This is a genomic window from Bacillus sp. NPDC057893, from assembly GCF_042796455.1.
Taxonomy (GTDB): domain Bacteria; phylum Bacillota; class Bacilli; order Bacillales; family Bacillaceae_G; genus Bacillus_A.
Window position 1 is genome coordinate 115,344 of record NZ_JBHVNG010000006.1, and the last position, 57,671, is coordinate 173,014.

At 35.4% G+C, this 57,671-nt stretch carries 56 protein-coding genes, 1 pseudogene, 3 riboswitches and 1 other annotated feature (2 of these 61 cut by a window edge); of the genes and pseudogenes, 42 read left to right on the forward strand and 15 right to left on the reverse strand.

All coding sequences use genetic code 11. The annotated features are described in order from the left end of the window. A protein-coding gene (topB, locus tag ACFVQC_RS23045) for a DNA topoisomerase III (RefSeq protein ID WP_377891110.1) crosses the window boundary here: on the reverse strand, nt 1-87 show its 5' end (the start). 2,103 nt of this gene lie to the left of the window's left edge; the window shows 87 of its 2,190 coding nt (coding positions 1-87); its start codon is at nt 85-87; the stop codon falls past the left edge of the window. 228 nt (nt 88-315) lie between these two features. Further along, nucleotides 316-428, forward strand: a riboswitch (TPP riboswitch). Nucleotides 429-500: 72 nt separating this feature from the next. On the opposite strand from topB, the gene thiM reads away from it, so the two are divergent. Together thiM and thiE are read left to right on the forward strand one after the other, a co-directional pair. Beyond that, entirely contained in the window at nt 501-1,310 is an 810-nt protein-coding gene (gene thiM, locus ACFVQC_RS23050; protein WP_377891112.1) for a hydroxyethylthiazole kinase, read from the forward strand. 13 nt (nt 1,311-1,323) lie between these two features. Further along, the gene (thiE, locus tag ACFVQC_RS23055) at nt 1,324-1,983 is read left to right on the forward strand and encodes a thiamine phosphate synthase (RefSeq protein WP_078185157.1); all 660 of its coding nucleotides are present in this window, start codon (nt 1,324-1,326) and stop codon (nt 1,981-1,983) included. Between the two features lie 190 nt (nt 1,984-2,173). Here the strand turns inward: thiE and ACFVQC_RS23060 are convergent, their stop codons facing one another. Continuing rightward, a complete protein-coding gene (locus ACFVQC_RS23060; protein ID WP_377899365.1) occupies nt 2,174-3,487 on the reverse strand; it encodes an anaerobic C4-dicarboxylate transporter family protein in 1,314 nt (437 codons plus the stop codon). Nucleotides 3,488-3,769: 282 nt separating this feature from the next. After that, a riboswitch (cyclic di-GMP riboswitch) is annotated at nt 3,770-3,854 on the forward strand. Nucleotides 3,855-3,989: 135 nt separating this feature from the next. On the opposite strand from ACFVQC_RS23060, the gene ACFVQC_RS23065 reads away from it, so the two are divergent. The 14 genes and pseudogenes from ACFVQC_RS23065 to ACFVQC_RS23130 all read left to right on the forward strand — a co-directional run bounded on the left by ACFVQC_RS23065 (nt 3,990) and on the right by ACFVQC_RS23130 (nt 16,822). After that, the gene (locus ACFVQC_RS23065) at nt 3,990-5,732 is read left to right on the forward strand and encodes a methyl-accepting chemotaxis protein (RefSeq protein ID WP_377891117.1); all 1,743 of its coding nucleotides are present in this window, start codon (nt 3,990-3,992) and stop codon (nt 5,730-5,732) included. 141 nt (nt 5,733-5,873) lie between these two features. After that, complete coding sequence (locus tag ACFVQC_RS23070; RefSeq protein WP_377899367.1) at nt 5,874-9,455, forward strand: non-ribosomal peptide synthetase family protein; 3,582 nt, start codon at nt 5,874-5,876, stop codon at nt 9,453-9,455. A gap of 52 nt (nt 9,456-9,507) precedes the next feature. Continuing rightward, a riboswitch (TPP riboswitch) is annotated at nt 9,508-9,609 on the forward strand. A gap of 102 nt (nt 9,610-9,711) precedes the next feature. After that, nucleotides 9,712-10,032 carry an MTH1187 family thiamine-binding protein gene (locus ACFVQC_RS23075; RefSeq protein ID WP_000082898.1) on the forward strand — a complete coding sequence of 107 codons (321 nt, stop codon included), beginning with the start codon at nt 9,712-9,714 and terminating at the stop codon, nt 10,030-10,032. Next, on the forward strand, nt 10,004-10,777 hold the full coding sequence (locus ACFVQC_RS23080) for an ABC transporter permease (protein WP_377891121.1): 774 nt from the start codon (nt 10,004-10,006) through the stop codon (nt 10,775-10,777). Before ACFVQC_RS23075 ends, ACFVQC_RS23080 begins: the two co-directional genes overlap by 29 nt. Continuing rightward, nucleotides 10,774-11,772 (forward strand): ABC transporter substrate-binding protein, encoded by a 999-nt coding sequence (locus ACFVQC_RS23085; protein WP_377891123.1) that lies wholly within the window; start codon nt 10,774-10,776, stop codon nt 11,770-11,772. The genes ACFVQC_RS23080 and ACFVQC_RS23085 overlap by 4 nt, the downstream gene beginning before the upstream one ends. Then, entirely contained in the window at nt 11,769-12,518 is a 750-nt protein-coding gene (locus tag ACFVQC_RS23090) for an ABC transporter ATP-binding protein (protein ID WP_377891125.1), read from the forward strand. The genes ACFVQC_RS23085 and ACFVQC_RS23090 overlap by 4 nt, the downstream gene beginning before the upstream one ends. After that, nucleotides 12,515-12,697, forward strand: a pseudogene (locus tag ACFVQC_RS23095) (P-loop NTPase family protein); the annotation flags it as partial. The gene ACFVQC_RS23090 and the pseudogene ACFVQC_RS23095, both read left to right, overlap by 4 nt. A gap of 624 nt (nt 12,698-13,321) precedes the next feature. Continuing rightward, the gene (locus ACFVQC_RS23100) at nt 13,322-13,693 is read left to right on the forward strand and encodes a DnaJ family domain-containing protein (RefSeq protein ID WP_377899368.1); all 372 of its coding nucleotides are present in this window, start codon (nt 13,322-13,324) and stop codon (nt 13,691-13,693) included. Nucleotides 13,694-13,703: 10 nt separating this feature from the next. After that, nucleotides 13,704-14,018 carry a thioredoxin family protein gene (locus tag ACFVQC_RS23105; RefSeq protein WP_002113668.1) on the forward strand — a complete coding sequence of 105 codons (315 nt, stop codon included), beginning with the start codon at nt 13,704-13,706 and terminating at the stop codon, nt 14,016-14,018. Nucleotides 14,019-14,031: 13 nt separating this feature from the next. Beyond that, nucleotides 14,032-14,280, forward strand: coding sequence for a hypothetical protein (locus ACFVQC_RS23110; protein ID WP_377891130.1), 249 nt, complete (start codon nt 14,032-14,034; stop codon nt 14,278-14,280). 111 nt (nt 14,281-14,391) lie between these two features. Next, on the forward strand, nt 14,392-14,511 hold the full coding sequence (locus ACFVQC_RS23115) for a histidine kinase (RefSeq protein ID WP_377891132.1): 120 nt from the start codon (nt 14,392-14,394) through the stop codon (nt 14,509-14,511). A gap of 107 nt (nt 14,512-14,618) precedes the next feature. After that, nucleotides 14,619-15,200, forward strand: coding sequence for a TetR/AcrR family transcriptional regulator (locus ACFVQC_RS23120; RefSeq protein ID WP_377899369.1), 582 nt, complete (start codon nt 14,619-14,621; stop codon nt 15,198-15,200). Nucleotides 15,201-15,266: 66 nt separating this feature from the next. Then, on the forward strand, nt 15,267-16,514 hold the full coding sequence (locus ACFVQC_RS23125; RefSeq protein ID WP_377899370.1) for an MFS transporter: 1,248 nt from the start codon (nt 15,267-15,269) through the stop codon (nt 16,512-16,514). A 56-nt stretch (nt 16,515-16,570) separates the two neighbouring features. Beyond that, entirely contained in the window at nt 16,571-16,822 is a 252-nt protein-coding gene (locus tag ACFVQC_RS23130) for a helix-turn-helix transcriptional regulator (RefSeq protein WP_377891139.1), read from the forward strand. 71 nt (nt 16,823-16,893) lie between these two features. Here the strand turns inward: ACFVQC_RS23130 and ACFVQC_RS23135 are convergent, their stop codons facing one another. Both ACFVQC_RS23135 and ACFVQC_RS23140 read right to left on the reverse strand, forming a co-directional pair. Further along, nucleotides 16,894-18,177: an MFS transporter gene (locus ACFVQC_RS23135; protein ID WP_377899371.1), complete on the reverse strand. Its 1,284-nt coding sequence runs from the start codon at nt 18,175-18,177 to the stop codon at nt 16,894-16,896. 108 nt (nt 18,178-18,285) lie between these two features. After that, nucleotides 18,286-19,599: an alkaline phosphatase family protein gene (locus ACFVQC_RS23140; RefSeq protein ID WP_377899372.1), complete on the reverse strand. Its 1,314-nt coding sequence runs from the start codon at nt 19,597-19,599 to the stop codon at nt 18,286-18,288. 154 nt (nt 19,600-19,753) lie between these two features. Here ACFVQC_RS23140 and ACFVQC_RS23145 point away from each other — a divergent pair, with 154 nt between their 5' ends. Both ACFVQC_RS23145 and proS read left to right on the forward strand, forming a co-directional pair. Next, nucleotides 19,754-20,047 (forward strand): YesK-like family protein, encoded by a 294-nt coding sequence (locus ACFVQC_RS23145; RefSeq protein WP_377899374.1) that lies wholly within the window; start codon nt 19,754-19,756, stop codon nt 20,045-20,047. Between the two features lie 93 nt (nt 20,048-20,140). Continuing rightward, nucleotides 20,141-20,345: a binding site (T-box leader), on the forward strand. A gap of 47 nt (nt 20,346-20,392) precedes the next feature. Beyond that, entirely contained in the window at nt 20,393-21,823 is a 1,431-nt protein-coding gene (proS, locus tag ACFVQC_RS23150; RefSeq protein WP_377899375.1) for a proline--tRNA ligase, read from the forward strand. 115 nt (nt 21,824-21,938) lie between these two features. Here proS and ACFVQC_RS23155 read toward each other — a convergent pair whose 3' ends face one another. Further along, nucleotides 21,939-23,000 (reverse strand): LPXTG cell wall anchor domain-containing protein, encoded by a 1,062-nt coding sequence (locus tag ACFVQC_RS23155; RefSeq protein WP_377899376.1) that lies wholly within the window; start codon nt 22,998-23,000, stop codon nt 21,939-21,941. Between the two features lie 207 nt (nt 23,001-23,207). On the opposite strand from ACFVQC_RS23155, the gene ACFVQC_RS23160 reads away from it, so the two are divergent. The 7 genes from ACFVQC_RS23160 to ACFVQC_RS23190 all read left to right on the forward strand — a co-directional run bounded on the left by ACFVQC_RS23160 (nt 23,208) and on the right by ACFVQC_RS23190 (nt 29,789). Beyond that, nucleotides 23,208-24,086, forward strand: a complete 879-nt coding sequence (locus ACFVQC_RS23160; RefSeq protein ID WP_002010221.1) for an ROK family protein — start codon at nt 23,208-23,210, stop codon at nt 24,084-24,086. Nucleotides 24,087-24,214: 128 nt separating this feature from the next. After that, nucleotides 24,215-24,811, forward strand: coding sequence for a TerD family protein (locus ACFVQC_RS23165; RefSeq protein WP_002063647.1), 597 nt, complete (start codon nt 24,215-24,217; stop codon nt 24,809-24,811). Nucleotides 24,812-24,837: 26 nt separating this feature from the next. After that, on the forward strand, nt 24,838-25,422 hold the full coding sequence (locus tag ACFVQC_RS23170; protein ID WP_002063648.1) for a TerD family protein: 585 nt from the start codon (nt 24,838-24,840) through the stop codon (nt 25,420-25,422). A gap of 80 nt (nt 25,423-25,502) precedes the next feature. Further along, a complete protein-coding gene (locus ACFVQC_RS23175; RefSeq protein WP_002063649.1) occupies nt 25,503-26,081 on the forward strand; it encodes a TerD family protein in 579 nt (192 codons plus the stop codon). A gap of 73 nt (nt 26,082-26,154) precedes the next feature. Then, a complete protein-coding gene (locus tag ACFVQC_RS23180) occupies nt 26,155-26,946 on the forward strand; it encodes a TerC family protein (RefSeq protein WP_002139507.1) in 792 nt (263 codons plus the stop codon). A 110-nt stretch (nt 26,947-27,056) separates the two neighbouring features. Further along, nucleotides 27,057-28,688: a YceG family protein gene (locus tag ACFVQC_RS23185; protein WP_377891151.1), complete on the forward strand. Its 1,632-nt coding sequence runs from the start codon at nt 27,057-27,059 to the stop codon at nt 28,686-28,688. An 18-nt stretch (nt 28,689-28,706) separates the two neighbouring features. Further along, nucleotides 28,707-29,789, forward strand: a complete 1,083-nt coding sequence (locus ACFVQC_RS23190; RefSeq protein WP_002113709.1) for a toxic anion resistance protein — start codon at nt 28,707-28,709, stop codon at nt 29,787-29,789. Between the two features lie 102 nt (nt 29,790-29,891). Here ACFVQC_RS23190 and ACFVQC_RS23195 read toward each other — a convergent pair whose 3' ends face one another. Together ACFVQC_RS23195 and ACFVQC_RS23200 are read right to left on the reverse strand one after the other, a co-directional pair. Next, a complete protein-coding gene (locus ACFVQC_RS23195) occupies nt 29,892-32,558 on the reverse strand; it encodes a cation-translocating P-type ATPase (protein WP_377899377.1) in 2,667 nt (888 codons plus the stop codon). Between the two features lie 192 nt (nt 32,559-32,750). Then, nucleotides 32,751-32,975, reverse strand: a complete 225-nt coding sequence (locus ACFVQC_RS23200; RefSeq protein WP_377899378.1) for a DUF1128 domain-containing protein — start codon at nt 32,973-32,975, stop codon at nt 32,751-32,753. A gap of 177 nt (nt 32,976-33,152) precedes the next feature. Between ACFVQC_RS23200 and ACFVQC_RS23205 the strand changes: the two genes are divergently transcribed. Genes ACFVQC_RS23205 through ACFVQC_RS23215 form a run of 3 tightly spaced genes read left to right on the forward strand, consistent with a single transcriptional unit; the run spans nt 33,153 to nt 35,062 of the window. After that, nucleotides 33,153-33,617 (forward strand): low molecular weight protein-tyrosine-phosphatase, encoded by a 465-nt coding sequence (locus ACFVQC_RS23205; protein ID WP_377891157.1) that lies wholly within the window; start codon nt 33,153-33,155, stop codon nt 33,615-33,617. Nucleotides 33,618-33,670: 53 nt separating this feature from the next. After that, complete coding sequence (locus ACFVQC_RS23210; RefSeq protein WP_002010240.1) at nt 33,671-34,186, forward strand: DUF4075 domain-containing protein; 516 nt, start codon at nt 33,671-33,673, stop codon at nt 34,184-34,186. Nucleotides 34,187-34,192: 6 nt separating this feature from the next. Continuing rightward, the gene (locus ACFVQC_RS23215) at nt 34,193-35,062 is read left to right on the forward strand and encodes a YihY/virulence factor BrkB family protein (protein ID WP_377899380.1); all 870 of its coding nucleotides are present in this window, start codon (nt 34,193-34,195) and stop codon (nt 35,060-35,062) included. 181 nt (nt 35,063-35,243) lie between these two features. Here the strand turns inward: ACFVQC_RS23215 and ACFVQC_RS23220 are convergent, their stop codons facing one another. Then, on the reverse strand, nt 35,244-37,169 hold the full coding sequence (locus ACFVQC_RS23220) for a heavy metal translocating P-type ATPase (RefSeq protein WP_377899381.1): 1,926 nt from the start codon (nt 37,167-37,169) through the stop codon (nt 35,244-35,246). 426 nt (nt 37,170-37,595) lie between these two features. On the opposite strand from ACFVQC_RS23220, the gene ACFVQC_RS23225 reads away from it, so the two are divergent. From ACFVQC_RS23225 to lepB, 3 genes are all read left to right on the forward strand, one after another. After that, complete coding sequence (locus ACFVQC_RS23225) at nt 37,596-38,546, forward strand: DMT family transporter (protein WP_377899383.1); 951 nt, start codon at nt 37,596-37,598, stop codon at nt 38,544-38,546. 123 nt (nt 38,547-38,669) lie between these two features. Further along, entirely contained in the window at nt 38,670-39,350 is a 681-nt protein-coding gene (locus tag ACFVQC_RS23230) for a lysoplasmalogenase (protein WP_002151659.1), read from the forward strand. Between the two features lie 280 nt (nt 39,351-39,630). Next, on the forward strand, nt 39,631-40,167 hold the full coding sequence (gene lepB, locus ACFVQC_RS23235; protein WP_215555128.1) for a signal peptidase I: 537 nt from the start codon (nt 39,631-39,633) through the stop codon (nt 40,165-40,167). Between the two features lie 43 nt (nt 40,168-40,210). Here the strand turns inward: lepB and ACFVQC_RS23240 are convergent, their stop codons facing one another. Beyond that, a complete protein-coding gene (locus tag ACFVQC_RS23240) occupies nt 40,211-42,994 on the reverse strand; it encodes a tetratricopeptide repeat protein (RefSeq protein ID WP_377891169.1) in 2,784 nt (927 codons plus the stop codon). 392 nt (nt 42,995-43,386) lie between these two features. Here ACFVQC_RS23240 and ACFVQC_RS23245 point away from each other — a divergent pair, with 392 nt between their 5' ends. Next, nucleotides 43,387-43,980 (forward strand): DedA family protein, encoded by a 594-nt coding sequence (locus tag ACFVQC_RS23245; protein WP_377891171.1) that lies wholly within the window; start codon nt 43,387-43,389, stop codon nt 43,978-43,980. Between the two features lie 13 nt (nt 43,981-43,993). On the opposite strand, the gene ACFVQC_RS23250 is transcribed toward ACFVQC_RS23245, so the two are convergent. The 3 genes from ACFVQC_RS23250 to ACFVQC_RS23260 all read right to left on the reverse strand — a co-directional run bounded on the left by ACFVQC_RS23250 (nt 43,994) and on the right by ACFVQC_RS23260 (nt 45,248). Then, the gene (locus ACFVQC_RS23250) at nt 43,994-44,422 is read right to left on the reverse strand and encodes an EamA family transporter (RefSeq protein WP_002115869.1); all 429 of its coding nucleotides are present in this window, start codon (nt 44,420-44,422) and stop codon (nt 43,994-43,996) included. A gap of 108 nt (nt 44,423-44,530) precedes the next feature. Further along, nucleotides 44,531-44,677, reverse strand: a complete 147-nt coding sequence (locus ACFVQC_RS23255) for a BH0509 family protein (RefSeq protein ID WP_000817786.1) — start codon at nt 44,675-44,677, stop codon at nt 44,531-44,533. A gap of 154 nt (nt 44,678-44,831) precedes the next feature. After that, a complete protein-coding gene (locus ACFVQC_RS23260) occupies nt 44,832-45,248 on the reverse strand; it encodes a pyridoxamine 5'-phosphate oxidase family protein (RefSeq protein ID WP_377891173.1) in 417 nt (138 codons plus the stop codon). 179 nt (nt 45,249-45,427) lie between these two features. Here ACFVQC_RS23260 and cax point away from each other — a divergent pair, with 179 nt between their 5' ends. Then, nucleotides 45,428-46,483, forward strand: coding sequence for a calcium/proton exchanger (gene cax / locus ACFVQC_RS23265; protein WP_377891175.1), 1,056 nt, complete (start codon nt 45,428-45,430; stop codon nt 46,481-46,483). A 79-nt stretch (nt 46,484-46,562) separates the two neighbouring features. After that, the gene (locus ACFVQC_RS23270; RefSeq protein WP_078180149.1) at nt 46,563-47,360 is read left to right on the forward strand and encodes a YfkD famly protein; all 798 of its coding nucleotides are present in this window, start codon (nt 46,563-46,565) and stop codon (nt 47,358-47,360) included. Nucleotides 47,361-47,397: 37 nt separating this feature from the next. Here ACFVQC_RS23270 and yfkAB read toward each other — a convergent pair whose 3' ends face one another. Continuing rightward, nucleotides 47,398-48,525, reverse strand: coding sequence for a radical SAM/CxCxxxxC motif protein YfkAB (yfkAB, locus tag ACFVQC_RS23275; protein ID WP_002113768.1), 1,128 nt, complete (start codon nt 48,523-48,525; stop codon nt 47,398-47,400). 213 nt (nt 48,526-48,738) lie between these two features. Between yfkAB and ACFVQC_RS23280 the strand changes: the two genes are divergently transcribed. The 6 genes from ACFVQC_RS23280 (at nt 48,739) to truA (ending at nt 54,691) form a co-directional block, all read left to right on the forward strand. Next, a complete protein-coding gene (locus tag ACFVQC_RS23280) occupies nt 48,739-48,921 on the forward strand; it encodes an SE1561 family protein (RefSeq protein ID WP_002091170.1) in 183 nt (60 codons plus the stop codon). Between the two features lie 204 nt (nt 48,922-49,125). Continuing rightward, nucleotides 49,126-50,649 (forward strand): class I fumarate hydratase, encoded by a 1,524-nt coding sequence (fumA, locus tag ACFVQC_RS23285; protein ID WP_377899385.1) that lies wholly within the window; start codon nt 49,126-49,128, stop codon nt 50,647-50,649. A gap of 125 nt (nt 50,650-50,774) precedes the next feature. Beyond that, entirely contained in the window at nt 50,775-51,557 is a 783-nt protein-coding gene (gene pdaA / locus ACFVQC_RS23290; protein WP_002151671.1) for a delta-lactam-biosynthetic de-N-acetylase, read from the forward strand. Between the two features lie 59 nt (nt 51,558-51,616). Continuing rightward, nucleotides 51,617-52,480, forward strand: coding sequence for a DNA-3-methyladenine glycosylase family protein (locus ACFVQC_RS23295; protein WP_377891180.1), 864 nt, complete (start codon nt 51,617-51,619; stop codon nt 52,478-52,480). 10 nt (nt 52,481-52,490) lie between these two features. Then, nucleotides 52,491-53,870 (forward strand): 23S rRNA (uracil(1939)-C(5))-methyltransferase RlmD, encoded by a 1,380-nt coding sequence (rlmD, locus tag ACFVQC_RS23300; RefSeq protein WP_002029595.1) that lies wholly within the window; start codon nt 52,491-52,493, stop codon nt 53,868-53,870. Between the two features lie 83 nt (nt 53,871-53,953). After that, nucleotides 53,954-54,691 (forward strand): tRNA pseudouridine(38-40) synthase TruA, encoded by a 738-nt coding sequence (gene truA / locus ACFVQC_RS23305; protein WP_002139527.1) that lies wholly within the window; start codon nt 53,954-53,956, stop codon nt 54,689-54,691. A gap of 146 nt (nt 54,692-54,837) precedes the next feature. On the opposite strand, the gene ACFVQC_RS23310 is transcribed toward truA, so the two are convergent. Continuing rightward, the gene (locus ACFVQC_RS23310; protein WP_219917021.1) at nt 54,838-55,035 is read right to left on the reverse strand and encodes a hypothetical protein; all 198 of its coding nucleotides are present in this window, start codon (nt 55,033-55,035) and stop codon (nt 54,838-54,840) included. A gap of 80 nt (nt 55,036-55,115) precedes the next feature. Continuing rightward, complete coding sequence (locus tag ACFVQC_RS23315) at nt 55,116-56,519, reverse strand: sigma-54 interaction domain-containing protein (RefSeq protein ID WP_377899386.1); 1,404 nt, start codon at nt 56,517-56,519, stop codon at nt 55,116-55,118. Between the two features lie 301 nt (nt 56,520-56,820). Between ACFVQC_RS23315 and ACFVQC_RS23320 the strand changes: the two genes are divergently transcribed. Both ACFVQC_RS23320 and ACFVQC_RS23325 read left to right on the forward strand, forming a co-directional pair. Then, on the forward strand, nt 56,821-57,075 hold the full coding sequence (locus ACFVQC_RS23320) for a biotin/lipoyl-containing protein (RefSeq protein WP_377891186.1): 255 nt from the start codon (nt 56,821-56,823) through the stop codon (nt 57,073-57,075). A 105-nt stretch (nt 57,076-57,180) separates the two neighbouring features. Further along, nucleotides 57,181-57,671 carry the beginning of an amino acid permease gene (locus ACFVQC_RS23325; protein ID WP_002139532.1) on the forward strand. It continues 931 nt past the right edge of the window, so only the first 491 of its 1,422 coding nucleotides appear in the window; the start codon lies at nt 57,181-57,183; its stop codon lies off the right edge, out of view.

The window sequence follows — 57,671 nt, forward strand, 5'->3', positions numbered from 1 at the left end:
GCCGTTCCCTTTTTTATCACATTTCAGTACACGTGCGATATCACGTGCAACAGAAGGTTTTTCAGCAATTACAATACTTTTTGCCATATTTAAAAACATCCTTTCAAATTTCCATACGTTAAATATAGCATACATCTTTGTTCTATTCAGTCTTGCTGACGGTTTGAGTTATTTGTGGTGAAATATACGTGTGAGAGTTTTACTTATATAAAGGCGAAGAATGGTTGAACCAGGAGAGTTCTGATCTCTATCATTCTATAAAAGTAAAGAACTTGTTATTTTATTAGAATAAGAGTAGACTTTGAAGTAGATGAATAATAAACACATGGGAGTTTGTGGATGCAAACTGAGAGTATGACTACTAGTCCGTTATTGACCATTTGAACCTGTTGGATAATGCCAGCGTAGGGAGAGTGTAAAAGCACATGTTCAGGCACTTTGCGTACGCGCAAAGTGCCTTTTTGTGTATCTCCCATCACTATAGTTAGGAGATGAAAAGGATGAATATGAAAGAAATTAGTAAAGTAGTGGATTTGGTAAGAGAGTCTAATCCGCTCGTTCATAATATTACAAATGTTGTTGTAACAAATTTTACAGCAAACGGTTTATTAGCATTAGGGGCATCGCCTGTAATGGCGTATGCAAAAGAAGAAGTAGCAGAAATGGCTAGCATTGCAGGAGCCCTTGTATTAAATATGGGTACACTTCGGCCTGAAGAGGTAGAAGCGATGTTACTTGCTGGTAAATCAGCAAATACGAATGAGGTACCAGTATTGTTTGATCCAGTTGGGGCAGGAGCAACTTCTTATCGAACAGAAGTTGCGAGATATATTCCAGCTGAAATAGATTTAGCTGTTATTCGCGGAAATGCAGCTGAAATTGCTAATGTTATTAATGAGAAATGGGAAATTAAAGGTGTAGACGCTGGTACTGGAAATGGTAATGTTGTAAATATTGCAAAACAGGCAGCGGCTGAATTAAATACAGTTGTGGTAATTACTGGAGAAGAAGATGTTGTTACAGATGGAGAACGAACTATTCTTATTCGAAATGGACATCCTATTTTAACGAAAGTTACTGGAACAGGTTGTTTACTAACTTCTGTAATAGGAGCATTTGTAGCGGTAGAAAAGGATTATGTAAAGGCAGCAGTAGCCGCATTAACATTCTATGGAGTAGCAGCAGAAATAGCGGCTTCGAAAACAGTAGAGAATGGACCAGGAAGCTTTCAAATTGAATTTTTAAATCAGTTAGCGAATACAACTTCAGATGATATTGAGAAGTATGGAAAGATTGAGGTTATACAGTAAGGAGAGGAACTAGATGTCGCGCATTACAATGGATGAAATGTCTAGGTTATTACCAGTATATTTTATTATGGGAAGTAACAATTGTACGAAGGAGCCACTACAAGTATTGAGAGATGCACTAGAAGGTGGTATAACAATTTTTCAACTTCGTGAAAAGGGAGAAGGGGCTTTAACGGGAGAGAAACGTATTGATTTTGCGAAAGAACTACAAGCGCTTTGCAAGGAGTACGGTGTACCATTCATCGTAAATGATGATGTGGAGCTAGCCCTCGAGTTAGATGCAGATGGCGTGCATGTTGGACAAGATGATGAAGGAATTACATCTGTTCGTAAAAAAATGGGAGATAAAATTATTGGAGTATCTACACATACAATTGAAGAAGCACGCTGGGCGATTGAAAATGGTGCCGATTATTTAGGAGTTGGTCCAATTTTCCCGACGAGTACGAAAAAAGATACAAAAGCGGTTCAAGGAACGAAAGGTCTAAAGTATTTTAGGGAACAAGAGATTACAATACCGATCGTTGGGATTGGTGGGATTACAATTGAAAATACAGCTTCTGTTATAGAAGCGGGTGCGGATGGTGTTTCAGTTATTTCAGCGATTAGCTTAGCGGAATCTGCGTATGAAAGTACGAAGAAATTAGTTGAGGAAGTAAATAAGAGTTTGTAGAGTCGCAAAATGAGTTGTTTCGTTTATCCTGCTATTTGTGGGAGTCTTACGCCGGTAAAAGCCCGATTGGTGCGGGCTAATAATCAGTGGGGGATGAACAAAATCCCACTGATTAAAGTTTCACTTTATTTAAACAAACGTTTGATTAAAAAAGCACAAACCCTTTAGAATTGTAGGTTTGTGCTTTTATTTAAAACATAATTGAAATTAAGAGCATTCCAATTCCGATAGAAGTAAAGGTTGCAATTAGGCCAGGAATCATAAAGCTATGATTTAAAACATATTTACCAATTCCTGTTGTACCAGTGCGATCAAAATTAATTGCAGCAACGATTGTCCCGTAGTTTGGAATGAAGAAGTATCCATTTACTGCAGGGAACATTGCAATAAGTAGTGCTGGCGGAATACCAAGTGATAGTCCAAGTGGTATTAAAGCACGAACTGTTGCTGCTTGGCTATACAGTAAAATAGATAGAATGAATAGTGCGATAGCAAATAGCCATGGTGCACTTGTCACTAAGTGTTGAATTGATCCTTGAATTATATTTAAGTTTCCGTTGAAGAAAGTATCTCCCATCCAAGCGATACCAAAAATAGCAACAACTGCTGTTGCGCCTGCTTTAAAGACGTTACCAGTTACAATGCTTTCCACATTTGGTTTACAGAAAATAATAATAAGAGCAGCAATGGTTAACATGACCATTTCAATTGTGTTTGGCATTGACAGACTAACTAATTTCCCATCAACCATCCATCCTGGACGAAGTGTTTCAAATGAACCGAGAAGTACAACAAGGAAAGTTGCGACTAGGAAAAGAATAACTGATAATTTCGCGCCTTTTGAACCTACAAATTCTTTTTTCTCTTCAAGTTTAGGAATCATTCCCTCTTTTAATCGCTTCAAGTATTCAGGGTCTTCATTTAATTCTTTTCCCATTTTACTAACAACGAATGCAGCTACCATACAAGCGATGAAAGTAGAAGGGATACTGACTTTTAAAATATCTAACAAGGTAATTTTATAGTCGGCTAACATTGCTAAAAGTGCAACTGTTGCAGCCGATATTGGACTAGCTGTAATTGCTTGCTGGGAAGCGATAACGGCAATTGACATTGGTCGTTCAGGTCTAATTCCTGATTCACGAGATACTTCGGCGATAACGGGAAGTACAGAATAAGCGACATGACCAGTTCCTGCGCATAGCGTGAATAAATAAGTAACAATAGGAGCAAAAAATGTAATGCGCTTTGGATTTTTTCGTAATGCTTTCTCAGCAAGGTGGACGAGATAATCCATTCCTCCAGCAGCTTGCAAAGCACCGGCAGCTGTAATTACTGCTAAAATCATAAGCATTACATCAATAGGAGGAGCTGTAGGTTGTAAGTGGAAGACGAAAACAAGTATTGCCATACCAACGCCACCCATTACTCCTAGACCAACTCCGCCTAGGCGTGCACCAATAAAAATGCAGAGTAGTAACGTAAGAAATTGTAGCCAAAACATGATAAACTACCTCCGAAATTCGTAAGTTAAGATATATTCGGATAGTTTAATTTAAATGGAAATTAAGTAAATATCCGGAATAATCCTTGTATTATATACATTTTTTATTATATAACACAAGAAATGTAACATTCATGTACTTTGTTAAATTATTTCGAAAAAATAACACGTTAAAACTTTATATTTACATCTATAAATAGATGGACATTTTAATTTTTATGTTGTAATATTTGATAGAGAATAATTTAATTCTCATAGAACTCCCATATCGTTCAACTCGTTCAGCGAGAAAGGCAAACTGATGGAAACATTAGGACGCAAAACTACAGGAGCTAAGGTCGAAAGGCTACGCTAGCCAGTTACCGGACGGATAGGGTTGGTCTTGACCAATGCTCTTTTCATTGGTCTTTTTTTATTCTCGAACATATTGAGAATCATTTTAAAACAAAATATTCATATATTTTGTTTTTTTATTTGTAATAATTAAGGAAGGTGGATATTAATGAAAAAGTATTGGCATAAGTTATCGTTTCTTCAAAAGAACGTCTTATTAACCGTATTAGTTATTTTGACGCTTGTTGGAAGTATGGGTGCGTTAAGTTTCAATATGTTTCAAAATAGTATGATGTCTTTATTTGAAAGACAGTCTATTGAAACAGGAGAAATAGTATTACATAACCTGGATGCAGAATTAGTTAAAGATATGGCGAAAGATCCTACAGCAGAAAGAGTGAAAAAAGAAAAATTAACAGAGCAATTAGATGAAGTGACAAAAGAGTTGAAAAGTGTTGGACAAACGTATGTTACAGGAGCAAAGCCAAATGAAAAACGAGAATTACAACTCGTTGGTTTGACTACAGAGCTAACCAATGCGGTACCTGTAAAGCCAGGAGACTATTATGAACAGCCAGCTCATTGGATGAAGGCGTACGACAAAGTGATAGATACGAAAAAGGCACAAATGACAGAAGTATATGAAGATGAATTAGGTTCATGGGTGACAATATTAGAACCAATTACAGATGGAGAAAAAAATATTGTTGCAATTGTTGCGGCTGACTTAGATGCTTCTATCGTTCCTAGTACGAAGAAGAAGTTTATGATACAAGGTTTACTCTTTATTATTATTTCATTAGCAATTGCAACTATTACTCAATTCTTTATCGTACGTAACTCGTTAGCTCCATTAAAAGATTTACGAGAGGGATTACGTAAAATTGGTGAAGGTGATCTAAGTATTAAATTAAAAGAAAGACCAGATGATATTGGAATTATTAATGTTTATTTCAATACCACGATCGAGAAGTTTAAAGGGATTATAGATAAAGTAAGGCAGACCGCTGAGCAAGTTTCTTCTTCTTCACAAGAATTGTCGGCAAGTACGGAGGAAAACAGCATGGCAGTTCAAGAGATTGCAAGTTCTATTGAAGGTTTAAGAGTAGGGGCACAGTCTCAAGGAAATTCAGTACAACAATGCCTAGGAATTGTGCATGGAATGGAAAATAGGGTAGAAGAGATAACTGGGGCAGCGAAACAAGTTGCAGTTGCCTCAGAAGGTATGGAGCAACATTCAATTGAAGGTAATGAAGTGATTGGACAAATTATTAATCAAATGAGTTTAATCCAAAATGCAGTAAAAGATTTATCTTCCATCATTTATTCGTTGGAAACAAGGTCAAAAGAAATTAGTGATATTGTAACTGTAATTACAGGTATTTCAAATCAAACAAACTTATTAGCTTTAAATGCTTCTATCGAAGCTTCACGTGCTGGAGCAGCTGGAAGAGGGTTTGCAGTTGTTGCTGATGAAGTACGCAAATTAGCAGAACAAACTGAAACGTCAGCGAAAGATATAGCGAAATTAATTAGTGAAACGCAAGCTGAAACAGAAGAGGCTGTAGTTTCAATGCAGAAAGGTTCAAAAGAAGTAGAATCTGGAATTACTCTTGTTCAAAGTAGTGGTGCGTTCTTCGAGAAAATTTCAAAGTCAGCACAGTCTGTTACAGATCAAGTTAGGGCTGTTTCTAGCAACTCAGGTGATATTTTACAAAATAGCCAGAATATCGTTCAAGTCGTAAATGAATTATCACATATTGCGAATACTTATGCGAATAGCAGTAGTAATGTTGAAGAAAGTATGAAGGAGCAAGAAATATCAGTACAAGATATTGCAGAATTGGCGACTTCTTTAAGTTGGCTTTCTCAGGAATTACAAGAGCTAATTGGTGAGTTTAAAAGCGAATAAGGAGAAAGTGAAATTCTAATCAGGGGTTGGTTTATCCAGCCCTCTGATTATGAATTGAACCAATCTGCCTGTAAATACGGGATGAAAAAAGGTGTGGATTTTCACACCTTTATTATATTTAGGAAAGGAATTTACATAAATATGAAATTAGCGATTTCTTATAATGAGATGGTAAAAGAATTTTTAGGAAAAGTAGAAGGAAGTATTAAAATACCTAAAGATGCGCAGGAGATGGAGTTTAGAATAAAAGGAAAAACTATACCATCTCCAAAACTGACTCATATTGTAGATTTAATAGGAGCAACTGTAACGTGGTTATATCATATTTCTAAAGAAAAGCACATTATCGTGTTCTATCATACAAGAGGAAGTTTATTTCCTATTACTATTGAAGTTTCTAATTATCTCTCCTATGAAAGTTTGAATTTGCAGATTGTAGAGCAAGTGGAGCAAATCCAAGGAATGAATGAGGAAGAAATAGGAGAGTTTCAAAACAGTAATAATTCATCTGAAATTTCACCTATTATTATTGGTGAAACGTATTATGATTTACAAGACAAGAATACGTTACAATTTGTATTGAATAAAAATATGCAAAGTGTAGAAATGATATTTAATAGTGTTAATTGGAAAGAGACAACAATTATTCGTTATGCACAACAAATAAATGGTGTTTTAATTGATGCATTACAAAATACAAGTAAGTATATAAAGCATTTTAATATTATTACAGAGGCCGAGATGGCACTTTATAATCTAGTGAATGACACGACAGCAGTATACCCTGAGAAAAGTATTGTCGATATGTTCTACAAAACTGTTACTCAATTTCCGAATCGTACAGCTTTATCTTCAAAAGAGGGTACTTTAACATATGAGGAACTAAATAAAAAAAGTAATCAAATAGCCCATCTGTTAATTAAGAACGGTGTGCAGTTAGGCGACTATGTTGGAATATTTATGAAACGTAGCATAGACACAGTAGTAAGTATGGTGGCCATATTGAAAGCTGGTGCAGCGTATGTTCCAATTGATCCAGATTATCCAGAAGGTAGAATTCAGTACATTATTCAAGATAGCCAAGCGAAAGTTATTTTAATGAAAGAAACACCTATAACATGTGATGAGGTTCAAACTGTCTCAATTTATGATAGTGAAACTTGTGAGGCTACAGATGTAAAGTTGTCTATTCATTGTGATGATGTAGCATATATGATCTATACATCTGGTTCAACAGGAAATCCAAAGGGAACGATGTTAGCACATAGAGGTGTTATTAACCTGTACACTTGGATGCAAAGGCAATATGAATTGACAGAAGAAGATGTATTTGCACAATTTCCTTCCTTTAGCTTTGATGCTTCTGTATGGGAGTCATTCGCTTCTTTATTTTGCGGAGGAAACTTGTATGTATTATTAGAGGAGGAGCGATTGTCTGTAGAAGCATTTGCAACTGCAATCCATAAAGTAAAAGCGACTTCAATCTTGGCGTTGCCGACAATTTTTGTTCGACAAGTAGCAACTTATTTAGCAAAAGAAGATGTATATAAGCTAGCTTCCTTAAAAAGAATTGCTATTGGCGGTGAAATGTTGCCTGTAGAGGTTATTAAATTGTGGAGAGAAAGAATAGGTACAAATGTTGAAATTCATAATGTATACGGACCAACAGAGTGTACTGTAGTGACGACAACCTATCAAATACCTAGTCAGTTGAATGAGGATGATGCGAGTATCCCAATTGGTAAGCCATGTGCTAATTATCAAGTTATAATTTTGGATGAGAATATGAATCTTTGTCCAATTGGTGTACCTGGTGAATTGTATATAGATTCAGTAGGATTAGCAAAGGGGTATTTTAATAAGCCTGAAAAAACAGTTGAAGCTTTTATTCCAAACCCTTTTAATCCTATAGTCAATATATACAAAACAGGTGATATTGTTAAACTATTAGAAGATGGAAATATAGAGTTTTTACACCGGAAAGATGATCAAGTAAAGATCAGAGGACATCGTATTGAATTGGGAGAAATTCAAAGTAAAATTTCTCAAAATCATAATATAAAAGAAAATGCTGTTTTCGCTAAGAAGAGCAAGGAAGGTAGCCAATATTTAATCGCATTCTATACAACTTTGAATAAAAAGGAAATACCAGAATTAGTTTATCAGTTACAAGAGCAGTTACCGGATTATATGGTGCCATCTAAACTAATTTATATTAATAAATTACCACTTACACCAAATAAAAAGATTGATGTTAAAAAGTTAGCCCAATTAGAAGAAGAGTACGAGCCGGTCCGTCTACAAGAATATGTTGCGTCTTCTACTGAAGCGGAGAAACAGATAGCGAGCGCTTGGGCGGAGGTATTAGGGGTTTCAAAAATTGGAGTACATGATGATTTCTTTACGATTGGTGGACACTCATTGAAGGTATTGCGAGTCTTAACATTGTTAAAAGAAGATTTTTCACATTTAACAATTCAAGATTTCTTTAAAGAAAGAACGATATATGGATTAGCTAGAATTGAGAGGGAAGTAAAAATAGAGGTAGAAGAAGTATTCCGTGAATATAAAGTGATTCACGAGCCTGATACTATTACGTATTCAAATGCTTTGGAAGATACCCACATTTCAAATGTCTTTTTAACAGGAGCCACTGGTTATTTGGGATCGCACATATTATATGAATTACTGAGAGATACATCTGCTACTATTTATTGTTTAGTAAGACCGACAAAAGATGTGCAGCAAAGAATTATCGATACATTAGCAAGTTACTTTAGTGATATATGTGAAGAGTGGTTACAGCGTATACAGGCTGTTCCTGGTGATCTTGGAGAAAAGTATCTTGGGATGAGTGAAGAGGAGTTTATGTTAATTCGCTCTAAGATTGATACGGTAATTCATTGCGGTGCAGATGTAAGACATTTTGGAGATGTAAAACAATTTGAAAATGTGAATGTCCAAGGCACGAGCCGCATGCTAGCATTAGCTGAGAATGGTGCTACATTCCACTTTATTTCTACAATTGGTATTCCGATAGAATTAGCGGTAGAGCAATGGGGTACATATATGGAAACAGGTGATTTTAATTATAATGTAGAGTTAGAGAATGTGTATTCCGATAGTAAACTACAGGCGGAAAATCTTGTTCGTGAAGCTTTGAAGAACGGCATACAAGGGAACATTTATCGTGCAGGTAACCTAGCATGTCATTCAGAAACGGGTTCATTCCAACAAAACATTGAAGGAAATGCATTTTATCGTCTTATTAAAACGATGCTTCTAATTGGGAAGGCACCAAACGTGAAGTGGAAAGTTGATTTTACACCAATTGATTTTGCTAGTAAGTCAATTGTATCGTATTTACAAGATCCACAAATTGTAGGAGAGACGTTGCATATTTGTCATCCACATCAAGTTGAATTTGAACATTTTATACAACTAATTAAGGAATGTGGATACGACCTTGAAATGATCCCGCTCTCGCAATATGTAGATACAGGACTTGAATTAGCGAAGGGAAATGAAGTAATAGCAGAATTAATTGCTTCACAAGTTGCCGGAGATGGAGCAGAGCAATCTGAAATTGTAATGGGTACTCGCAGAACGAGTAAATGGATAAATGAGAAAGCACTGTCGGTACCAGCAATTGATAAGCAGTTTATTCAAAAGTTATTATCTCACGGTGAAAAAGTTGGTTATTTCCCAAAGGTGATTAAATAATACAATATGTTTTTATTTGTTCAATAAAATAAATCATGCTACAATGAAAACGAATTAAGAACCGGGGAGCCAATTGGCTGAGAGGATGTAAGTATACATCGACCCTCAACCTGATCTGGATAATGCCAGCGTAGGGAGTTACTTTAAAGTGATGTAGCATAAGTTATTATAGAATAACTTGTATACAAGGCTTTCCTACATGGTAGGAAAGCCTTTTCTTTTTTTGGAAACCATATTTTGTAAGGGGGATTTTATTATGTCACAACAAGTTACAATTTCATTTTCAGTAGTACCACAAGCGAAGAACAAAGATGTGTATTCCGTTGTTGATAAAGCAATTGAAGTTGTACAACAGTCGGGAGTTCGTTATGAAGTAGGGGCAATGGAAACAACGTTGGAAGGAGAATTAGATGTACTTCTTGACGTCATTAAACGCGCGCAACAAGCTTGCGTCGATGCTGGAGCAGAAGAAGTGATCACTTCTATTAAAATTCACTATCGTCCAAGTACGGGCGTAACGATTGACGAAAAAGTTTGGAAGTACCGTGATGAATATGCAAAACCAGAAGCGATCTAAAATAATCACAACAGTTTGGCTTATCCTTCTCATTGTTATATGGGAAGGATCTGTTTCATTATTTAAAATTGAGCCGTGGATTTTACCGAAGCCGTCTGCAATTGTGCAAGAGTTAATTGGAATGAAAGATTTACTATTACCGAATACAGTGCAAACGTTACAGGAAGTAATAATTGGGTTATTTTTTGCAATTTTACTTGGGACGAGTATTGCTATCATTATGGATGTCATCCCTTTATTTCGGATTTTAATGAATCCGTTGCTCGTTATTTCGCAAACAATTCCAATCGTTGTGCTCGCACCATTATTTATTATTTGGTTTGGGTACGGAATGTTGCCAAAAGTAATGGTCGTTATTCTTGTTTGTTTCTTCCCAATTGCGCTTAGCATTTTAGAAGGCTTCCAAACGGTAGATAAAAATATGCTGAAGTTGTTACAAACGATGAAGGCGACAAAGTGGCAAATTTATCAGAAAGTAAAATTTCCAGCGGTGCTCCCGTACTTTTTCTCAGGTTTAAAAATAGCTGTTACATATAGTGTGATGGGAGCGATTATTGGGGAATGGCTTGGAGCGAGTGAAGGATTAGGAGTTATGCTGACAAGAGCGACAAAATCCTTTTTAACAGCTCGTGTATTTGGTGTTGCAGCGATTATCGTCATGGTGACATTATTCCTGTACTTTATTGTTGAATTTATGGCAAGAATAACAGCACCATGGATATACAGAAAGGGCGGCAGAAAATGAAAAAAGGTTTGAAAATTATGTTAGCTGCATTATTAGCAGTTGGTGTTGCCGGATGTAATACGGCGAAGAAAGAAGAGAATACAAGCAAAGAAAAGAAAGTGAAAGTCGTTTTAGATTGGTTCCCGAATACAAACCATACTGGTTTATACGTAGCGAAGACGAAAGATTATTATAAAAAACAAGGATTAGATGTAGAAATTATTCAACCAGGTGATAATGTTACAGCGGAACAAATGATAGCTTCAGGAAAAGCTGATTTTGCAATAAGTGCACAAGAAAATGTAACGTTAGCTCGTGTTGAAGGTATTCCTGTTGTATCTGTAGGAGCGATTATCCAGCATAATACTTCAGCTTTTGCATCACTTAAAAAAGATAATATGATGTCACCAAAAGATTTTGAAGGTAAACGTTACGGCGGCTGGGGAGGACCAGCGGAAGAGGCGACGTTAAAGACAATTATGGATAAACATCAAGCTGATTTTAATAAAGTCGAAAAAATTATTCTTGGACAAACAGACTTCTTCAAATCAATTGGCCGCGATGCAGACTTTGAATGGATTTATTACGGATGGGATGGAATTGAAGCGAAGCGTCAAGGAAAAGAGTTAAATGCAATTATGGTGAAAGACTTAGATCCAGCGCTCGATTTCTATAGTCCTGTTATTATTACAAGTGAAAAACATACGAAGCAAGATAAAGATTTTGTGAAAAAGTTCATGACTGCAACGACAGAAGGTTATGATTTTGCAATTAAAGAACCGAAAGAAGCGGCGGATATTTTAATTAAAGCTGTTCCAGATGTGAATAAAGAATTAGTACAAGAAAGCCAAAAGTGGTTAAGTACAAAGTATCAAGATGATGCAAAAGCGTGGGGAGTACAGAAGGAAGAGATTTGGACAAATTACATGAATTTCTTATATGACAACAAAGTTATTAAAAAGAAAATTGATGTAAAAGATGCCTTTACAAATGAATTCCTTCCAAGTGAAAAATGAGTGGATTACAAATAAAAGATATTGTAAAAGCTTTCGATGGAAAGAATGTATTAGAAAATATTAGTGCTTCTATACAAGAGGGAGAGTTTGTCTCTTTTGTAGGTCCGAGTGGTTGTGGGAAAAGCACATTGTTAAATATGATTGCGAGTGTTGAAGAGCCAACGAATGGAGAAGTGTTTTATAACGAGGAGCATGTAAAAAAACAAGATGTTGTTAGTTATATGCCGCAACAAGATTTATTACTGCCGTGGCGATCGGCTTTACAAAATATTGTTCTTCCATTGGAAATCGAAGGAAAGCCTAAAAAACAAAGGCTGACAGAAGGAATGGAAGCATTAAAACAGTTTGAGCTAGATGAATATGCAGACCATTATCCAGAGGAGTTATCAGGTGGAATGCGTCAAAGAATTAGTTTCCTTCGCACATATTTATGTGAAAAGCCCATTATGCTGCTTGATGAGCCTTTTGGAAAACTAGATGCATTTACAAAAATGGAAGTACATAGTTGGCTCTTAAACTCTTGGCACCAAGAAAAGCAGACAATTGTTATGGTTACACATGACTTAGATGAAGCAATTTTGCTTTCTGATCGCGTATTTATTTTATCTCAAAGACCGGCATCAATTGTTGGAGAGGTACAAGTGAAATTACTTAGGCCGCGAACGATGGATATGTTAACATCGCTGGAGTTAAAGAAGGATAAGGAAGAAATTTTAAGAGTATTGGCTCCTTACATGAAAAAATAGAAAAAGCTGATGTTTTAATTTTAGATGAACCAACTAATCATTTGGATACAGAGACTAAGACGGCTTTACAGGAAGCGTTAAAACAATATAAAGGTACGGTTTTAATTGTTTCACATGAGCCATCTTTCTATGAAGCATGGATAACGAAAATATGGAATATAGAAGAATGGAACGTTTAACAATATGAATAAAGAAAAGGCATTAGCTTTTATGAGCTAATGCCTTTTCTTTGTGATTAACATGATTTTCAAGAACTCTTACGAGAGAATTGTATGAAAAAGCACTCTTATGGTGCGCTTATAAGCGTACCATAAGAGTGCTTTTTCTTTGGTTATATTTATAATAATACTAGATGCCTTTCCCTAATAGGCTACTATCTTTCTTTATATATATAGATAGTTTGAAATGGAATAAAAATGATTCCTATATGTAAAGGATAATGTGATTAGTATGGGAAGACAATAGAACTTAAAAGGAATTCATGTAAACTTCAGATGAACTTCACATAAACTTCATATTGTAAACCGAATATAATTATAATAGGTTATTATAATATCTATTTTCAATTTTTCGCAAAATTAGAAGTTTGGCGGGGGTTCTTGTGATTTCGTCATCGATTGTAATGGATTTACGAGAAGGGATATCACCGTTTTTTATACATTAGTAATTTCATAATGATTATTTGTGTTCGAGTATCGTTTAAATAAACTTGGGAAAATTGTATGAAGTCAATCTTGAATGACATAGCAGGATGATGAAATTTCATGTAAAATAATAGTAAAAATATGTAAAGGAGGGATAGTGTGGATGTGTTTTTGAACATTGCTGAGGAAAAAATTCGTCAAGCAATACGGGATGGTGATCTTGACAATATTCCGGGACAAGGAAAACCACTACAATTAGAAGATCTTTCAATGGTACCTCCAGAATTAAGAATGAGTTATAAAATCTTGAAAAATGCAGGGATGATTCCACCAGAAATGGAAATGCAAAAAGATATATTGAAAATAGAGGATTTAATCGCTTGTTGCTATGATGAGGAAGAGAGAAAGAAATTACAAGAAGAGTTAACGGTAAAAACGCTGCGATTTCAGCAGTTAATGGAAAAGAGAAAGGTTAAAGATAGTTCAGCATTTCATATGTATCAAGATAAAGTATTTCGTAAATTACGTTAAGAGGGATAAGATGAGTAAATTTGAAACGATAGAAGAATTAGCAACATATATTGAAGAACAACAATTAGTACTTTTGTTTATTAAAACGGAAAATTGTGGTGTTTGTGATGTCATGTTAAGAAAAGTAAACTACGTATTAGAGAATTATGATCACGTAGAGAAAGTAGAGATATTACTACAAGACATGCAAGAGATTGCAGGGCGGTATTCAGTACTTACAGGGCCGACAGTTTTATTATTTTATAATGGGAAAGAAATTCTTCGTGAATCGCGCTTTATTTCACTTGAAAATATTGAGAGAGTACTTCAGTTGTTAGAAAAATAAGGGAGGTTTTTATATGGGGTTTGTTATAGCGGCATTACTATTTTGTGTTTTAATTTGGATGATTGCAGCATCAGTTAGATCAAATAAACGAAGAGTAAATCTTACTAAAAAGAGTAATACACATAGTACGTCTAACAGCTCATCACCATCATTTTTCTTTGCTGGATCTGATAGTGATAGTTCACATGATGGTGGCTCGCATGATTGCGGAGGATCTTTTGGCGGAGATAGTGGAGGTAGCTGCGGTGGTGGCGGGGATTGATGAGAATACGCCTTATATGGGCGTATTTCTTTTTAAACAAACGTTTGATTAGTTGGCTTACATATACATAACACCAGTTAAACAAACGTTTGTTTAAATTTTATAAACGTAATGAGGGGAAGGGGATCGAAAGTAAAAAACAAAGGGAAAGTGGCATTATTCATATTAGTTGCTGGAGGTGTATTTCTTGTTAAAACCGGGATTGAATTTGGAGCAATACATTTCAGTTGAGTTTGGTTTGAAAATACATTTTCTTAAATAAGGGATATAGCCTCTTGCGATAGAGGTTTTTCATTTGTTATTATTAGACTGAACGGTCGGTTTAGTGAGGTGTGAATATGAGAAGAAGTGCAGAAGAGATAAAGAAAGAAATTGCATATAAAGCAGAAAGTCTGTTTTCACAAAAAGGTTATGCAGCTACATCTATGGAAGATATTTGTGAAGTTACAGGGCGAAGTAAAGGAAGTATTTATTATCACTTTAAAAGTAAAGAAGAATTATTTTTATTTGTAGTGAAACAGCATACGTATGATTGGCTTGAGAAATGGAATGAAAAAGAGAAGTTGTATGTTACTAATATTGAGAAATTATATGGTCTCGCAGAATATTACGTAGAGGACATACAGCAACCAATTTCAAATGCAATAGAGGAATTCTCTATGAGCCAAGTTGTAAGTAAAGAGATTCTGGATGAACTGTTAGCTTTAACTAGAGAATCATATGTTATGTTTGAGAAATTAATTGAAGCAGGCATACGGTCTGGAGAGTTTCGTGAAGAGAATACGCGCGATTTGATGTATATTGTGAATGGATTATTATCGGGGCTTGGAGTACTTTACTACGAATTAGATCATAAAGAGCTGAAACGTATCTATAAAAAGGCAATAGATGTATTGTTACAAGGGATGGCATCTGAATAATAAGTCAGCTGCTTTTCTTACAAAATAAATTAGACCGAACGGTCGGTTTATAAGGGAGGAATGAAAATGAACGCTTTATTTAAAAACCGAGCATTTATGCTCGTTATGGCATCTGATATTTTACAACAATTTGCAATTTGGATCAGAAATATGGCTCTTTTGTATTTTATTATGGAGCGAACGAATAATGATCCGGTTTCAGTTTCTTTATTGTCGGTTATGGAATATGCACCAATTTTTATTTTTTCATTCATCGGTGGTGCATTAGCAGATCGCTGGAATCCGAAGAGAACGATGGTTGCTGGAGATGTATTAAGCGTACTATCTATTATAGGGATTTTCTTGTTGTTAAAGCTTGATTATTGGCAGGCTATATTTTTCGCAACACTCGTTTCCGCAATTGTAGGTCAGTTTTCTCAACCGTCATCTTCACGTATATTTAAGCGTTATGTAAAAGAAGAACAGGTAGCGGGTGCTATTGCATTTAACCAAACGTTACAGTCGTTATTTATGATTTTCGGACCAGTTGTAGGGTCAATTGTGTATACACAACTTGGTTTATTTACGTCACTATATAGCTTGATCATTTTATTTTTGTTATCGGCTATTGTCCTTTCGTTTTTACCAAAATGGGTTGAACAAGAGCAAGCAGTGAGAGGGTCATTAAAAAATGATATAAAAGAAGGATGGAAATACGTTCTTCACACGCGAAATTTACGTATGATTACAATTACTTTTACTATTATTGGTTTAGCAGTCGGATTAACGAACCCATTAGAAGTATTCCTTGTAATCGAACGTTTAGGCATGGAAAAAGAAGCTGTTCAATATTTAGCAGCAGCGGATGGAATAGGTATGCTAATCGGTGGTATTGTTGCTGCAGTTTTCGCTTCAAAAGTAAATCCGAAAAAGATGTTTGTATTTGGTATGAGTATATTAGCAATCTCATTTTTAGTCGAAGGGGTGTCTACATCATTTTGGGTTACTAGTTTGATGCGATTTGGAACAGGTATTTGTTTAGCCTGTGTCAATATCGTTGTCGGTACGATTATGATTCAACTTGTACCAGAAAATATGATTGGAAGGGTAAATGGGACAATTTTACCACTGTTTATGGGTGCAATGCTAATTGGAACTTCACTAGCTGGGGGATTGAAGGAAATGACTTCACTAGTTATTGTATTTTGTATAGCGATGTCATTTGTTTTATTAGCGATTGTACCAGTTTTACGCATGAAGATAAGTGAAAATATTATAAATAAAGAAGAAGACGCAAATCAAAAGGAGTTAACCAATTCTTTAATTTCGAAATAGGTATCGTGAGGGAGCATGTTTGCTTCCTTTTTCTATGGAAATCTTTTGACAATGAAATGTACCAACTATATACTGATGTTGTAAAAATGATTTTACAGGTTAGGAGAAACGGTGTGAAAAATCAAATCTATGAATTACGCACTGAAAAGAATATTTCACAAGGTGCATTAGCTGATAAGTGTAACGTATCAAGACAGACGATAAATGCAATTGAGAATAATAAGTATGATCCAAGCTTAGCGCTAGCATTCCGGTTAGCAGAAGTATTAGGAACAACTGTCGATAAACTATTTTTGTACAGGCTGTAGAGTTTTTAATTGTACGACGTTATCGTTAAAAATAAAAAAGATCCTCTTCTCGTTTGAAGAGGATCTTTTTCTTATATTGTTTTAGTTTTCGGATTAGGTGGTGTAACGGACGTATCATTTTCAGGTACTCTAGTTAATAAGAATCCGCCGATAATAAATAGGACAATAATACTAAGGACACCAGCGTTCGTTTTTCCTGTTAATTGTGTTGTGACACCTACTAATACTGGACCCATAATTGCTGCGAATTTACCAAAGATATTATAAAACCCGAAGAATTCATTTGCAGATTCTTTCGGTACTAGTTTTGCGAAATAAGAACGGCTAAGTGCTTGAATCCCGCCCTGAGAAGTAGCAACCAGCATTGCTAAAATCCAGAAATCTAGTGTCGTTTTTAAGAAATAAGCATATGTGCAAATAATGATATAAATAATAATACCGACATATAGCATTTTTTTACCGGTAAATGTTTCCGATAGTTTTCCATATAATAAAGCGAATGGACAAGCGACAATTTGTGTTACAAATAAGATGACTAATAGATTAGTTGCACTAATGCCGAGATCTGTTCCGTAAGCAGTAGACATAGTGATAATTGTATCTACCCCGTCAATGTAGAAAAAGTAAGCTATTAGGAACATAAATACAGTTTTATATTCTTTAATATTTTTAAAAGTATTAGCAAGGCGCTTGAAGCTCATTACAATTGGTCTTGGATGGCGTTCAATATAGTGTGTTTGCTCTACATTTTTTAGCATTGGAATTGTAAATAGTCCCCACCAAAGAGCTGTTATTGCGAAAGAAATTTGACTAGCAATGCCGACTGATAAGGGGATAGTTCCTTTTTGAGCAAGAATAATAAGAGCAATACAACCGATAAAAGGAATTGTGCTCCCAATATAACCTAATGCAAAGCCTCTTGTAGAAATTCGGTCCATTCTATCTTTAGATGTAATATCTATTAAAAATGCATCATAAAAAATATTTGCTCCAGCAAAGCCGACTAATGCGAGCATATAGCATCCTAGTAATAAGTACCACTGAGATGTTGGAACAACTGCTAGCATACTTGTAAATATAATACCAAGCCCAAAGAAGAATGTGAAAAATCGTTTTTTAAATCCTTTATAATCAGCAACTGTACCGAGAATAGGAGCGAGTATAGAAATTAAAAGTGTAGCGAACGAGTTTGCATATCCCCAATAGGCTGTTGAAGTTGCACCAGATAATCCAGCTTCTTTTGCAGCTGCTTTAAAGTAAATTGGAAATAATGCAGTTGTAATGACGAGCGAATATACCGAGTTTGCCCAATCATATAATATCCAGCTTTTTTCTTGTCTGGACATTTTTTTCATATAATGTTCCCCCTTAAATTTGTTCTACTATCAGTGTACAAAAATAAAAATTGTAAAAAGAGAAACAGTGACGATTTTTACATAACTTTTACATATATACACAGTTCTTTACAATTGAAGTAAATCCTCTACAATTGCTCCGTCTGTTTCACCTAAGTGCAAACCGAGTAACCTAGCAATAGTGGGACCTTCATCAATCAGTCTCATATACGGGATTGTAACGCTACTTTGAATGCCTCTCCCAGCAGCCATAAAAATTGTTTCATAGTTAGGTTTTGTTGGGGAATATCCGTGTGTTCCAAATGTATATTTCTTACTAGAAGTAACATCCTTTTTAGTAATTTCTTTTATGAAATCACCTGTATAATTTTCAATGAAGTAATAACCTTCCATGGCTTCTAGCATAAATAAGCAATTACCATCAGCACCACGTTCTTTTGCATCTTCATCGTGCAGAATAAATTCAATTCCATTTTGTTTATCTTGAAGAAGCCCTTCAAGAAGAAGTTGAATCTCTTTAATCGTTTCAGTATCATTTTTATCTTTTACATGTACGTAGGCAGATCCATCACAGCTTTGGCAATAAGCTTTCCAATCTAGTAACTTTCCACTTTTATTTACGGATATAAGTCCTTTTTGACGGAATAGGACATTTAATTGGATTGCTTTGTTTTCACTTAAAGCGCTATGGTCGCCAAGTGCAATAATTGTACTTTCTTCGTATATCCCGCTTTCGTTTAATGCGTGAATAATTTTTCCAAGGCGTTCGTCGTGTCTATGGATTGCAGCTACTGTTTCCTCGGACTCGAAGCCATGGTAATGCCTTTGAGTGTCTAAATCAGTAAAATGTACAAACATAACATTAGGCTTTTTCGTCTGAATTGTATGTACGGCAGAAGCAAGGACGAAATCATCAAGCTCAGGCTGTGACAATCCATTTCGTATATGGCCGAAGCGACGATTTAAATCTAATTGATATAGCGGGCTACCGCTAAATAATGAAACTAAAATTTGATTTTGCCACGGTCTATTTGGAAAAATTTCTGGTAAATTGTAATCGATATTTGCTCTTCCAGTAACAGGCCATAGAAGGGCTGCTGTCGTTAAATTTGCTTTGCGTGCTTCATCATATAAAGTTGTTCCTTTAATGGACTTTCGATACCAATGCCAATCTGGTGACTCACGTCCTGGTTGAAGTAATGTATTGCTGACAACACCATGCTTATTAGGATAATTACCGGTTACGATTGTTGAGTGGCTTGGATATGTTACAGAAGGATAAATTGGCTCCACTTTTTTCGCAATCGCGCCCCTTTTTATTAAAGTTTGGAAATTAGGTAGTTTTTGTAATATAGGAAAATCTAAAGCTGATAAGCAGTCGAAAGATAAAATAATGACGTGATTTGTTAATGCTTTATCCATAAAGTTTCCCTCCTGATCATATAAAACCTATTCTTATATATTACTATTAATACCTGGTAATAAAAATATATTTCCGAATAAAATTTTATTGTTTATTTTCAGAAAAATTAAACATATAATAAGTATAAGGGAATGAATGGAAGGAGGGAATACCATGAATTGGTTAGATGGATTTGGTATCTTTTACATCATTGGTGGGGTCACGATTCTCCTTGTATTTTTTATGTCATATTTACTAAAGAAACGTTTTCCAGACAAACAGTTTGATATTATATTTGCACTTAGTTTAGTACTTCTTTGTTTAGCTTTCTTTCCTGTAACAATGATCGCTATTGGTGGATGGGAAGGAATGGGATACGGATTTATTTGTTTCTTCGTTTTAATTGGTACACTAATTGGCATGGTGGCTCATCAACTTGTAAAAATAGTTCGGAAAAGTTATGTATAAAACAGTAATAATTGAAAAGAATGTATAAAAATAAGAAAATTCTCACTTGTTTTGAAATGAAATTTATATTATGATATTCAACAAATTTATTTCGTTATAACGATGAAAAAGGACTAGTACATGTCTTACCTTTTTGCAGAGAGAGAATCCTTTTGGCTGGAAGATTCTTAAAAGACGATATGGAACCTACCTTTGAGTTCTGCATATGCAGCGGGAAATTCCCGTTATCAAAAAGAGAGCATATACAATTTTTGTGTATGAATCAGGGTGGTAACGCCGGCAAAGCTCGGTCCCTATTTAGGGGCGCGGGCTTTTTTGTATTTTCTAGAAGGAGGAAGACTGACTATGGCAAAAGAACAAGTGCAAGCCATTACAAAGATGGAAGAGGACTTTGCGCAGTGGTATACCGATATTGTAAAAAAAGCTGAACTTGTTGATTATTCAAGTGTAAAAGGGTGTATGATTCTGCGTCCGTACGGTTATGCCTTATGGGAGAATATGCAGAAAGTAATGGATGAAAAGTTAAAAGAATCTGGCCATGAAAATGTGTATATGCCAATGTTCATCCCAGAGAGTTTATTACAAAAAGAGAAAGATCATGTTGAAGGGTTTGCTCCTGAAGTAGCATGGGTTACTCATGGCGGGGATGAGAAATTGGCGGAAAGACTTTGTGTACGCCCTACATCTGAAACTTTATTTTGTGAGCATTTTTCAAAAATTGTTCAATCATATAATGATTTACCAAAATTATATAACCAGTGGTGTTCAGTAGTTCGTTGGGAAAAAACGACGAGACCATTCCTTCGTACAACTGAATTTTTATGGCAAGAGGGTCATACGATTCATGAAACGGCAGAAGAATCTCAAATTGAAACATTAAATATTTTAAATCTATATGCTGCTTTTTGTGAAGAGTATTTAGCAATTCCGGTTATTAAAGGGCAAAAAACAGAAAAAGAAAAGTTTGCAGGAGCGAAGGCAACTTATACGATTGAAAGTTTAATGCATGATGGAAAAGCACTTCAAACAGGAACATCTCATAATTTTGGAACGAATTTCTCAGAAGCATTTGATATTAAGTTTTTAGATCGTAATGGTAAGTGGCAATACGTACACCAAACATCTTGGGGTGTATCAACAAGAATGATAGGTGGACTTATTATGGTCCATAGTGATAATAACGGACTTGTAATGCCGCCAAAAGTCGCTCCAGTACAAGTTGTTATTGTACCTATTGCTCAGCATAAAGAAGGTGTGTTAGAAAAAGCAACAGAGTTACAAGGACGTATTCAGAAGGTTGCGCGTGTAAAAATAGATGCTAGCAATAAAACACCGGGCTGGAAATTTAATGAGTATGAAATGAAGGGAATTCCAATTCGATTAGAAGTTGGTCCAAAGGATATTGAAAAGAATCAAGTTGTACTTGTAAGAAGAGATACGAAAGAAAAAGAATTTATATCAATGGATCAAGTAGAAGAACGCATTCCATCATTACTTGAGGAAATTCATCATTCTTTATTTAATAAAGCAAAAGTATTTCGCGATGAGAATACGTATAGTGTGACGAATTTCGAAGAGATGAAAAAAGCAGCTGATGAAAAGCAAGGATTTATTAAGGCGATGTGGTGTGGAGAACTAGCTTGTGAAGAGAAACTAAAAGAAGAAGTTGGAGTATCTTCACGCTGTATGCCTTTTGAACAAGAACATTTATCTGGCGAATGTATTTGCTGTAGTAAAGAAGCAAAGCACATGGTCTATTGGGGAAAAGCGTATTAATACTCTTTCTGATAGATGCCAAAAGGACTTTGGGTTGCATAATAAACTGCAATCCAAAGTCCTTTTTAGTTTTATATTGGTTTCATGTATTTTTTAGATGGAAGGATGTTGGTCTTTATTTTGCATTTTTACGGCGAATAAACAATAACATACCAATTAGGAATGTTGAAAGTCCCATTAAAATAGATGCAGGATAATGCGCTGCAGTATTAGGTAACTTATCACCTTGTTTTGTCGCATTATCTTTTACGTTACCACCTTGTGAACTGCTATCGCCTTTAACTCGATTGCCCTCTTGAGAGCCTTTGCCATCTTGCGAACTACTATCGCCCTTAACTCGATTACCATCAGAGCCGTTGCCACCAGAGCCATGTCCGCCAGAACCGTTGCCACCAGAGCCATGTCCGCCAGAACCGTTGCCACCAGAACCGTTGCCACCAGAACCACTACCGCCAGAACCACTGCCACCAGAACCGTTGCCACCAGAGCCATGTCCGCCAGAACCACTGCCACCAGAACCGTTGCCACCAGAGCCATGTCCACCAGAACCGTTGCCACCAGAACCACTACCGCCAGAGCCGCTACCGCCAGAGCCATTGCCACCAGAGCCATGTCCGCCAGAACCACTGCCGCCAGAACCGTTGCCACCAGAACCACTGCCGTCAGAACCGTTGCCACCAGAACCATTGCCACCAGAACCACTGCCGTCAGAACCGTTGCCACCAGAACCACTGCCACCAGAACCACTGCCACCAGAACCATTGCCACCAGAACCACTGCCGTCAGAACCGTTGCCACCAGAACCACTGCCACCAGAACCATTGCCACCAGAACCGTTGCCACCAGAACCACTGCCGTCAGAACCACTGCCGCCAGAACCATTGCCACCAGAACCATTGCCACCAGAACCGTTGCCATCAGAGCCGTTGCCGTCAGAGCCACTGCCGTTAGAACCATTGCCACCAGAACCGTTGCCACCAGAGCCACTATCGTCCTGAGAACCATTGTTTCCTGGAGGTTTATTATTATCTTTTGAATTACCTTCTGCTAAATTATCGTTATTTTGTACAATAGCGTTTGTTATTGGATGGAAATTTTCAGTTGCAGCATTACCAATATTTAAGCCACTAAAAAAGGATAAAGAAAGTGTTGATGCTAAAATGAATATTTTTGTCATTGTTTTCCTCCTGAAGAAAAAATTATTGTTCCATCTAAAATACACCCCTTTGTAATATTTCATAGGAAAAAGAGTTTTATGCAAAAAAAACTATATATAGAAAAAGGTGGTGTATTTCTAAAGGGAGAAAAGAGTTAATGTAAATTCCTTGCAAATAGTAGAGTGATGGAGAACTTATACTCATAACAGTAGAGGAAGTGGCAACGGATGAAAGAATATATTGCATTTGATATTGGTGGTACGCAAATTAAATATGGAATTGTTTCAGAAATAGGGGGAGTACTAATACATAAAAAGGTCTCAACAGAAATTCACTTGGGCGGGGAACAAATTGTTCAAAAGCTTATATATTTATCAAAAAAGTTAATGACTGAACATACTATTTCCGGAATTGGTATTAGTACAGCGGGAATTGTTGATATTGATAAAGGAGTTATAACGGGAGGTGTGGATCATATTCCGCATTATGCTAATATTTCTATTGTTGAGAGATTACAAGAAGTATTAAAAGTTCCTGTATCTATTGAAAATGATGTTAATTGTGCAGCCTTAGGCGAGAAATGGAAAGGTACAGGGAGGGGAGAAAGCGATTTTATTATGCTTACGCTTGGAACGGGCATTGGTGGAGCAATTGTTATAAATGGGGAGTTATACCGTGGACATTCGTTTGGAGCTGGGGAATGGGGGAACATGTTAATAGAAGGGAAAACTTTTGAGGAGGTTGCCTCAATTTCGGGATTAATTCATCTTGTACGAAGATATAAAGGTAAAAAGGAGTGGGATGGTAAAACAATTTTCGAATTATATGATAAGGGTGATAGCGGTGTTACTCAAGCCGTGAAGATTTTCTTTAAACATTTGGCGATTGGTATTAGCAATCTTGCTTATATTTTTAATCCGAAAATGATTATTATTGGTGGGGGAATTACTGAAAGAGGCGATGATTTCTTAAATGAAGTGAAGGAAGAGATAGGAACATACTTAAATCAAGAGATTTATAGTAATTGTGAGATTAAACTTGCGCAAAGCGGTAATTGTGCAGGAATGATTGGCTCTATTTACCACTTATTACATCAGTATAAATAAATATAGTATCTGTTTTCATATAATTGAGAATTTATCCTTTTTCTCATTAGATAAATAATGCTACAATATAAGAGAAGAATACAATGTTTTCCGATTCGGAAAATGCTTTGTAGAAAGGAAGAAACTTCATGCCTATTATTTTAGAAAAAGGTCAAAAAATCGATTTAACGAAAGGACAACCAAAAGTAGCAAAACTACAGGTTGGCTTAGGCTGGGATCCAATTGGGCAATCAGGTGGATTTCTGTCTTCGTTATTTGGAAGTAAACCAAATGTAGATTGTGATGCATCAGTTGTTATGTTAGAAGAGGATCGTTTTTTAAACAAAAATGATTTAGTTTACTTCGGAAATAAACTTTCTACTTGTGGTAGTATTATTCATTCAGGAGATAATTTAACAGGTGAAGGCGCTGGTGACGACGAAACAATTTTCGTAGAATTACATAAAGTTCCGAGCCGTATTAATCGTTTAGTATTCGTTGTAAATATTTATGACTGTGTAAATCGTCGTCAAGACTTTGGGATGATTCGCAATGCATATATTCGTATTCAAAACCCACAAACAGGTGAAGAATTAGCGCGTTATAACTTGTCAGATAATTATGCTGGCAAAATGACTTTAATTGCAGGTGAAATGTACCGACACGGAAACGAATGGAAGTTTTCAGCAGTTGGAGAAGGAACACAAGATAAAAACTTAAGTGAGATTGTATCACGTTACCAATAAAATAAACCAAGGAGGAATAGTATAATATGGCATCTATTTCATTGAAAAAAGGACAAAAGGTAGACTTAACAAAAACAAATCCAGGTCTTTCGAAAGTTCTTGTAGGACTTGGTTGGGATACGAATCGTTATGACGGACAAAATGATTTCGATTTAGATGTTAGTATCTTCTTAGTAGGTGCTAACGGTAAAGTTTCAGGTGCAGAGGATTTCGTCTTCTATAATAACCCAAAAGGTGCGAATGGTGCTGTAGAGCATTTAGGAGATAACCGTACAGGTGAAGGTGAAGGCGACGATGAAGCAATTAAAATAGACTTAAAAAATGTTCCTGCTAACATTGAGCGCATTTGTTTCACAATTACAATTTATGATGGAGAAGGCCGCAGCCAAAACTTCGGACAAGTTTCTAATTCTTTCGTACGTATTATGGATGAAGAAAAGAATGCAGAATTAATTCGTTATGATTTAGGAGAAGATTTCTCTATTGAAACAGCTGTAGTAGTAAGCGAATTATACCGTCACGCAGGTGAGTGGAAATTCAATGCAATCGGAAGTGGATTCCAAGGTGGATTAGGTTCTCTATGTAATAACTTTGGTTTAGATGTAGAGTAATAGATTTATATATCCATCAGTGAAACGCATATTTACTGATGGATATATTTTTTAAAATTAAGATATAGAGGTGAATATATATGGTTATTCAATTGCAAAAAGGACAGAAAATCGATTTAGCTAAAACAAGCCCAGGTTTATCAAGAGCAGTAATTGGTCTTGGATGGGATATTAAATCTTATGATGGTGGATCTGATTTCGATTTAGATGCATCTGCCTTTTTATTAGATGCGAACGGGAAATGCACGAAGGAAACTGATTTTATTTTCTATAATAATTTACAGTCTCCTTGTGAATCAGTTTTACATACAGGAGATAACCGTACAGGTGCAGGTGAAGGTGATGATGAGCAACTTGTTGTCGATTTGAAAAAGGTTCCAGCAGATGTTCATAAAATCGCTATTACAGTTACAATTTATGATGGAGAAGGCCGTAATCAAAACTTTGGACAGGTTGCAAATGCATTCGTTCGTTTAGCAAATGAAGAAACAAACGAAGAAGTTCTTCGTTTTGATTTAGGGGAAGATTTCTCCATTGAAACAGCAGTTGTCTTTTGTGAATTATATCGTCATAATGGACAGTGGAAGTTTAGTGCAGTAGGAAGTGGATTCCAAGGTGGATTAGGTGCGCTTGTAAGAGCGTATGGCTTGGATGCATAAGAAGGGAAACGGTATTCGTTTCCTTTTTTTGACCTTTCTATAAATCTAGCAAAGAATAGGGGATAAAGGTAAGATGAGTATTTTGCAAGGAATCCTTGATACGTATGCTCAGTTTTTCGACTTGGACATGTGGATTAAAGTGTTACAAGATCCAGTATCTTGGGGGTTAATAGGTACACTTGTTGTACTTGAAGGGTTATTATCTGCTGACAATGCACTTGTGTTAGCGGTAATGGTAAAACATCTTCCAGAAGAAAAACGAAAAAAAGCATTATTCTATGGACTTATTGGAGCTTATGTATTCCGTTTTATTGCAATTGGAATCGGAATGTTCTTAATTAAATTAGCATGGGTAAAAGTGTTAGGTGCACTTTACTTAGCTTGGCTATCAATTAAATACTTCATTGATAAACGAAAAGGTAATGCAGAAGAAGAGGAAGCTCATGGTATGAACCAAAATAGTATTCTCTTCAGAATGTTTGGTGTCTTCTGGGGAACGGTTGCGATGGTTGAGTTAATGGATATCGCATTCTCTGTAGATAGTGTACTTGCTGCATTTGGTGTATCGAATGAAGTTTGGATTTTACTATTAGGTGGAATGCTCGGTATTTTAATGATGCGCGGTATCGCTGGCGTATTCTTAAAATTGTTAGAGCGTATTCCAGAACTTGAAACGACAGCATATATTTTAATCTTAATTATTGCAGCAAAAATGCTATTGTCTGTCGTTCATATTGAAGTAAGTCATATGCTGTTCTTTATTATTTTAGTTATAGCGTTTGGAGCAACATTTATACTTCACTACATGAAGAATTCTGGACAAGCTAAAGAAGAAGTTGCAGCTACTAAAAATGAACATAAATAATTGAAATGGGTTTGCTCGTTATGCGAGCGCCCATTTTTTATAACTAAAAATAGTTTATAATAGAAGAGAGACTTTATAAAAAACGTAAATGTTTTTGGAGGTGAACTGTTGTGTTTTCACGTTTTACACTTCAACCATGTGCATTAAAAGATGAATCAGATTTAAAGCAATTTGAAGCGCCTTTAGAAAAACGCCCACAATACGAACTGACAGAGAATGAGATGAAATTTAGTTATATAGCAACTCGCATTCTTGGTGTTCCTAATGATGTAGATGAATATTTCAATGAGCTATTTGATTATAGTGAAGCAAAAGGGATCGAGGTTTTGCATGAACAAAATTTAAATAAGGTGATTGATCCCGAAAAACTGCGCCATATTCAAGAAGTTTTTGCATTACATCAAGAAGCGCCGAATGGACTTACAGTAAATAGGCTTGTAGCACATTTGTCTGGGAAACAACTATTACCGCAAGTAGACAATCCTGATTTACAGCATTATATACATACGACGTTTATTTCTATCTTGAAATTGTATGAGAAACAACATAATCAATCTTTAAAAACAGAAGGATTCCGGCGTTTCTTAATCGATATGATTAAATTAAGTGAAAATTACGTAGCGAAGTGGTTCTCTACGATTAATTATAAGAAACAAATGCCGCGTATCGTTTGGTACGGTGATGCGACGGAGAGTCGTATATATTTCTTATACTTTCTTATTATGCTCGGCTGCGATGTGCTTTATTATCACCCAGAAGGAAAAGATGGATTTGAGAGTGTAGATGAGGAAGGAAAGACCTTTGTCGTAGCACATTCAGGCCGTATTTCATTGGAACCATTTCCTGATCGGCGTCGTGAACGCGTCGCAACGGTAGCTTATCAAGCTTCAAAAGAAATCGAGCAAGTACTTCACCACGATAATTCATTATTATACAAACCGTGGCAATTCCGTTCGTATACACCTGTAGCCCGTACGCTCAAAACGACGTACGATGAACTTTTTTTAATTACGAAAGAAAAGGCATTTGTACGTCCAACATTCTTTGTTGAAAATAAGCATATTTATATTCCTTCTTTATTTGCAAAAATATCAGGTGTTTCAAAGAATGATAAAGAATATTTTCAGCGATTAAAGGCTGTTACATCATTTGATAACAGTTTCTTGATTAATACATTCCCGTTTACGAAAGAACAAAAAGCGAATTTCCAATATCATTATCGAGATGCATTGGACCGCGGGGGGAAGTTACATCCGGATTTAATTATGAACAGCCATTGGTGGCCACATAAGCGTTTACCAGAAGGATTACAACATGGTATTGCAGAAGCAATCATCCATACGTGTGAAAGTGGAATGTGTAAACCAATTGCGAAAGAGACGAAACAAGATGTAGCACTGTATGTTTTCGCACAACTCTCTCAAATACCACCGAACATTTTAGAGCAGCTTGAGAAATTTGATTATTCGCAAGAAGTACCGAAAATTGTTATATTTAATAATGAGAAGAGCGGAGAATTAAGTCGTTCTGATGCTGTGTTATTACTATTTTTAAATCAAATTGGAGTAGATGTATTCCACTTTAATCCAACGGGGAGAAACGATATTGAACCGTATATTGAATCAGGAGCATTTGATTCACATTGGCTTGAAGAAGTTAATTTCGATCTTGAATTTCATGGTTCATCAGCCTATAAAAATTTATCACAAACAATAAAAGGACTATTTCGTCCATTTTTATAAGGAAAGGGAGAATACCATATGAATAACCCAGTCGTACTAGATTCGAAAACAGAATTGAATGAGCAAACCGCACAAGATGTTCGCTTGCAGCTTAGACAAGATGCTGAAGTACAACGTATTTATAATGCAGTAGACATTAAAGACCAATTAGAATTAATCGAGCTTGGAAAAGAGCCTTCTATGGAGATTTCACGTTTCGCTGATCAAATTTTACATACAATGTCTTTATCGAAAGTAGAAGACTCTGGTGAATTATTAAAACAGCTTGGTAAAATTATGGACAGATTTGATAGTAAAGACTTTGCGGAAGAGAAAAGTGGTTTCTTCTCACGTATGTTCAAAAAAGCAGATAAAATGATTGAACAAATCTTTAGTAAGTATCAGACGATGGGTCGCGAAATGGATAAAGTATACGTAGAAATTACGAAGTATCAAGATGAAATGAAAAAATCAATTGGTACGTTAGATGGTTTATATGAGCAAAACTTAAAGTATTATTTAGACTTAGAAAAATACGTAGTAGCAGGAGAAATGTTATTAGAGCGTTTAAATACAGAGTTAGTTCCGATGTACGAAGAACGCATACGTAATAATGATCAGTTAGCAGGTATTGAATTAGAATCGCTTAAAAACTCTGTTGAAATTTTAGAACAACGTATTGATGATTTAGAAAAAGCACGTATGGTTGCTCTATTAACAGCGCCACAAATTCGTATGATTCAACGCGGTAACAATAAATTAATCGGTAAAATCAATACAGCATTTATTACAACGATTCCTATCTTTAAAAATGGTATCATTCAAGCGGTAAATGCGAAACGTCAAAAGCTTGTTGCGGACTCTATGGCTGAACTTGATCGCCGTACAAATGAATTACTTAAGAAAAATGCACAAAATATCGCAACTCAAAGTGTGGAAGTAGCGAGAATATCAGGTTCTTCTAGTATTAAGATGGAAACACTTGAGGAAACTTGGAACATTATTTCAAGAGGTATGCAAGAAACACAACAAATTGAAGAGCAAAATAAACGTGAGCGTGAAGAAAGTCGTAAGCGTATGGCTACATTAACAGAAAACATTAAAAAAGAATTACAAGGATAAACAAAAAGGCACTGAGGAATATTCCTCAGTGCCTTTTATTCGCTATTTGCCTGCTAATAATTAGTGGGGATGAACAAAATCCCCACTGATTCAAGTTGCACTTTATTTTCTCTTAAATAATTTAATGATTTCATTCACAACAAGCGGGATGATACTTAACAAAAGAACAAATCCCCAATCTCGCATTGTTAATGCATGCACACCAAATATATTGGCAAGAGGTGGGATGGAGATGATACACACTTGCATAAGAACACCGATTAGAAGTGAGAAGACTAAATATTTATTTGTAAATATCCCAATTGAAAAAATTGATTTCATTCTTGAACGTAAGTTAAATGAATGAACGAGTTGAGAAAAACTAAGAACGACAAATGCCATCGTTTGAGCGTGTAATAGAGCGTCTTCATCAATTTGATCTGGGAAGAGAGGAAATAAATTTGTATCTCCTGTATAGAGCTTTGCCCCGACGATAAAGGCTGTTAAAGTAAGAAGTCCAATTACAACCCCATTGAAAATAAGAAAAGGAACGCTGCCGCTAAATAAGCTTTCTTTCGCATGTCGTGGTTTGTCCTTCATCACATCTGGATCTTCAGGATCAACACCAAGTGATAATGCAGGCAGTGTATCTGTAATTAAATTTACCCACAAAATGTGAATAGGTCGTAGTGGTGTCGCCCAGCCAAGTAAAATGGCTAAAAATAAAGCGATAATTTCGCCGAAGTTACAAGAGAGGAGGAAGAGAATAGACTTTTTAATATTACGATAAATGTTTCTTCCTTCTTCAACAGCTTTCACAATAGATGAGAAGTTATCATCTGTTAAAACTACATCTGCTGCGCCTTTTGCGACATCTGTTCCTGTAATTCCCATCGCTACTCCAACATCCGCTTGTTTTAAAGAAGGAGCATCATTTACACCGTCACCAGTCATGGAAACGATATTTCCTTCAGCACGTAATGCTTTTACAATCTTCACTTTATGTTCTGGAGAAACCCTAGCAAAGACATTTAAGTGATTAATTTTACTTGCTAGCTCTGTATCTGAAATGTTATCTAATTCAGTTCCGATCATAATTTCAGATTTTTCTTCAGCAATACCAAGTTCTTTGGCAATTGCAAAGGCGGTATCCTTATGATCGCCAGTAATCATAACTGTGCGAATACCAGCTTTTTTACATTCTGTAATTGAATCTTTTACTTCTGTGCGTGGTGGATCAATCATACCGACAAGACCGATAAAGATGAGATTTTCTTCGAGGTGATTTATATCCACATCGTTTGAATCGTATCGTTTATATGCGAATGAAAGTACTCTTAAGGCTTCTTGCGACATTGACCCGGCAGCTTCTAATATTTGATTTTTATAAGAATCTGTTAGGACCTCCAGTTTATTATTTATAAAAATGTGGGTACAGTGAGGTAAAAGTTTATCAATAGCACCTTTCGTCATGCTATAGTAGCCTTCATCGTACGTATGTACAGTTGACATCATTTTACGATCAGAATCGAAAGGCAATTCGTTAACACGTTCATATTTATTTTCTAAATGATCTTTTTGAATGTTAAAAGAGCTTCCGGCAACAAGAAGGGCAATTTCTGTAGGATCCCCTGTTTGTGAGTCGGCACCGTAAGAGGCATCGTTGCATAAAACCATATTTTCTAATAATAGACGGTGTGCATCATTATTTACATTCAAATTTTCTAGCTGGTCGTATGTGCGATCACTATAAAAGTGAGTAACAGTCATTTTATTTTGAGTTAATGTACCTGTTTTATCTGAACAAATAATCGTGACAGAACCGAGAGCTTCAACAGCTGGTAGTTTACGAATGATAACGTTTTGTTTAATCATACGCTGAACACCAATTGCAAGAACGATGGAAACGATAGCTGGTAAGCCTTCTGGAATGGCTGCAACAGCTAAACTAATTGCGGTCATAAACATTTCTAACGTATCTCTTCCTTGTAAAAAACCGATGAGAAACATAGTAGCACAAATAGCTACAGCGACAAATCCTAAATATTTTCCTACCTGTGCTAAGCTTTTTTGAAGTGGTGTCATATCATCGTCTGCTTCATGTAAAAGGGTAGCGATCTTGCCAATTTGTGAGTTCATCCCAGTTTCAACAGCAACACCGACGCCACGTCCATACGTTACTAACGTCGACATAAATGCCATGTTTTTTTGATCGCCTAATGGTACTTGCTCATCACTTTGCATGGAAGGGTGGTAGACTGCATCTTTATCGACAGGGACAGATTCACCAGTTAGAGCAGATTCTTCAATTTTTAAATTCGCAGTTTCGATAAGTCGTAAATCGCAGGGGATATACCGCCCAGCATCAAGCATAACGATATCACCTGGAACGACGTGCTCAGATGGAATCTCTTTTAGTTCACCATCTCGCTTTACGATGGCTTTAGGTGTTGCCATTTTCTTTAGTGCCTCTAAGGCTTGCTCGGCCTTGGACTCTTGGATGACACCAATAACTGCATTTAAAATGACAACGAGTGCGATAATACTTGCATCTGCCCACTCTCCTACAAAGGCGGAAATAAGGGCAGCGATAATAAGGACATATACGAGGACGTCATTAATTTGGGCGAAAACACGCTGCCATAAAGTACGTTTTTGTTTGGTAGCTAATTCATTAGAACCATATTGCTTTAAACGTTCATTTACGTTTTCATCTGTTAAACCTTGCTGTTCATTTGTTTCTAGGTCGATTAATGTTTGATTTTTCGTCTTACTGTACCAATTGCTCATAAGTAAGCACCCCCAGTAAAAACAGTTAGCAATGGTAGTGTGGCAATTTTTTTAGAGTAGTATGTATGGAGAAAAAATCTAAGGTGAGGTTCTACTTTCATTGTACAGTATTTTAGAATGTGATGAGGAAAAGAGAAGAGTTGTCATGAATTTGTTGAAATTAAAAGAGCCTCGAATACGTGAGGCTCTTTGTTATTTTTTAATTAATGTACCTAATTCCTCAGTAATAGCTTGCATTTCACTAATACTGAATGTTTCACGTTTCATAACATGCTCATAAATGTCACGTAAGTCCTCGTACATTTCTGCGTTAAAACTAGCAGCTCTCATTGCTCCAGCATTAACCATGCGTAATTTTTCTTTAATAGCTTCTACCATATATTCAACGTTTGCTTTTGATTTTACGGATAAATCCACCGAAGTGTCCCCCTTTAAAATAACATAAGGTTATCTTAACATTTTTTTATCATTTTCGTTAATGAAACTTTTCAATCCTATTAAATTAGTAGGGATTTCCTTTATATTTAATAATTGGTTGTTTATACTATATAAGTATATGGTAATAAATGCACCAAGAAGGGAAGAAACAAAAATATGGTCCGAGTATTGTTTGTTTGTCTTGGGAACATTTGTCGTTCTCCAATGGCAGAAGCAATTTTTCGAGATCTTGTCGTAAAAGAGGGACTCGAAGAGAAAATTGTCATTGATTCTGCAGGAACTGGAGATTGGCATATTGGTCATCCACCACATAAAGGAACACAAAAAATTTTAAAAGAAAATGAAGTCGCTTTTGAAGGAATTAAAGCACGGCAAGTAGAAAAAGAAGACTTAACAAAGTTTGATTATATTATTGCCATGGACAACAAGAATATAGCGGATTTAAAAAGTTTTGGTAAAACTGGAGGCTATATTGGTAGACTGTCCGATTTTGTTCCAGACGGTGGCTGGACAGACGTTCCTGACCCTTACTTTACAGGGAACTTCCAAGAAGTGTATGACCTTGTAACAGAAGGGTGTGTAAAGCTATTAGCTTTCATTCGAAATGAACAAGGAATATGAGGAAGCTTAGAAAGTAATACTTTCTAATATAAGAAATGAAAGGGTGAAGGAATATGGCAAAGAAAAATAATATTGCTCGAAACATTGCGATTGGTGTAGCTGCAGGGGTAGCTGTATCTATGTTAAAGAAAGAAAACCGTGAAAAAGTAAAAAACACGGCAGAAAAAGCAAAAACAAAGATGATTGAAATTGGTGAAAATGCGAAGATAAAAGAAAAAGTGCAAACTGTTACAGATAAAGGACGCGAACTTGCTGATTTCAATGTAGTGAAAGCGAAAGTAGCAGAAATTAAAAAATTGACGCCGTCTGTTGTAGAAACGTTAAAAGAAACGAAAGAAATTTTTAGTAAGAGAAAAGTTGAGCGAGAAGAAAAGCCAGAAACGATTGAAATTCAAGCTGTATCTCCAAAGGTAGATGAGCTTAAAGCAGAAGAAGAGCCGGTAGTTGCTGAAGATGGCGGTATGAAAGAAGCGCGTGAATTATTTATGAAAGACTCAAATGCAGAGGAAAAAAAAACTGAAGCGTACATTGAGTTAAAGCAAGATAAAGAAGAGAAGAAAAGCGTTTAAACATATATGAGAAAAATTTTAGAAAAGGTGAGAAGAAATCGCACTTTTTCGTTTGGGAAAGATTTATATGACCGGACGATGCGCGATGATGTAGCGGGCTTAGCAGCACAGCTCGCTTATTTCTTCTTGCTTGCGATTTTTCCTGGGCTTGTTTTCTTAATTACGCTTCTTGGCTTTATTGACCTTCAAACAGAAAGTGTGCTCAATTTATTAGAACCGTACGTACCAGAAGATGCGATGAACTTAATTGAAGTAAACGTAGATAAAGTTGTAAACGAACAAAATGGTGGTTTATTATCATTCGGTTTACTATCGATGTTATGGTTTGCTTCTAATGGAGTAAATGCGATTATGAATGCTTTTAACCGTGCTTATGATGTAACAGAAACACGCTCCTTTATTAAAACAAGAGCTTTATCAATTGTGTTTACATTAGCCATTATTTTTATGATTGTCTTTGCGCTAATTGTTCCAGTATTCGGACAAGTAATTGGTGCAGCAGTGTTTAAAGCAATTGGTTTATCGGATAGTTTTGCTTATGTGTGGAGTATTGTACGTTTAGTAGCGAGTTTCTTCGTTTTGGTCGCTTTGTTTAGCTTTTTATATACGTTTGCACCTGATCGGAAATTAAAGCGAAGAGAAGTCATATCGGGGGCTTTATTTGCTACTGTAGGGTGGATTGTGGTATCGTACTCATTTGCCTATTATGTAGATAAATTTGCAAATTACGCTAATACATATGGTGGTCTCGGTGGTATCATTATTTTAATGTTATGGTTTTACTTAACTGCGTGGGTGATTTTACTTGGTGGTGAAATTAATGGTTTACTCCATCATTATAGAACGGGTGACAATAATTCCCGTAATGAAAAATGAGCTCTTGTTCCATAATAAAAGGGAACAGGGGGGATATTTCATGAGTAATAATAAAAAGAACCATAATAATAAAAGTAACAATAAACAAAAGAGTAGTTCGCATCCAAAGCATAAAACGAGCAGCAGTGCGAACGGTCATAATAGCTACCATTAAAAAAACGGGTCCTTCATCAGGGACCCGTTATTTATTTCCTTTTAATAATCGTAAACCATTCAAAATGACAAGAATGGTACTTCCTTCATGTCCAATAACACCGAAGGGAAGAGCTAAAAACTGTAAAAAATTTGAACAAATTAGCATTGCAATGACAGCTAAAGAGAAGATAACGTTTTGCTTCACAATACGGTTCATTCGTTTTGATAAACGGATTGCTTGGGAGAGACGAGATAATTCGTTTTTCATAAGAACAACGTCTGCAGTCTCTAATGCTACGTCTGTTCCTTCACCCATTGCAACACCAATACTAGCAGTAGCAAGGGCAGGTGCATCGTTTATACCGTCTCCAACCATGGCGACTATGCCATACTTTTCTTTTAGCTGCTTTATCGTTTCAACTTTTGTTTCCGGTAAACATGATGCGTAATATTCTTTTATATTACTTTCATTGGCAATTGCTTTTGCTGTTTCTTCATTATCACCAGTAATCATGATTGCTTCGACACCAATGCTTTGCAAATCACGAATAGCCGCTATCGTTTCTTGGCGAAGGGTATCTTTTAAAGCGATTAGTCCAAGAATACCATCCTCATCACTAATATAAACGACAGTTTTCCCCTCTTTTTCAAGTGAAGCAGAAATGCCATTATGGAATGTTTTTATTTCTTCTCCGATAAAATCAGCTTTACCAATTTTATAAGCTTTGTTTTCTAATATTCCTTTTAATCCAAAACCAGTTACATCTTCAACGTTTTCTGGTTTTTTTATCGTAATGTCGTAAGCATGTTTTGCATATTTAACAATCGCTTCTGCTAAAGGATGTGTAGAGTGACTTTCAATCGCTGCTGTAATAGAAAGTACTTCACTTTCTGCTATGCCTTCTCGAACATATACATCTGTTACAGTAGGTTTTCCTTGTGTTAATGTTCCCGTTTTATCAAAGGCAATCGCTTTTACTGAAGCTAGACGTTCTAAATGAATACCACCTTTAAAGAGAATACCGTTTCTCGCTCCGTTTGAAATTGCTGATAAAGTTGCCGGTGTAATGGCTGCAACTAGCGCACAAGGAGAAGCGACTACAAGTAAGATCATAGCGCGATAAAACGTTTCATTCCAACTCCAATCAAGTAAGAAATGAGGAACGAACATCATAAGCGCAACAACGATTAGTACACCTTTTACGTATGTTCCTTCAAATTTTTCGATGAATAGTTGTGATGGTGATTTTTCGCTTTGTGCATTTTGAACGAGACGAATAATCTTTTGGAATAATGTTTGATCGCTCGGCTTCGTAATTTTAACTTCAATAGCACCACGTAAATTTACAGTGCCGGCAAATACTTCATCGCCGAATTTTTTCTCATTCGGAATGGGTTCTCCTGTAATAGCAGCTTCATCAATATTTGTTTCACCAGTATGAATTGTGCCATCAGCAGGAACGCGCTCACCTGGCTTAATTAAAATAATATCGTTAATTTGTAATTGTCCAACTGGAACACGTTCCTCAATTCCGTTTGAAATACGTAATGCTTCTTCGGGTTGTAGATCAAGAAGCGCTGAAATTTCTTTTTGGCTTTTACTTAATGTATAAGATTCCATTGCTCCACTTAATGCAAAGATGAAGATTAAAATAGCACCTTCTGCCCAGTAACCGATAACTGCGGCGCCGATAGCTGCAAAAATCATGAGCATTTCAACATTTAGCTCTTTCTCTTCAATTGAGTCTTCAATACCTTCTTTCGCTTTTGCAAATCCTCCAATTACATAAGCAAGGATATAGAAAGTAATACCTGCACTTATTGCATCATTTTTTGTGAATAACCAGCCAGCTAAAATAAAAATACCAGATGCGATTGCAAATATAAGTTCATAATGTTTCTTTAATGTATCCCATAAAGAGGGATGAGAAATATCTTTTTGTGCTTGTAATGTTTTTACTTCTGCGTTCATTAATACTCGCTCCTTCCAAATTCTTATTGAGAAAAAGAATCAAAATCGAAACCCCTATAAAACGACGAAAGCTGCCATCCATAATGGATAGCAGCATTTCTGTTGAATCTGATTTTAATAGTTATTATTTTGTAATTATTCTATAGTATAGCATATGTTTTTCTTAGATGATATGTTTTTGTTTTAGTATAAAGTGAAACTTTAATTAGTGGGGGTTTTGTTCATCCCTCACTGATTATTAGCCTTCACCAATCGGGCTTTTACGGGCAGCCCGGCTCCCACCTAACTTCTTTGCCCCAGCCGAATTTGGAGGAGGGAGTTTTACTGCCCGGTAAATAGCGGGATAAACTGAAAACTTGTGTTTTCGCATTTCCTTTGGTATATATGAATATTGTTCATAAAAAGGTCGGAAAGGAAGACATCAAGTTGAAGACAGAGAAATTTTTCACCCATCCGATTGGCGTGTTTATTGCTGCAATAGTAGCAACATTTTTATGGGGAAGCGCATTTCCCTTTATTAAATTAAGCTATGTTGAACTTGGAATTCAGCCACAAGAAGTCGGGGAACAAATATTATTTGCTGGCTATCGCTTTTTCTTATCTGGTGTAATGCTCTTATTATTTTTTAAAGCGTTAGGAAGAGATATGAAGTTCAAAAAAGGAACAGGAAAGCAGTTAGTTCAAATTGGCTTATTTCAAACTTTTCTTCAATATATATGTTTTTATATTGGAATGAGTTACAGCTCAGGAATTGAAGGAGCGATTATTTCAGGAACATCATCATTCTTTCAAATTTTACTCGCACACTTTTTATATAAAGATGATGCTCTAAATAGGAGAAAAGTAATTGGAGTAGCTATCGGTTTTTGCGGTGTGATTTTAGTGAATGTATCGAGTGATGGAAGTTTATCATTTCATTTTGGAATAGGTAGCTTATTACTTCTTGGGGCAGCAATGATGTATTCGTATGGAAACATATTAGCGAAAGAAGGTAGTAAAACATTAGATATTGGGTATATGACAGCATATCAGATGATTTTCGGATCAATTGGGTTGCTATGTATAGGTGCATTTCAAGTTGGAATGATGCCATTCGCATTTAATCTACATGCAATACTTATGCTCATATATTTATCGTTCTTATCAGCAGCGGGATTCTGTATATGGAATACAATTATGAAGTATAACAAAGTAGGGAAAGTCTCGATGTATATGTTCTTTATACCAGTGTTTGGTGTGCTACTATCAAGTCTGATTTTAGGGGAAGCAATTCATTCCTTTGTACTATTTGGTTTAGCATGTGTCGCAGCGGGAATTATTGTAGTAAATCGTAACCCGGTTAAAAAGCAAGTTGAGCAAGAAAAACAAGTAGCATAGAGAACAGAAAAACGATTAAAATGGAAGAACAGCATTGTTCTTCTTTTTTTACATAGAAAAAGGAGAACGTGCTATATGTAACGAAAAAAAGATAGAAAAAGCATTTATTGAGGAGAACATATTATGAATGTACTTTACATTGTGTTAGTCGGGCAAATTATTCTTTTTGTAATGGGAGCAATTTATGCAATAGGACAGACGAAGAGAACGAGAAATAATATGCCGTTACCTTTAGCGGTTCGTCTTATTCTTAGTTTTTCTTTAACAGGAAGTGCAATTTGGATATGGTTACAAGATCCATCGGTTGAGTACAGTACGTGGGTTGCACTCGGTATGACTTTATCAACTGTAGGGGATTTATTTATGGCAGGATTAATTCCAATTGGTCATCGATTAATTGGAGGAATGGTTACTTTCGCTCTTGCACATTGTTTCTACGTGAAAGCATTTTTACAAACAGGTATTTCATGGAATGGTTTTTGGATCGGTTTACTCGTATACGGACTCTTTCTAATTATAGGGTGGTTTTTCTTTATTCGAAATGAAAAACAAGACAAACTTTTTACAATAGGGGCTCTAATTTACGGTTTGTGGGTTGGAGGAATGGCATGTTTTGCATTCGCCTTATATTACGAGAATATAGGAATATGGTGGGTGCCAGCACTTGGTGGTTTACTGTTTGTGATTTCTGATTTTATTATAGGCGTGACAGATATCGGAGGGCGCAAACTGAAGTATGAACCACTTTGGATTTGGTTTACATATGTCGCAGCGCAGATGTGTATTGTATATGTAGGATTATAAAAAGATACTCTCAAAAATAGTTGATAGACTATTTTGAGAGTATCTTTTTTATTGCTATGCTACTATATTTGTTTGTTTAATTTGTACAGTATTTTATAAGTATGAATTTCATAGAAAAGGTCCTGCTTAGCAGATGAAAAATATAGTATATAAGAATAGCAAATTTATAGGGGTTATTATTTTTATATTTGTAATATTATAATGTTGTAATTCAGAATTTTGTGGAAATTCACCAGTCGGAGTACTTATAATAAAAATAAAAAGATGATGAGATGGTGGAATGATGCAAAAGAAAAAGAGTTTGCGTGAATTCTTTGAAATAATTGCAATTGCATGCTTATTGGTGTTTTTGGCAAAAATCTTTTTGTTTTTTCCTACGACTGTAAAAGGCGCATCGATGAGGCCGACGTTACAAGATGGAGATAAAGTAATTATTAATAAACTTGCAAAGAGATTTGAAAGTTATGAGAGAGAGGATATTATTGTCGTGAAGACAGATAATTTCTACGTGAAGAGGGTTATTGGATTGCCAGGAGATGTAATTGAGATGAAGAATGATCAATTATATGTTAATCATCAAGTGAAAAACGAAGAGTATTTAAAGAATAATAAAAAACAGGCAGAAAAATTACTTATCAATTTAACTGAAGATTTTGGACCGATTACAATTCCTAAAAATAAAATTTTTGTGATGGGAGATAATCGTTTAGTTAGTAGGGATAGTAGGAACGGCTTAGGACTCATTGATAGAACAGAAGTATTAGGAAAGCTCATGGCGATATATTATCCATTTGAACATGTGAAAATTGCAAATTAGAAATAAGAAAAACCAAGCGAATTAGTTGCTTGGTTTTTCTTATTTAAACAGTTGGTGTTTTATTTATTGTTTCTTGTGAAGCAATATGTTCATTATTTTGGTCGATATTTAACATGAATTTTCGTTGTAACAATTGCAATTTAAAGAGTGTTAAAGGATCATGATAAGTTTCTGGGTTCGTTCTTAGCTTTGTTAAAGTTTGCTCATCTTCTTGTATTTCAAGTTGGGCTGCTTCTACAGTTTGTTTCAATATGCTAAGAGGGTCCTTAAAGAACATCATGATATCACGTTCTAGTGCACCTTCAAATACTTCAAATTGAAGGAAGAATTGTTTTGAAATCATCTGAGCAACTTCTGTATAATCTTCTGTTTCAATATATTGTTTATATTTATTTGATAGCATAGATTGATTTTTTTGCATATTACCGAATAATTTCCCTGCACTCTTTAAGAAAAATTGTGTCGGTGTAAAGCGTAATAAAATATTGATGTTAGCTACTGTAATTCTATTCGTCATTCTTGCAACATCTCTATCCCAGTCGTCTAGTAATTTGAAATCACAAGGAAGTTTAATACGCTCTTCCTCATAGAGTTTATTAAAGGTATCGCCCATTTCATCTAAATAAGCCTGAGCTTGAATGAATTCATTATGAGCAGTTTCAATCCATTCTTGAATAGACCCAGTAAATTTAGGAAGAAGCACTTGCTGTACATGTTTTTGAATTCTTTCATTCATTGCTACATTTAGTTCTTCATGGACCAATTTGAAATCACTATCTTCTTGAACAAGATCAGAGCAACTCTGCAACAATTCAGGAATTTGAGAATGTATATCCTGCGTAATCTCTTCTTTCGTTAAGAGATAAGATTCTGTAATAGAACGAATTTTATCTTTTTGAATGGCAGTAAGATTATTAATAAAACCATCAAGTTTTACTAAAATATGTTTATTCCAGCGGACGGATTTCACTAACGTATTTTCTAATTCCACACGTTCATTTACAAGGTATGCAATTGTTTTTTGGATAAACCATAATAATTTTTCAATGCGTTCTTTTTCCACGTTACGCTGAGTAAGGTTAGAAAGAATAGAGTCTGTTACGTTACCTAGCTGTTCACTACTCTCTTGTGAAGGAGAGTAAGGGAAAAATTGTGCTTCTGGGAAATGTACGAGTATTTTCTTTTTAATGCTGTTCGTGATATTTTCACTAGTATTCGTATCAATTGTTTGTAAGACGAATTGAATTTGTAAATTTGGTACTTGCTTACGAATATATAATAATGTATCGAGCTCTTCATCATGTAATGGTGAAGCTGAATTTAGTACATAGATGAGACTATCTGCTGCCTGTAAGTATTCAAAGTGAGAGCTGTTTTTGTCAAGTTGTCCATGCACAGTAGGTGTGACAAGGAATGAAAACTTATTTTTTCGTAAAAATCTACTTGGTAATTTAACTTCAATACATTTTCTTTCTAGTTCTGACTGAGAAGGTACCGCTAGTATGTTATGAAGTTCGTCAAAGTTTGGTATATTTCGTATATCTAGCTCTGTAAGCTCAGTTATTTCAGTTTGACTATTATCTTTAAATGTAATTGAAGTTGTTATAGCCTCATTTAATATATTTTCTCCTAGTATAGAGTTAATAAAGGCTGATTTATCATAATCGCTAGCTCCTGCTACTAGAAGTTGTGTAACAGTTAAATCGTATAACTCACGAACAAGTAGTGTGAATTGATGACCTAAATCTACATCATTCTTCTCAGCCCATACAGCAATCGTTTCAAATAATGCTGATACGTCTGCCATAGCGACATTTGCATGAGCTGATGCATTTGAAAGTAAGGCACCTGCGCTTTTTACGAGTAATGATTCTAGAGTTGTCGGTGAAACTTCATTCCATGCTAATACTGCTGCGGAGACAAGTAAAGAATCTTCCGCTCTCATTAAACTAAACCAATTTGTTAATAAATCTGGTACAAGTCCTTGTAATTCGTGCATGAAATGTTGTCCAGTAATCAATTCGAAGTACGTCTCTTGATAGCGAGTAGAAATTTCATTCCAATCGTCATTAGCATCTACTTCAATATGTAAGAATAGGTGATTTATTGTTTGAATCCAAGGTAGATGGAATGATTCATTTTCATAGCTGTTCCAAAGTGAAATAACAAGTCCTTTAAATTGAACTTGATCAATTGTATATAAGGCTTTTAAAGATTCATAGAAATACTCAGGTTTAATTTTTTTAGTAAAGCCTCTGTTCACATAATTGATTAAAGTATCGAACCAGTGTAATGACTTTGTTCGAATTCCTTCTTGAACAGCGAGTTCAATAGCATTATTCCAATCTTCTTGTTTTTCATAGAACGATCGAGCGATTGCAGTAATATTTGGATAGTCTGGTTGAAATGCAACAGCTTCGCTAATCGTCTTAAATGCTAGTCCTAAACGATTTTGCTCTATATAAAGAGAAAGAAGTTGTAGGGAAACTTCCATCGTAAGAGTTGTATCTTCTGTTTGGATAGATGTATAAATTTCTTCTGCTTTTGGCAAGAAATCTAATTCGAAATAAGCATCTGCAATATTCTTCATAGCCCAGAGAGCAAGTTCATTATTTACTTTCTCCCATTTGAATATAGCGGCTTCAAAGTCGTTAGTTTGAAAATAAACTTCACCTTGTGCGAAGCGAATATTAGATATGTTGGAGAATTCATTTTTGGATTCATTTATATATGCTTCACCGAGTACTTCCGCTACCGGAATGGAAGAGTCTTCTGTTAAAAATGTTTTATAGTAAATCTTTTGGATAAATTGTTTTTCAATGGTCATGTTCGTTCCCCCTGTATAATTTAGAAAAATGATGTTGTATGTAAAAGGGTGCATGTTACTCTAATAGGTAGAAGTTGCATTATATAGACCAAACTATGTTTTTGCTAGATATATCATTTTTCCTGAGAGTTAAACCGTTGCAAAAATTAACTTTCCTTTATTGTAACAAAAAAATAAGCCTATGAATTTTTATTTTTTAATCCCGATTGGTGCAGGCTAATAATCAGTTAGGATGGATAAAAAAACCACTGATTAAATCTCTGTTTAAGGAATGGAATAGAAGTAGAGTTCATTATAAAAACAATGTATAGTGAATATGTATACCATGTTTGTCTTAAAGATAGAATGGGCACAATATGGAATAACGATCGTGTATAGGATGTGTCTTCCGAATGGAACAACATATTGGTGAGCTAATCGCACACTATGGGTATTTTGGAATTATTATAGCTCTAGCTGGCGGGATTGTTGGATTACCTATACCGGATGAGTTTTTATTGACTTTTATTGGCTATAACATTTCAAAAGGAGTTATGTCAGGAACAGCTGCTTTTTTAAGTGGAATGGCAGGGGCAATGCTTGGCATTACATTAAGTTACATATTAGGTTTAAAACTTGGGCTCCCTGTTTTAAAAAAATATGGTCCGAAAGTTAGAATTAAGGAACATCATATTGAAAAAACACATATTTTATTTGAAAAATACGGTCCATTTCTTTTAATGATTGGCTACTTTATACCAGGAGTACGTCATTTAACAGCATATTTTGCTGGCGTTTCAAATTTAACATGGTGGCGCTTTTGTTTGTATGCTTACGGTGGTGCACTAATTTGGATAAGTGTTTTTATTGGCCTAGGTTGGAAACTGGGAGAGAAGTGGCGCTTTGTTGAATATAGTTTACATCATTATGGAATATGGATCTTATTAGTTTCGGCAATTGTAACATTGATTGTGTGGATTTACATAAGGAAAAGAAAAAACCGCTAATAATAGCGGTTTTTTAGCTGAAAGCAATAAATAGTACACCAGCTGTAATAAAGACTACACCAATACCAGTCATAAAGTTTAACTTTTCACCTAATATAATCATCGCGAGAATAATGGAAAATACTACACTTAATTTATCGATAGGTGCTACTTGTGAAACTTTTCCTGTTTTTAATGCAAGAAAATAAAATAGCCATGACGAAGCACCAGCGATTCCACTTAATGTGATAAATAGCAGTGCTTTTTTATTTAGGAGTACATCACCGATATTTTGAAATTTACCTTGTATAATAATAACTCCTACCATAAATAATGCCATAATAATAGAGCGAATCGTTGTTGCGACGTTGGCATCGATTCCATCTAAGCCGATCTTTCCAAAAATAGATACGAGGGCAGCAGCAATTGCTGATAATAGTGCGAATAATAGCCATGAACTCATAGTGATATTCCTCCAATCTTACATTATTATACATGAAAATCATTCTCATGTATAAATAACGAAATAAACCCCCGCCCTATATTTTTAATAAGGTGGGGGTTTATTATACTACTCTGCTATTTCTTCATATAAAAAGTACGTTACATTATAAATATGCTCTACTTCATCATCCGTCATAAATAATAATTCGTCACGTTCAATCCCTTTTTTCTTTTCGATAAACTCAATCATGTTTTTTCGTTCTTCTCTTTTCATCAATTTTTATTTCTCCCCTCAATCTGTTTTAATACAGTTTATTTAAGTTACTGCTATTATATAACAGAATCTTTAGAAAGTTCCACCTATTTTATTATTTTTTTCAGAAGAACCTTTCGACAAAACAAGCCCGCTTAAAGGGCTTGTTTTCATTTTAAAGTCGTAAAAACTCAGGATTGGTTGTACCGGCACTATCGATGTAATAAATTGTATCGGGATTGATTTTTATTAGTACATAATTAGGGTCTTCCGCACCGAGTAACCAGCGTTTTAAGCTATTAGTCCAAAATTTGTTTTTTAATGTTTGATCTTCTTCGATGGAAGCTATACCTTCAACTTCAATGTAATCTTCATCTAATTTCTTTCCTTCGCGTCCAAGTAGTACATGTACATTGGGATTTTTTTCGATATCTGTTATCTTTTTTGAATTTCGATCTGTTGCAACATATAGTACAAAATCTTCGTGGAAAAACATCATAAAGGCACTATGTGGCTTATCGTTACGTACAGTAGATAATACACCAGTACGTTGACCTTGAATAATAGTTGCGATTTTTTCTTTTAAGTGCATATTTTTAGCCTCTTTCCATAATTCATAATTTTTTCTGTCTGAACAAGATAATTTAAATATCTTTCATACTGTTTTCTTCAACCCGATTTTTTAAACGTAATTGTGATGAAATCGAACAAGTTAGGAGATGAATAATAATAATATCGAGGAGAAATACATACGATGGAAGGATGAAAAGCATGTTTAATAAAATATTTCTTATAGTAGCGCTTATAGGTGTACCACTTTCTGTAATCGGAAAAACACTTCATTGGCCACAAACCATTATGTTTACTGTATACTGCATTACTATTATTGCATTAGCTGGTTTTATGGGGAGGGCGACAGAAAGTTTAGCAATCGTTTCTGGACCTCGGATAGGTGGTTTATTAAATGCCACTTTCGGTAATGCCGTTGAACTTATCATTTCAATTTTTGCACTTCAGGCAGGACTAACAGAAGTTGTTTTAGCTTCCTTAACTGGTTCTGTACTTGGAAATTTATTACTGGTAGGAGGGTTATCCTTCTTTATAGGTGGCCTTAAGTATAAAAGACAAAGTTTCAATGTTTATGATGCAAGACATAATTCAGCTTTATTAATATTTGCTGTTGTCGTAGCCTTTGTTATTCCGGAGATTTTTTCAATGAAGATGGATGCTGGAAAGACGTATCAATTAAGTATTGGTGTTTCTATTATCATGATTATTATGTACCTTGCTGCATTGCTATTTAAGTTAGTTACGCACCGTGGTGTATATCAACATAAAAGTGATGAAGTAGCGCATGAGGAAGAGCCAGAGTGGTCCAAAGGTAAAGCGCTACTCATTTTAGCGATAGCAACACTTGCAGTTGCTTATGTGTCAGAGGCACTCGTACATACTTTTGAAACGGTCGCAAAGTCGTTTGGCTGGTCAGAGTTATTTATAGGGGTTATTATCGTTGCAATTGTTGGTAATGCAGCAGAACATGCATCTGCGATTATTATGGCATATAAAAATAAAGTGAATATCGCAGTAGAAATTGCAGTAGGTTCTACATTACAAATCGCTATGTTTGTTGCTCCTGTGTTAGTACTTCTTTCGATGCTTTTTGCACAAAAGATGCCTTTAGTATTTACAATACCAGAACTTGTTTCTATGATTACAGCTGTTTTCTTAACCATTGCGATTTCAAATGATGGGGATACAAACTGGTTTGAAGGAGGCACTTTATTAGCGGCGTATGTCATTATGGGAATTGGTTTTTATTTATTATGAAAAATAGGGATAACAATGCTTCAGAGGGAAAACAATAAATACAGATTTATATACCTTTATGTAGGAAGGAGCCAGACAGGTGAAACGAGTATACAGCATATGTCTTTCAACCATGGTCTCGTTTATTTTATTATTTCCTAACAGTAGTTTTGCAAAGACAACGGTAGAAGTAAAAATGCCTTCATCTGTTTTAAATATTTCAAAAGATAATACATTTCCAAATGACGCACAAGATTTACCGCGTTTACAGCCAAGTAAGTTTGCGCAAGAATTATTGAAAACAGCAAATATCAAAATTGAAAACCCTGATTTAATTCGAATGTTTAATGAAACAACAATTTCGAATGCACCGCTTGCGGTAGGATACCGAGCGAAAATTTATTTAGGTCAATGGGCATTAAATTATGAGTCAATAGACACATCGATTAATTGGGAATATAAGCAAGTAAATCGAAATGTATATGATAATCGCGGAGGAGATCGCTTATATCCACTTCGCTATAAGCAAGAAACTCAAAAGACAATCGAAGGCGATTTAACAGCGGATATGAAAGATGCTACAGATGTGAAAAAAATGATGCTTTTAAAAGCGCTTGAAAAAGTACAATTGCCACTTTCGTTTAAAACGACCATTGGTTATGGTACAGGACATGAGCGTGTTTATAATATTAGTCCAAGTCAACTCGGGTATTTATATGCTTATACGCCAGCAGTAAATGAAAAAGGAAAAGTAACGTTTGGAGAAGTGTACCTTGTTTTAAAGGGAAATCAAAAAAGGCTTGTCGTAAAAAATGTTACTTCTCAAGGAATTGGAGCTGCTATTCCAATTCATGATCATTTGTTTTTTAAATTTGTTTCTTCATCGCATTCACAATGAAATAAAAAACGTCAGCCTATAAGCTGACGTTTTTTATTTATAACATAATGTTTGATGTTTTTGATAAGAAATCTTCTTTTGGATAGTAGCTATTTTTTACAAGAACATTTGGTCCAAGGCATTTCACGGCAGGACAATGGCAACTTAATGATTTTGCTGTTTTTGAGTCACACCATTTGTCGTAAGCTTCTTGTAGTGTATTTGTTTGTACATTACCTAGAAGCGGGACATCACCGAAATCGGTTACGATAATATTTCCATCGAAAATATTTACGTTCAAACGAGAACGACCATCTGGATCATTGCGGACAGTTACATTTTTACTTTCATGTAATCTCTTCAATGTGTATAAATCACGTTCATCATCACTACATGCATAGAAAGGTAATGTTCCAAATAGCATCCATACATTTTCATCACGGATCTCTAATAAATGTTCAATTGCATTTCGAATTTCTTCTTTTGTTAAAATTTCAAGTGTGCTAGCGAAGTCACTCGGATACATTGGGTGCACTTCATGACGTTTACAGCCCATTTCTTCAACGATTTGACGGTGAATATGTTCAATATGTGGTAGAGTTCGTTTGTTTAACATAGTTTCGGCTGATACGAGTACACCTGCCTCTGATAGAGCTTTACTATTTGTAATCATTCTTTCAAATAATTTAGCGCGCTGTTCATAAGTAGGTTTACGCTCCATCATTGCAAATCCGCCTTCAACGAAGTCATCGATTGTTCCCCAGTTATGTGAAATGTGCAATACATCTAAGTAGGGAATAATTTGTTCGTAACGTGCTAAATCTATAGTTAAGTTTGAGTTGATTTGAGTGCGAACGCCTCGTTCATGGGCGTATTTTAAGAGTGGTGTTACATAGTTGTCGACGGATTTTTTTGAAAGCATAGGTTCTCCGCCTGTAATACTTAAAGAACGTAGATAAGGAATCTCATCTAATCGTTTTAATAAAAGCTCCATCGGAAGCGGATTTGGATCTTTCGGCTGTAATGTGTAACCAACAGCGCAATGCTCGCAACGCATATTGCATAACGTCGTTGTTGTAAACTCAACGTTTGTTAATAGTAGTTTGCCGTACTCTTCAAGGTCCATATACGCTTCCCATGGATCGTAAGAAGGAGTAATCGGCTTCATTATTTGTGATATCGTCATATGAAATACTCCTTTGACTATTGAAATAACAATTTGTCCATTCTCTATAATAGAAGAATATGTGCTTTTTATAAAGTGAAACTTTTTTGTGAAAAAAGAGAGAGGGCTTACATTATAATGAATTACTGCGACAAATTTGATGAAATTACATGCCCATAGCCATCATTTTTGCGGTATAATAAAAGCAACTCGAATTAAAAGGAGAGTGCCTTCATGGGAAAAGCAATTCAAGATAAAGATTCACAACTAGTATATTTGAAAAAACGTTTAAATATGTTCATTGAAGTAATTGATACGATTGAACCAGAAGAGGTAGAATTAGAAGATGTAGATCGTCTTCTTGCAATGTTAGATGAATTAGAACTGAAATGTGAGCAATTTAAAAAAGACGAATAATATATTAAAAAGGCTGCCACTACAAAATTGGCAGCCTTTTTCTGTACGGATAATAGAAGGAATATAGAAAAAAAGGTATAATCAAGTTGTGAAAAATTTCATTAAACCGCAAATAGCGGGATAAATAAAAAGCTGAAGAGTATAACAATGGAATTTTCATTTCATAACGTTTTGGTAGCGTTCACAATTGAGGGGGAAGTAACAATGGAAAAGCTTCAAGAAAGCATGTATCAACTAATTGTTGGAACGTCAACGAACTTACCGAAAGATGTTCGTCGCGCAATTCAACAAGCGAAAGAACGAGAAAATGCAGGAACTCGTTCGGCGATGGCACTTGGCACAATTACGAATAATATTAAAATGGCAGATGATAATATCTCGCCAATTTGCCAAGATACAGGGATGCCAACGTTTAAAATTTATACACCAGTTGGTGTGAATCAATTAAAACTGAAGGAAGCTATCTATAGTGCGCTTGAGCGGGCGACAAAAGATGGTAAACTTCGTCCAAACTCTGTTGATTCTCTTTTTGGAGACAATAGCGGAAACAATTTAGGACCAGGTACACCTGTTATTAAGTTCGAACAATGGGAAAAAGATTACATTGATGCACGTTTAATTTTAAAGGGCGGGGGCTGTGAGAACAAAAATATTCAATATAGCTTGCCTTGTGAAATAGAAGGACTTGGACGAGCTGGGCGTGATTTAGAAGGAATTCGTAAATGCCTTCTTCATGCAGTATATCAAGCGCAAGGGCAAGGGTGTAGCGCAGGGGTAATCGGCGTCGGTATCGGGGGAGACCGCACATCAGGTTACGAATTAGCAAAAAATCAATTATTCCGTACATTAGATGATGTAAATTCAGTTCCAGAATTACAAAAGCTTGAAGAGTATGTATTAGAGAATGCAAATAAGCTTGGCATTGGTACGATGGGATTTGGCGGAGAAACAACTTTATTAGGTTGCAAAATTGGAGTATATAATCGTTTGCCAGCGAGCTTCTACGTATCTGTTGCGTATAATTGTTGGGCATATCGTCGTCTTGGCGTAACAATTCATCCTGAAACAGGTGAAATTATGGATTGGTTATACCAAGAAGGTGAAGATACACTTCAGCAAGATGCTGCGCAAGAACAAACAGAGCAGCGTGAAATCGTATTACAAGCTCCAATTACAGAAGAGCAAATTCGTGAACTTCGTGTTGGTGATGTTGTTACAATTAACGGCATGATGTACACAGGACGTGATGCAATTCATAAACATTTAATGGATAACGACTGTCCAGTAGATTTAAAGGGACAAATTATTTATCACTGTGGTCCAGTTGTAGTGAAAGATGAGAATGACAATTGGAAAATTAAAGCGGCAGGTCCAACGACAAGCATTCGTGAAGAGCCATATCAAGGCGATATTATGAAAAAGTTCGGAATTCGTGCTGTAATTGGTAAAGGCGGTATGGGTGCTAAAACATTAGCAGCTTTAGAAGAACACGGTGGTGTGTACTTAAATGCAATTGGTGGTGCAGCACAATATTATGCTGAATGTATTAAAGAAGTGAAAGATGTTGATTTCTTACAATTCGGTATCCCAGAGGCAATGTGGCATTTACATATCGATGGTTTTAAAGCAGTTGTAACGATGGATTCTCATGGTAAAAGTCTACATGCTGATGTTGATAAAACATCACTTGAAAAATTGGCGAGCTTTAAAGAACCTGTATTTAAGTAAAGAGAAGTGCATCTCGAATTATTCGAGGTGCATTTTTTGGTATATATAGAAAAACATGTTCAGCATGAAAGAAAGCAGGAAAACAGAAACTACAGGTACGATTATATATGGAAAGGAGACTATTTATGAAATATAAATGGTTATATATAGGTCTCATTTTTTCAATTATGATGGCACTTGTTCCAGTTTCAACATTTGCTTATACGAATACACCACATAACTGGGGAATCCCACGTCCTAAAAATGAAACGGTGCCAGATGCAGGGAAACTATATACAGAATTACTACAAAAAAATGGTGGGTTTTATTTAGGAGATACGAAGAAAAAAGATATTTATTTAACATTTGATAATGGATACGAAAATGGATATACAGGAAAGATTTTAGATGTATTAAAGGAGAAAAAAGTACCAGCAACTTTCTTTGTGACGGGACATTATATAAAAACACAAAAAGATTTATTATTAAGAATGAAAAATGAAGGACATATTATTGGTAATCATTCTTGGAGTCATCCAGATTTTACAGCAGTAAATGATGCAAAACTTCGTGAAGAATTAACGAGCGTAACGGAAGAGATTAAAAAGGTAACAGGGCAAAAAGAAGTGAAATATGTACGCCCTCCGCGAGGTGTATTTAGCGAAAGAACGTTAGCTGTTACGAAAGAAATGGGATATTATAATGTGTTTTGGTCGCTTGCATTTCTTGATTGGAAAGTAGATCAGCAAAGAGGATGGCAATACGCTCATAATAATGTAATGACTATGATTCATCCAGGATCTGTTTTGTTACTTCATGCAATATCAAAAGATAATGCAGAAGCACTTGCGAAAATCATTGATGATTTGCGCGAGAAAGGGTATCATTTTAAAAGCCTAGATGATTTAGTAAAAAGCAATCAACCGTAAGCATGTATGCTTGCGGTTTTCTCATGCTATAATGATGTGTAAAAAGGATGGGGAAACGTATGTGGAGCGAACATGTTACGTTAGAATATCCGTACCATTTTGAAGAAGTGCTAAAGCGTTTATCTTTCGACCCGTTAAACGTCATTCAATTAGACGAGAAAATAATCTATGTCCCGCTTTTTATAGACGAAGAACAAATTGTTGTTCGTTTGCAAGGGATTGGTACTGTTCAAAATCCACAGTTTTGGATTTCTAGTCAGGCAGGAGATCAAGAGAAAGTAATGAAACGAATGAGGTCCATTTTTCACTGGAATGAGCCGTTTCAAAATATACAAGATCATTTTTTAAACACATCATTACGTCCACTGTTTGAAACATATGCTTATACTCCAATTATATTAGAATTTGATTATTTTGCTTGTCTTCTTCGTTGTATTATTCATCAACAAATAAATTTAAAATTTGCTACGGCGCTAACAGATCAATTTGTAAAACGATATGGGACAGAGAAGAACGGCGTTTTCTTTTTCCCAACACCAGAAAGAGTAGCGAATATTTCAATAGAGGAATTGAGAGAGCAGAAATTTAGTCAGCGAAAAGCTGAATATATAGTAGGATTAGCAAAACATATTGTGGGCGGTAAATTAGATTTAGCAAGGATAGAAAACGAAACAGAAGAAAAAGTATCGGCACAATTGTTACCAATAAGGGGTATTGGAGCATGGACAGTGCAAAACTTTTTAATGTTTGGGCTTGGCCGGAAAAACATGTTTCCGGAAGCAGATATCGGGATTAGGCGTGCACTTCAAGGTATATTTCAATTAGATAATAAGCCTGATGATGTATTTTTAGAAAAAGTGAAACAAGAGTGTGAACCATATTGCAGTTATGCAGCGTTATATTTATGGAAAAGTATAGAGTAGAGGTGTAATAATGATACAAAAGCAACAAGAGAGTAAGTTGGAAGTTGGTCAAACGTTTCCTGTGACAATTAAACGTCTTGGGATTAACGGAGAAGGCGTTGGTTATTTTAAGAGACAAGTTGTTTTCATTCCAGGGGCATTACCAGGAGAAGAAGTTGTTGCTGAAGCAACGAAAATTCAGCGTGGCTTCGCTGAAGCGAAAGTGAAAAAAGTTCGTAAATCATCACCACATCGTGTGAAAGCACCATGTTCAGTATATGAGGAGTGTGGTGGCTGTCAATTGCAGCATTTAGATTATAAAGAACAGTTAAATCAAAAGCGTGATATCGTTGTACAAGCATTCGAAAAGTATATGAATAACAGTCTGGAAGAGAAAATTCGCCCGACGCTTGGTATGGAAAATCCATGGCATTATCGTAATAAAAGTCAATTGCAAGTGGGGCGTAAAGACGAAAAGGTTATTACAGGGTTATATAAGCAAAACTCACATCAGTTAATTGATATTTCTCATTGCATGATTCAACATAAAGCAACGAATGAAGCGACAAAAGTTGTAAGACGTATATTAGAAAAATTAAATGTTTCTATTTACAATGAGAAAAAACAAAAAGGTTTAGTACGCACAATTGTGACACGTACTGCAGTTCAAACAGGGGAAGTACAAGTCACACTTATTACAACAAAAGAAGAATTACCAAATAAAGATCAATTTATCGCAGAAGTACAAAAACAAATGCCAAGTGTTAAATCAATTATGCAAAACGTAAACTGGCGTAAAACATCTGTTATTTTCGGGGATAAAACATTTAAATTAGCTGGAAAAGAAGTAATTCAAGAAACACTAGGTGATTTATCATTTGAATTATCAGCACGCGCATTCTTCCAATTAAATCCAGAACAAACGGTTGTTTTATACGATGAAGCGAAAAAAGCAGCTGCTTTAACAGGAAACGAGAAGATTGTGGATGCATATTGTGGTGTCGGTACGATTGGACTTTGGCTTGCGAATGATGCAGCGGAAGTACGTGGTATGGATGTAATTCCAGAAGCGATTGAAGATGCAAAGAAAAATGCAAAACGCCACGGATTCACAAATGCAAAGTATGAAGCTGGTAAAGCGGAACAATGGTTACCAAAGTGGGTAAAAGAAGGCTGGCGTCCAGATGTCATTGTTGTCGACCCACCGCGTACAGGTTGTGATGATAAATTACTTGAAACGATTTTAAAAGTGAAACCGAAACAAGTTGTTTACGTGTCTTGTAACCCTTCCTCATTAGCACGTGATGTGGAAACATTAATGGAGAGCTATGAAGTGGAGTATGTACAACCAGTTGATATGTTCCCGCATACAGCTCATGTAGAAAATGTAGTGAAACTTGTTAGAAAGTAACATTCAATAAGGATATGTCCCTCACAAAGCAGGAGTTATGTGAGGGTATATTTTATTTAGCGAATGGAAGTAAGGAGAATACGATGAACAATTATAAATTGACGATTCAATATGATGGTGCGCGTTATAAAGGGTGGCAACGTCTTGGTAATAATGACAATACGATTCAGGGGAAAATCGAAAGTATAATATCTGAAATGGTCGGAAAAGAAATTGAAATTATCGGCTGTAGTAGAACGGATGCTGGTGTACACGCTTTGAATCAAGTAGCTAACTTTCAAAGTGATGAGAAGTTAGTAGAACATAAAGTGAAAAAGTATTTAAATCAATATTTACCAAATGATATTAGTATTACGAGTGTAGAAGAAGTACCAGATCGTTTCCATGCTCGTTACAATTCTAAAGCAAAAACATATCTTTATAAAATTTGGAATGAAGAGCATACGAACCCATTTATGCGTAAATACAGCATGCACGTGAATAAACAATTAAATGTGAAAAGCATGAAAGAAGCTGCGAAACATTTAGTTGGTTCACATGACTTCACTGCCTTTTCAAATGCAAAGTCTAAGAAAAAATCTATGGTTCGAGAAGTGTATACACTTGATGTTTCCGAAGAATCAGGATTTGTACAAATTAGAGTAAGTGGTAACGGATTCCTTCATAACATGGTGCGGAAAATTGTTGGAGCATTAATTGAAGTTGGATTAGGGCAATTAGAGGCGGACGCAATTCCAAACATTTTAGAGGAAAAACAACGTAATCAAATTAATTGTCTTGCTGAGGCGAGTGGATTGTACTTGGAGAAGATTGAGTTTTAGAAAAGATATGGATAAGAAAAAAGCACTCATTTGAGTGCTTCTTCTTTTATGCTGATGCAGTAGTCTTATCTTTTCGGAAAATCCCCATTAATCCGCCGATTAATAATAAAACACCTGGTAATAAGTAAACAATAGAATTTGTTAGTTCAAGAAGAGCGTTCTTTCTTCATACGTAGCTTCAAATTCCAAAAAGCAGCAAGCATAATAGCTGCAAAGGAGCCACTAATTGTGCCTAAGAGCTTTGCATGAGGAAAGCTGCTCATATCAATGAATAGCATTATACATAGAATGGTAGGGAAAAGACCTAAGTAGTGTAATAACTTCAACTTCTTATCATTACTCATATACATTGCACCTTTCTAGCATGTTATACGTTTATTATAATATATTTTACCATTTTTTTACACTTGGAGAAAGATTCATTTCATATGTGTAAATGCAATTTTTTAATTCGATATTGTAAGTTTTGTCTGCTCAATCCTAAAAATTTTGCGGCTTGTGAGATATTACCTTTATTCTCTTTAAGAATTTGATGGATATATTTCTTTTCCATTTCTTCGATTATATGTTTTAAAGTCTGTGGTGTATCAGTATTGTGACTAGTTAGCGGAGTCTGCATATTGAGTTCCTTTTTTGCTAGTTCGCGAAAGTGCGTTGGCATATGGAACGCTGTAATGATATCTTCATCTTCTATTAAGTTCATGGAACCTTCAATTATATGTTCTAATTCTCTCACATTACCCGGCCAATCGTATTTATAGAAGAAGTTATTTACGTTTAAATCTACATCTTTTACGCTAAGCTCAAATTGGATATTGTATTTTTCAATAAAGTGTTGAACAAGATATGCAATATCTTCTTTTCGTTCCCGTAAAGGTGGAAGACATAAAGTAACAACGCTTAATCTGTAATATAAGTCTTGTCTTAATCGATTGTGTGCTATGGCTTCAAGAGGATCTTCATTAATAGTTGCTATAATACGAACATCAATTTCTTTTTCTTGTGTGCCTCCGATTCTTCGTATTGTTTTTTCTTGTATAGCCCGCAGCAATTTAGCTTGAAGTGTTGGACTTAATGAGTTGATCTCATCTAATAACAAAGTCCCGCCGTTTGCTTCTTCAAATAAACCAGGTTTATCTATTGCTCCTGTAAAAGCACCTCGATTTGTACCAAATAGTAGACTTTCCATTAAGGTTTCTGGTATAGCGGCACAGTTTTGCGAAATAAATGGTTTTGTTGAACGCTGGCTTTCATTATGGACGCTTTGCGCAAATAGCTCTTTACCGGTCCCTGTTTCTCCGATGATAAGTATGGAGGAGGATGTACGTATTACTCTCTTTGCTTCTGCAATGACTGATTGAATAGCTCTAGAATCACCAATTATGTGATCAAAGGTAAACTTAGTATTTTGTTTGCGAGAAAGGTTCGTTTTCGTTGTTTGCTTTAAATGACTAATCTCTCTTGAAATTTCAATAGCGCCTTTAATTTTTCCATTTTCTATTATAGGAAAAGTATCGTTAATCGTCGTAATTTCTTGTCCTTTATTGTTAAAATACGTTTGTTTTATATTTTTGTTTGTTTTTCCAAGTTTTAATGCTTCTATAAGAGTACTATTTTTATTTTCTTCAAATGCAAATACTTCTAAAGGATTTTTATATAGCACATCTAAGCGGTCCATTGATTCAATGTCCATCATTTTGCGGTTATAGATAATCGTTTTACTTTCCTCATTAATAATGTGAATCCCAATATCTAGTTCATTTAGTAAAGTTTCATATAGCATATTCATTTCAATAATCTTTTTAAAATTGATTTCTTCTGTATGCATGAATTATCTTCTCCTCGTTATACCCTATGAAGACTGACTTTTTATAATTTTATTAAAATTCTCATAAAATCGCAAAATTTTTTTGCTATTTTCTCTTAAAACTTTTCAAATGATAGAAAAATTTTGCGGTTATGCAGATTTTTTTCGTAAGAAATCCTAATTTTACATAGGTATTGAGGTTGGTACGTATTTTGCATGAATAGTAGTTGAGATCTCTAAATTTAAAGAGTAGGGGGATTAGGAATCTTTATAGGTTATGCAACGTTTCAGTGCCAATTAATAAGAGGGAGGAATTTATAAAGTGAAGACGGTTGTAGAAGGTGTGTATAGTCCTTGTTACGGGAAAGTAGAGAAATTATTTGTTACTGAAAGTTCTTACGTATATGAGTGGGAAAAATTAGCGTTAATTGAAACGATAGATAAACAGAAAGTAGAAATTAAAGTGGGAATCAGTGGTTATATTGAATCATTAGAAGTGATAGAAGGAGAAGCTATCGCTGATCAAAAATTATTAATAACAGTGAGGGATGACCTTTTAATAACAGGTAGTGATTAATAGTAGTAATATGTATTTTGCACTTTTTAATAATTATTTTTACTATGAAGGGTTTTAAAAACGCTTACATTAAAAGGGTTTGCTAAGTGAAAAGGGGGGATTTATATGATGGATCAAAACCAAGGGCTAAAAAGGGAATTGAAAAGTCGGCACATATTTATGATTGCACTCGGAGGGGTTATTGGTACTGGGCTTTTTTTAGGATCCAGTTATACAATTCATGAAGCTGGACCTGGAGGAGCAATTGTAGCGTATCTTGTCGGTGGATTTGTTATGTATTTAACGATGCTCTGTCTTGGAGAGTTAGCGGTTGCGATGCCTGATGCAGGATCGTATCAAACATATGCTACAAAACATATTTCACCTGCAGCGGGTTATGTAGTGGGATGGATGTCGTGGCTAAACTGGACGGCTACGATAGGCATTGAATTAATTGCAGTTAGTATATTAATGAAACGTTGGTTTCCAGATGTATCATCATGGATTTGGTGCGTAGTGTTTGCCGTATTGCTCTTTGTTATTAATGCGTTATCTTCAAGAAGTTTTGCGGAGGTTGAATTCTGGTTTGCAAGTATTAAAGTAATTACAATTATTGC

What these genes read in the sequence shown, in the direction of transcription:
- ACFVQC_RS23295 (WP_377891180.1), top strand. Translation starts at nt 51,617, where the DNA reads ATGTGGAGCGAACATGTTACGTTAGAATATCCGTACCATTTTGAAGAA.
- ACFVQC_RS23120 (WP_377899369.1), top strand. Translation starts at nt 14,619, where the DNA reads ATGAGAAGAAGTGCAGAAGAGATAAAGAAAGAAATTGCATATAAAGCA.
- thiM (WP_377891112.1), top strand. Translation starts at nt 501, where the DNA reads ATGAATATGAAAGAAATTAGTAAAGTAGTGGATTTGGTAAGAGAGTCT.
- ACFVQC_RS23255 (WP_000817786.1), bottom strand. Translation starts at nt 44,677, where the DNA reads ATGAAAAGAGAAGAACGAAAAAACATGATTGAGTTTATCGAAAAGAAA.
- ACFVQC_RS23280 (WP_002091170.1), top strand. Translation starts at nt 48,739, where the DNA reads ATGGGAAAAGCAATTCAAGATAAAGATTCACAACTAGTATATTTGAAA.
- ACFVQC_RS23110 (WP_377891130.1), top strand. Translation starts at nt 14,032, where the DNA reads ATGGGGTTTGTTATAGCGGCATTACTATTTTGTGTTTTAATTTGGATG.
- ACFVQC_RS23145 (WP_377899374.1), top strand. Translation starts at nt 19,754, where the DNA reads ATGAATTGGTTAGATGGATTTGGTATCTTTTACATCATTGGTGGGGTC.
- ACFVQC_RS23170 (WP_002063648.1), top strand. Translation starts at nt 24,838, where the DNA reads ATGGCATCTATTTCATTGAAAAAAGGACAAAAGGTAGACTTAACAAAA.
- ACFVQC_RS23220 (WP_377899381.1), bottom strand. Translation starts at nt 37,169, where the DNA reads ATGAACGCAGAAGTAAAAACATTACAAGCACAAAAAGATATTTCTCAT.
- yfkAB (WP_002113768.1), bottom strand. Translation starts at nt 48,525, where the DNA reads ATGACGATATCACAAATAATGAAGCCGATTACTCCTTCTTACGATCCA.
- ACFVQC_RS23085 (WP_377891123.1), top strand. Translation starts at nt 10,774, where the DNA reads ATGAAAAAAGGTTTGAAAATTATGTTAGCTGCATTATTAGCAGTTGGT.
- ACFVQC_RS23130 (WP_377891139.1), top strand. Translation starts at nt 16,571, where the DNA reads ATGTACCAACTATATACTGATGTTGTAAAAATGATTTTACAGGTTAGG.
- ACFVQC_RS23240 (WP_377891169.1), bottom strand. Translation starts at nt 42,994, where the DNA reads ATGACCATTGAAAAACAATTTATCCAAAAGATTTACTATAAAACATTT.
- ACFVQC_RS23070 (WP_377899367.1), top strand. Translation starts at nt 5,874, where the DNA reads ATGAAATTAGCGATTTCTTATAATGAGATGGTAAAAGAATTTTTAGGA.
- ACFVQC_RS23075 (WP_000082898.1), top strand. Translation starts at nt 9,712, where the DNA reads ATGTCACAACAAGTTACAATTTCATTTTCAGTAGTACCACAAGCGAAG.
- ACFVQC_RS23060 (WP_377899365.1), bottom strand. Translation starts at nt 3,487, where the DNA reads ATGTTTTGGCTACAATTTCTTACGTTACTACTCTGCATTTTTATTGGT.
- cax (WP_377891175.1), top strand. Translation starts at nt 45,428, where the DNA reads ATGTTTAATAAAATATTTCTTATAGTAGCGCTTATAGGTGTACCACTT.
- ACFVQC_RS23260 (WP_377891173.1), bottom strand. Translation starts at nt 45,248, where the DNA reads ATGCACTTAAAAGAAAAAATCGCAACTATTATTCAAGGTCAACGTACT.
- ACFVQC_RS23180 (WP_002139507.1), top strand. Translation starts at nt 26,155, where the DNA reads ATGAGTATTTTGCAAGGAATCCTTGATACGTATGCTCAGTTTTTCGAC.
- lepB (WP_215555128.1), top strand. Translation starts at nt 39,631, where the DNA reads ATGATGCAAAAGAAAAAGAGTTTGCGTGAATTCTTTGAAATAATTGCA.
- ACFVQC_RS23315 (WP_377899386.1), bottom strand. Translation starts at nt 56,519, where the DNA reads ATGCATACAGAAGAAATCAATTTTAAAAAGATTATTGAAATGAATATG.
- ACFVQC_RS23195 (WP_377899377.1), bottom strand. Translation starts at nt 32,558, where the DNA reads ATGAGCAATTGGTACAGTAAGACGAAAAATCAAACATTAATCGACCTA.
- ACFVQC_RS23125 (WP_377899370.1), top strand. Translation starts at nt 15,267, where the DNA reads ATGAACGCTTTATTTAAAAACCGAGCATTTATGCTCGTTATGGCATCT.
- ACFVQC_RS23310 (WP_219917021.1), bottom strand. Translation starts at nt 55,035, where the DNA reads ATGAGTAATGATAAGAAGTTGAAGTTATTACACTACTTAGGTCTTTTC.
- fumA (WP_377899385.1), top strand. Translation starts at nt 49,126, where the DNA reads ATGGAAAAGCTTCAAGAAAGCATGTATCAACTAATTGTTGGAACGTCA.
- ACFVQC_RS23165 (WP_002063647.1), top strand. Translation starts at nt 24,215, where the DNA reads ATGCCTATTATTTTAGAAAAAGGTCAAAAAATCGATTTAACGAAAGGA.
- truA (WP_002139527.1), top strand. Translation starts at nt 53,954, where the DNA reads ATGAACAATTATAAATTGACGATTCAATATGATGGTGCGCGTTATAAA.
- ACFVQC_RS23115 (WP_377891132.1), top strand. Translation starts at nt 14,392, where the DNA reads ATGAGGGGAAGGGGATCGAAAGTAAAAAACAAAGGGAAAGTGGCATTA.
- ACFVQC_RS23210 (WP_002010240.1), top strand. Translation starts at nt 33,671, where the DNA reads ATGGCAAAGAAAAATAATATTGCTCGAAACATTGCGATTGGTGTAGCT.
- ACFVQC_RS23155 (WP_377899376.1), bottom strand. Translation starts at nt 23,000, where the DNA reads ATGACAAAAATATTCATTTTAGCATCAACACTTTCTTTATCCTTTTTT.
- ACFVQC_RS23245 (WP_377891171.1), top strand. Translation starts at nt 43,387, where the DNA reads ATGGAACAACATATTGGTGAGCTAATCGCACACTATGGGTATTTTGGA.
- ACFVQC_RS23080 (WP_377891121.1), top strand. Translation starts at nt 10,004, where the DNA reads ATGAATATGCAAAACCAGAAGCGATCTAAAATAATCACAACAGTTTGG.
- ACFVQC_RS23250 (WP_002115869.1), bottom strand. Translation starts at nt 44,422, where the DNA reads ATGAGTTCATGGCTATTATTCGCACTATTATCAGCAATTGCTGCTGCC.
- ACFVQC_RS23205 (WP_377891157.1), top strand. Translation starts at nt 33,153, where the DNA reads ATGGTCCGAGTATTGTTTGTTTGTCTTGGGAACATTTGTCGTTCTCCA.
- ACFVQC_RS23160 (WP_002010221.1), top strand. Translation starts at nt 23,208, where the DNA reads ATGAAAGAATATATTGCATTTGATATTGGTGGTACGCAAATTAAATAT.
- thiE (WP_078185157.1), top strand. Translation starts at nt 1,324, where the DNA reads ATGTCGCGCATTACAATGGATGAAATGTCTAGGTTATTACCAGTATAT.
- ACFVQC_RS23215 (WP_377899380.1), top strand. Translation starts at nt 34,193, where the DNA reads ATGAGAAAAATTTTAGAAAAGGTGAGAAGAAATCGCACTTTTTCGTTT.
- pdaA (WP_002151671.1), top strand. Translation starts at nt 50,775, where the DNA reads ATGAAATATAAATGGTTATATATAGGTCTCATTTTTTCAATTATGATG.
- ACFVQC_RS23065 (WP_377891117.1), top strand. Translation starts at nt 3,990, where the DNA reads ATGAAAAAGTATTGGCATAAGTTATCGTTTCTTCAAAAGAACGTCTTA.
- ACFVQC_RS23090 (WP_377891125.1), top strand. Translation starts at nt 11,769, where the DNA reads ATGAGTGGATTACAAATAAAAGATATTGTAAAAGCTTTCGATGGAAAG.
- ACFVQC_RS23105 (WP_002113668.1), top strand. Translation starts at nt 13,704, where the DNA reads ATGAGTAAATTTGAAACGATAGAAGAATTAGCAACATATATTGAAGAA.
- ACFVQC_RS23190 (WP_002113709.1), top strand. Translation starts at nt 28,707, where the DNA reads ATGAATAACCCAGTCGTACTAGATTCGAAAACAGAATTGAATGAGCAA.
- ACFVQC_RS23230 (WP_002151659.1), top strand. Translation starts at nt 38,670, where the DNA reads ATGAATGTACTTTACATTGTGTTAGTCGGGCAAATTATTCTTTTTGTA.
- ACFVQC_RS23175 (WP_002063649.1), top strand. Translation starts at nt 25,503, where the DNA reads ATGGTTATTCAATTGCAAAAAGGACAGAAAATCGATTTAGCTAAAACA.
- rlmD (WP_002029595.1), top strand. Translation starts at nt 52,491, where the DNA reads ATGATACAAAAGCAACAAGAGAGTAAGTTGGAAGTTGGTCAAACGTTT.
- proS (WP_377899375.1), top strand. Translation starts at nt 20,393, where the DNA reads ATGGCAAAAGAACAAGTGCAAGCCATTACAAAGATGGAAGAGGACTTT.
- ACFVQC_RS23135 (WP_377899371.1), bottom strand. Translation starts at nt 18,177, where the DNA reads ATGAAAAAAATGTCCAGACAAGAAAAAAGCTGGATATTATATGATTGG.
- ACFVQC_RS23140 (WP_377899372.1), bottom strand. Translation starts at nt 19,599, where the DNA reads ATGGATAAAGCATTAACAAATCACGTCATTATTTTATCTTTCGACTGC.